Raw genomic sequence first — 57,671 nt, 5'->3', positions numbered from 1 at the left:
CTCCTAGTTTATTGGTCGCTGTTGGTGGGTTGTCTGCTGGCCGCATCCGGTGCGAACGCACGGAACCCCGCACTCTCCTCGCACATTCGCGATCTCTCCTACACCTCGGCACTGGAGCCCGCGGGGACCTACTGGTCGGATGAATTCTCCAACCTGGCGGTGGCCTGGCAGAACGTGCATACGCTCTGGTACAGTCGCAAGGACAACTGGAGCGATCATCGCTTCGTGTATCGGCGCTCGACCAACCGCGGCGTCAGTTGGGCTACCCCGCTTGTCGTCGCCAGCGCGTCCGATTTTCCGGGCAGCTCGCTGATTCACAACGAATCAGACCGCTACCTCTGCGTGGCCGGAACCACCGTCCATGTGGTGATTCCGCGTTCTTTTCCCATCACGCAGCAACGCAGCTGGTATTACAACCTGGAGTACTACCGTTCCACCGACAGTGGTGCCACGTTCGAGCCCGCGCGAGTGCTCGCTTCGAGTGCCGATGCCTGGCATATCGATCAGTCGCGCGTCGCCTGCAACCCGCAACGCGTGGTGATCGCCTACCGGACGCGCGCGAACTGGTACGACAACTACCATATCAACGCGCTGGTCTCGGAGGACAAGGGCGCCACCTTCCGCAACACGGCAGTGGTGGGCTCGAACGATCGTAACGGCAGCCTCGAGGACTTGGTGCTGTCCGGGACCGAGGTCTACGTGCTTTACTACCACCTGCTTGAGGGCTATTACTACGGCAATTTCCAGGCGCGGATCGGGCTTGCGTCCTCGATCGACGACAGCCAGTCCTTCCGCAGTGTGTTCCTGACCACACCGGCGACGGATGGGCGTTATTACGCGCTGGGCACGAAGGACTTGTACAACTCGCCCGACCTCGCCGTGGAGGGGGCAAACGTCCATGTCATTTGGAATCAGCTCGATACGAACTATCAGGGTACGAAGACGCTGATGTACGCGCGGTCCACCGATAATGGGGCTTCCTTCGCCGCGCCCAAGGTCGTTTTCAAGGGCAACACCCTCTATCCGGGCCAGGAAACCATTGCCGCCAAGGGCAGCTATGTCTACATCCTGTTCCCGACGACGGACAACAAGATCCAGCTGCGGCGTTCTCTGACTTCCGGGTGGGGGTTCCAGGAGGCACAGGAGCTCAGCACCACGGGGGGCTGGTGGCCGGAAGTGGTCCTCGACCCGCGCGATGTCACGGGGGCTACGTTCTACGCCTTCTGGGATGCGCCGACGTATCGCCTGACGACCAACGCCGGCAAGACCTTCAGCCAGCCGCTTTGGTCCCATCCGATCTTCAGCTACAACCGTCTCCATCGCTCGCAAGCCATCGTCGACAGCGTGGGCACCTTGCATGCGACGACCAACGGGTTCTTTTACTCGAACGCGTTATGCAACGGCATCTGCGACTGGGATACCTTCTATCGCCGGATCCCGCCGGTGCCCGATCCCTCGGGTACGCAGATCGGCATGCGCCTGCTGACCGAAGGGGCCACTTTCGAAGATCGCGTTGATAATGTGCAACTGGCGTCGAAAACCCTGGGTTTCAAGACAGCCATGACGGCCGAACTGTGGGTCAAGGATCTGGGCGGCGGCATCGGTACCGGCTACAGCGACTACCGCACCCCGATGTTGTTCAAGCAGCGAACGCTGTCGACGGGATACGAACCGGCCTTCGGTTTGGCGACCCGCGACTACTACGGGCAACGGAAACTGGTCGCGGATCTGGAGACGACCTCGGGATTCTTCGCGCTCTCGGCAGACGGTGACAAGGGGCTGCTGACACCGAAGGTCTGGACGCACCTGGCCATGACCTACGACGCGGCGGTCGCGGCTGACAACTTCCGCTTGTACCGAAACGGTGTGCTGGTCGCGAAGGCGACCGTAGCGGGCGACATTGTCGCCGGATTCGGTAATCTCTTCGTCGGACGTTACGGTAACTGGCTGGTGGACGAAGTCCGGCTCTGGGACCGCGCCTTGACCGGCGCTCAGATCCGGGCCGGCAAGGACGGACCATTGACTGGCAAGGAAGTTGGCCTCAACGCCTATTACAACTTCAACAACACCATCAAGGACATCACCGGCAAGGGTAACGACGGCATCCTGATGTACAAGGAGGCTTTCACGGCCGGGAAGTTCTGAACGAGCGAGCCCCTCGCTCATGACAGCCCCCGCGGCACGGATTCGCCGCGGGGGTGCTCGCAAAGCCCCGGCGGTCTTCGCCGGGGCCGGTGCAGCGAGAGCCGTTGGCACCACGCCCGATTGTCCTCACGCAGCTCCGGTTCGCTTTCTTCCCGAACGCATGCGTTGACAAGATCCCTTCGCGGTCGCCTGCGCCTATAGCCGGCGCGCGCTGTTGCCGTGCCTCACGGCGCGGAAGGCCGCCCTCCCCAGATCACCGGCTCCCGTTCTATCTCGCGCAATAGCCATCCCAAGGCCTCGCGGCCGTTCCCGATCACGGGCGGTTCCGGTAACGGTCGGTTGTCGGTCAGTACGTGCCACCGCTGCAGCAATCGATCGAGCTGCAGCCGCTGCTGGGCCGTGAAGTGCAGTGCAGCCAGCCAGTCCGGTTGATCGGGCGTCGCCGCGGGGCGGAGCTGATCGGCAAGCCGGCGCAGGCACTGCTGCGTGTGGGTCACCGTCTCGATGATGCCGTCGACCCAGGCGCTCGCGCGCGCCGGGTCGATGTCGCAGATGGCGTGGTCGCGGTTGTCCGATACGGCCTTCAGGCAATGAATCAGTTCCAGCGTCGAGAAGCGGCTGGCGGCATCCAGGAAGGCAGCGGCCTCCATGTCGTACAGGCAATCGCCGGCGTATTCGGTTTCGGGCTGGGAGACGGTGCGAATCTCGGCGCTCGGACACGCGGCCTTGAAGGCAATTGCCGGGTACCAGCTCTTCCCGCGCTCGGCATCGGTGACCTTGTGTGCCAGCCAGGCGCTGCCGAGCGGATGGTGGGCGTGCCCGGCCAGGCCGACATTCAGCCAGATCGCGTTGGCCTGTTTGCCGAACAGCACGTGGGTGTAGGCTACCGCGGCGGCGGTCGCCAGTTTGCCGATGCCGGAGACGGTCAGGCTGATGCCGTCCTTTTCGAAGATCGCAAAGGCATCCTCGCCGTTGCGCCGCTTCAGTTGGTAGTGCGCAATCAGTGGCTTGGCTTCCGCCGGCAGCGCGACGACGAAATGCACGAAAGTCTCAGCGGTGGGTCGCATGGCGTTCACTGATCTCCTGATAGTACGTGGCCAGTTCATGCTTGCCGCGCTTGCGCGCACCGTTGGCGACCACGGCCGCCTTCGCGGCGCAGGTCGCGGCGGCGGCGGCGCGGTCTTCTTCGCTTAGGACGCCGCTCGCGAGGATCTTCTCCAGCGCGCGTATCCGGAAGCGGTCCATGCCCCAGTGGCGGCGCGAGAGCTGATCGTCGTGGCCGCCGTACTTGACGATCAGCGGTTCGTCGACGAACAGCACCGGGAACCGCGCGGCGATGCGCAGCCACAAATCGTAGTCCTCGCAGGCCGGCAGGGTTTCGTCGAACACGCCGACGGCGTCGAACACCTCGCGATGGATCAGGATCGACGACGGCGACATCGCACACAGCGGCACGCAGTGCCGGAAGATCCAGCCGCCGCGCTTCGCGTGCTTGTTCATCGCGTTGACCCGGACGCCATGGCGTATCCAGATTTCATCCGTATGGCAGATTCGCAGCTCCGGCTCGGCGGCGAGCCGCGCCCATTGCCGCTCGATCTTCCGCGGCAACCACTCGTCGTCAGAGTCGAGCAGCGCGATCCAGGTTCCCCGTGCGGCGGCGATGCCCCGGTTGCGGGCGGCGCTCACCCCCGCCTGTGCCTGTTGCAGATAGCGGACGGCCGGAAATGTGCGTTCGATTAGCTCGCGGGTGCCATCGGTCGAGCCATCGTCGACGACGATCACTTCCAGCACCGGCGCGGTTTGCGCGTATACCGAATGCAGGGCGCGCTCCAGCAGTGCGGCCCGGTTGTGCGTGGGGATGATGACAGAGACGGGGTGAGGCATGGGCGCGCACGGACGGTCGACGCAGGGGCGCCTGTTGGGTCTTGGTCAGTATCGCACGGGACGGCCGGGCCAACGGTCCGCCGGTTTCTCCGCTGTGCCGGTGCCGTCGCATCGGTCGTCAGGCGCGCCAGCCTGTCCGAAGCGCCACCGCAACCGGGGCGATGACGCTTCGGATGGCTGGAACGCCGGGGTTACCGGGCTGCCGCTTCGGTCAGTGCGTTGCGCACGATGCGCTGGATCTTCGGATCGACGATCAGGCTGCCACCGAAGGTGAGCGACCCGACCGAGAATACAAAGCCGCCGCCGGCGTGGTTGTAGAACGTCATGTCGGCGCCCTTCCAGACACCCGCCTCCAGCCAGTTCTGGCCGGTTGCGAGTGTGACGAGGCCGGCCGGCAGGGTCGATGCCGGTACGCTGACCGGTTCCATGCCGCACGCGGTGGGGATGCCCACGGCCCCCGCGCCCCCGCGCGAATCCACTTCCCAGGCGGCCGCTTTGCCGTTGCCGTAGCCAGTATTCAGGCCGTAATCGCCGAAGGTCTGGCCGTTGGCGAGGCCGGTTCCCTGCAGCAGGAAATGGGCGGCGGCCTTGACGCGGTACGGACCGCCCTCGATGCCGCAGGCCGAGGTCGCGACCCCCAGCACCGAGCGCTCGTGTAGCGGGGGCACGAGTGCGCGGAACATGGCCGGGGAACGGGGCCCGTCCTCCACGCCCAGGCGGAAACTCATGCCGGTCCGGTCGGGATAGTACTCCCCGGCCTCGAACAGGCCGTTCCCGCCCAGGTAAAGCAGCGAGCCGCCGCCCGCCAGGAAGCCGTCGAGCTGACCGCGCATCTGCGTCGACCAGTACTCGGGGTGGGTATCGGCGATCAGCGTGTGGTATCCGGCCGGCAGGCCGTCGTGGAAGTCGATGTCGGTGTAGACATCCGGTTGAAAGCCCGCGTCCTCCAGCCAGCCGAGTATCCATAGCTCGCCGGGCGTCAGGTGCAGATCGCCGGCCACCGGGGAGGCGCCGGGATTCGGGCGCAGGAAGCTGACGTTGGCCGCGCCCGAATACTTCGAACGCCCACCCCAGCCGTTATAGGCCAGCCAGGTATTCACGTTGGCCAGCACCGCGATCTGCGACCGGCGGTCGGGCGCCGGCTTCACGACGAAGGTGATGTGGGACTGATCGCCGTCGGGATCGGTCAGCCGTGCCGAGTAGATGCCGGAGCGGGCGGAGGCGGGAATCGTCCAGCTGAAGCTGGTGGGCCAGCCGGCGCCGTTGCGCCAGGGTTCCGCTGCCGTGGTCCGTTCAAGGGGTGTGAACGATGCGGTGCCCATCGCGATGCTCGTCAGACCGCTTGCCGTCGCCTTGTGCCGGAGCAGGCTCGCCTGATTGCTCCCCTTGCCGGAAATGTGGAACTGGATTGTCTCGCCGGGCGCGGCGGACAGCGGCCACGCGTAGCCTTCGATCTCCAGTGTGCCCCGGTTGGCGGCGACCCGGACTTCGCCGTTGCCCGGTTGATAACCGACCAAGTCGAGGTTGCGGGTCAGCGACGAGGATGCCGTGTTGGAAAAGCGCCCGGGCAGTAACTGCCAGCCAGCGCTTGGCGCCACCGAGCCCCACTGCGCGAACGAGAACGCGCTGCCGGTGTTGGCGCCGACCCACACCGTCCCATTGCTCGGATGGTAGCCGGACAGATCGACCCGCGCGTCGCCGGAGAACTCGCCCGGCTGGAAGCTCCACCCGGCAGCGGGCGTTACCGCCGCCCATTGGCCGAAGGAGAAGCCCGTACCGACATTGGTGCCGACCCAGACCGTGCCGCTAACCGGCTCGTAGCCGGCAAGGTCGAGCTTGGCATCGCCCGCGAAGTTGGCCGTCACGAAAGTCCAGTTGGCGGCGGGTGCGACCGTGGCCCATTTCTCGAAGGTGAACGCGGCGCCGGTATTCAGTCCCACCCAGAGCGTGCCGTTGCCGGGAAAGTAACCCACGACATCGGTCTTCCCGTCACCGTTGAAGTCGCCGGGGAGGAACTTCCACCCGCTGGCGGGAGCGAGGCTGGCCCACTGCGTGAAGTTCAGTGCCGTTCCGGTGCGGGTGCCGACCCAGACCGTGCCATTGCTCGGCTGATAGCCGAATACATCGCGTTTGGCGTCGCCGGCAAAGCTGCCGGCCAGCAGTTGCCAGCCGCCTGAGGGCGCCAGTGTCGCCGCATCGACGAAGGCGAACCGGGTACCGGTGTTGCGGCCTATCGACAACACGCCGCTGCTCGACTGGTAGGCCAGCGCGTCGAGCTTGGCGTCGCCCGTGAAGTCGCCGGTAAGGAATGACCAGCCTGTAGTGGGCGCCAGCGTGGCCCAGGTGCTGTAGGCGAAGTGGGTTCCGGTATTGGCGAACATCCACACCGTGCCATTGCTGGGGTGATAGCCGAGGAGATCGGTGCGGTTGTCCCCGGAGAATTCGCCCGTAAGGAAGCTCCAGCCGGACGCGGGTCCCACGGTCGCCCAGGGTTCCGTTGCAAACTGGCGAGCGTCAGCGGTCGCGAAGGAGACGGCCCAGATGATTGCCACTGCAATCCGGCCGTTGGTGCGGTTGGGTGCGCGGTTCCCTGTTCTGTCGGTACACGGACGGGTTGACCGAACGTGCCCTGCGAAGCGTCGTGTCGTCTCTTTCATCGTCTACCCCCTCGTTCGATACGGCTGAGAAAAGCAACGAGCGCCAGTTGCCGGCGGGAGTCAAGCGGTCGAGACAGCGGATGTGATGGTGCCGTTCCCCGCCGTGGCGGGCTCAGTGTGGCAGCGCCGATTTCTCGCTGCCATGACAAATTACCCTCGAATTCAGCAAATGCAGGGCGCTTTGGTGTGAGTCAGGCGCTGCTGTGCGCGACTCTCGGCGGACGCGGCGCCGATTGTCCACGCGGTCCGTATCGCATAAAGTAGCCCGATAGCCTTGAACAGGGACTGAAGTAAATGAGCATGCCCGTCTTTGATGTCCGCCGCCCGCAAACCTCGAAAATGGTCGCTGAACTGTTGCAGGAGCGCGAGCAGGTGTGGGCGATTTTCCATGAGCTCAGCGGAATGGCGCGTGCTGCGGCCGACGTCGGTCTCCCCGCCAAGGTGCTGGAATTCTGCCAGGTCCTGATCGATTACATCTCGCTCGGCCATTTCGGCGTGTACCGCCGCATCATCGATGGTACGGAGCGACGCCGTCTCGCGGTCGAGACCGCGCAACGCGTGTATCCGCGGATCGAAGAAGCGACCGACATCGCGCTCGCCTTCAACGACAAGTACGAAGCGCTCGATCGAGCTTCGCTGGCCGCCGAGCTGGAGCCCGATCTGGTTCGCCTCGGCGACGCCTTGGTGACCCGCTCCGAACTGGAAGACCAGATGGTCGAAGCGTTGATGAATTGAGGCGGGTGCCGACGCCGCGCATCGATCGCCAACGGCTAAGGCGGGTGCCGGTCGCGCCTTCGGCGGAAGCTCTCCGAAAACCAGCTCACGGGGTGCAATGAAATACTGTTCGGCTTGCGGCGCTCCGGTTCGCGTCGGCGTTCCCGCGGGTGACGACCGCCCGCGTTTCATCTGCGACGCCTGCGTCACCGTCCACTATCAGAACCCCAAACTGATCGCGGGCTGCATCCCGGTCTGGGAAGACCGCATCCTGCTGTGCAAGCGCGCGATCGAGCCGCGCAAAGGCTACTGGACGCTGCCGGCGGGCTTCATGGAACTGGGCGAGACGATAGCCCAGGCCGCGGAGCGCGAAGCCCACGAGGAAGCCAACCTCAAGGTTGCGATCGGCGAGATCTACACGCTGTTCAATCTGCCTCACATCTCCCAGGTCTACGTCTTCTTTCGCGCCCAGATGCTGTCGCCCGAGTTCTGGGCCGGCGCCGAAAGCCTGGAGACCCGATTGTTCCGCGAGGACGAGATCCCCTGGGACGACCTGTCCTTCGAAACGGTGCATCGCACCCTGCAGTTCTTTGTCGCGGATCGCCAACGGGGCGAGTATGTCTTTCGGGTGCAGGATATCGCCCGCGATCCGCGGCGCATGCGGGAGCAGTAGGAGGGGTGCCCCGAGCGTAACCATTCACCCCCTTTGCGGGAGAGCGGGCCGGGAGGGCGAGACCGTCTGCGGGAGGGAACCCGCAGTCGAGCCTCCAGGGACGGATTCACGGCGTGTCTCGGCCTCCCGCCCGCTCCCGCGAGGCAGGCGTGCGGAGTCCGATCATTCAGGAAAGAACCCCGATCATGCGTTACCCAATGGCGGATTCGGATGATGGCCGAGTTCCGATCGAGCCGTGCCAGGGGCGCTGCGACGCACAAGGACTCGAGGAACCGGAGAATCCGCATGCGGTGTTGTTGCCGCAACGTGCGATGCGACGGGCGCCGTTATCGGATCCAATGGTCGATGTCATGGGCGCAGGCCTAACGAACCCGTGTAAGTCCCTCACACTAACCGGGCGACCAGGGCCGAATAGCGCAACCCGACGGCTTTTCACACCAAGGAGAAACCCAGTGAAACGTCTATTTGCCCGAGGTCATTTTCGATTCGGACCGGCACTCCGGCTAATGTCTTTCGCCTTTGCGGCGGCCGGCATGTGGAGCCTCCCCCAATCAGCGCGGGCCATCGGGGACACGACTATGGTCAGTGTCAACTCCAAGGGAGAGCAGGGAAAAAAGACATCGAGCGAACAGGACATTTCCGCGGATGGTCGCTTTGTTGCCTTCACCTCGACCTCCAAGAATCTGGTGGCCGGGGACGCCAATGGTGACTTCGCCGACGTGTTCGTCCACGATCGCCACAACGGAGTCACCCGGCGCGTCAGCGTGGATTCCCATGGAGTGCAAAGCCTTGGGGAGTCCCACCATCCTTCCATCTCTAGCAACGGACGCCACGTGGCCTTCGTAAGTTACGGCTTCTCGTCGCCTTTCGCTGGCCTCGAAGTATCAGTGCATGACTGGATGACAGGGATGACCGAGAGGGTCGACCTGGACTCTGCAGGTAACCTGCCGGACCGCTGCACCGTGTATTGCTGGGTTGAACCGGCTCTTTCAGGAAATGGCCGTTTCGTGGCTTTCCCCTCAAACGCCACCAATCTCGTCGCTGGCGACACAAACGGCGCATGGGACATCTTCGTGCGTGATCGCAAGACACGCCAAACAACCCGAATCAGCGTCGACTCCGCCGGCAAGCAAGGAAATCAGCCTCCATCCTACTACCCTCCGGCCAGACCGGCGCTCTCGGCTGACGGGCGTTTCGTGGCTTTCGTTTCAGACGCCACCAATCTCGTCGCTGGCGATACGAACGGAACCTGGGATGTCTTCGTCCATGATCGCAAGACGCATCAGACAATCCGCGTCAGTGTCGACTCGGTGGGCCGTCAAGGAAACGATGACTCGGCAGGTGGATTGGCAATCTCATTGGATGGACGCTACGTGGCCTTTACCTCCTACGGCAGCAATCTGGTCCCCGGTGACACAAACGGCCAGCCCGATGTCTTTGTGCACGACCGGCAGACACACGAGACCACACGCGTGAGCGTCGATTCCATGGGCCGAGAAGCCGACAGAGCGTCGGGCATACTCGGCAGTAGTCTGTCCGCCGACGGCCGTTTCGTAGGGTTCAGTTCGAATGCCAACAATCTCGTAGTCAACACTCCCCCATCGGTATACGGCACTCAGCGCACGTACATTCACGATCGGCTGACCCACGAAACCTCGCTGGTTTCCGTCGACGCGAGCGGCAATCCAGCCAACGAATTCTCGCAAACACCAGAATTGTCGGCCAATGGTCGTTTCGCTGCCTTCAGTTCAGGGGCGACCAACCTGGTAAGCGTGCCTGACGCGAACGGGTTCGGGGATGTCTTCGTCCGCGACCGATTGTTGGATCGTACCGCGACCGCCGATATCGCCGTTTCGCAGACGATGAGTCCATCCCCCCCAATCCCCGATAGTGCGATGACGTATACGATGGCCGTGACCAACCATGGCCCCGATCCGGCGTCCGAGGTCACGCTGGTCGACGGTATGCAGCGCGGCACGGCCGTCCCGAGCCAGGGCACTTGCAGTGCCGGTACGCCGAAGGTCTGTTATCTCGGCTCCCTGGCCCCCGGTGCCAGCGCCACGGTAACGCTGACCGTCCCACCCGGCGCCGTCGGCACAGCGGGTCGCGTGGTCAACTCCGTCCGCGTCGACGCTGGCCCCATCGATCCCGCGCCGTCAAACAACAAAAACACCCACGTTACGATCGTCCCGTGACACGCACGGCCGCCCGGGGGCGAGTCAGATCCGTCCCCCGCGGATGGCGGCGGGTGACCGTGAGCCTGACGTAGCCGGTGGCCCTCCGGCGCCGCCCTGAAACAGCGAAAAGGGTTCGATCAGAAGGTGCGCCCAAAGGCGAACCACGCCATTAACCCGCTCCTATCGCCCTCGCCGTAAGGCGCATCCCTCAGCCAGAAATTGGCCCGGCAACTCGGTGCTCGTGCCGCAGACTATAGAGCGCTTCAGGCCTGGCCAAATGACCATCGGACGCGGATGTCTCGCGCCTGACCCTCGGGCATGAGGCCAACCCGGGTAAAGGGCCTCGGCGAGGCGCCAACCCCCCGCTGAACTCGGAAGAACCCTCCTGCTCTAAGCGGTGGGCGCTGTGCGGAAGAGCGAGCGTCGGGTCAACCGCGGAGTCGGACATCCGTTCGCGGAATGCCCGTCACTCGCGGCACTCGACTGAACGAGTTGGCATGGGGTGCATCCTCGGTGCTTTGCCGAGCCCTGGACCCGTGATCATCGTGCTCGTCTCACGCAGGCGCCCGAAACAAGACCAAACCATCATTAGTTTCTGGAGACAGCGATGAAGCGAAGCAGTCTGTTTGCAGCACCGTATGCGTTGGTAGCAGCCATCAGCGGCTGGGTCGGGCCTTTGTCGGTTCCCGCCGCCCTGGCGGGTGATCACGAAACCCAATGTTTCAATGAGATTCAGGGCAAGATCGCCTGGGACGGCGACAAGCGCATGAACTGGGATCCGGATAACGTCAAGCAGCTGTGCAGGGGAACGAACATGCCCGCGGAACCCGGGAAGTGCTTCCTCGCCGTCAGCTCCGGCCACGCCAAGGGACAGGTCAGCTGGGGGCCGGGAACCCAATGGGAATGGCGGAACATCATCAATCTCTGTGCGGGTACCAACGACGGCATGAAGACCGTCGGGTGCTTCAACAATGGCGTCAAGACAGGCGCGGATTGGCGTGACGTCATCTTGACGTGCCAACGCAATTCCTGAAGCGCGCCTCGTGCGATGAGGCTCTGATAACCGTGCTTGCCTGAAGCGCGCCATGCCGCGATGCGCGGCGTGGCGCCGTGCGGGCATGAAGAGCCGAGCGCGAAGGATCAGGCCGGCATAACGCCGGACACCTCCCCCCGAATCCCTCGACCGCTGCAGTCGATCCACCCGGGACGCGATCGCCCGCCTGCAGTGATGGGCATCCCTTCTCAACTCGCGCGGATTACGACGATGCGCCCGTCGACCCGCCGCGTTACGCGGTGGACGGCAACGCGTCGATCAGCTGCCGCAAGGCGTTGAAGTCGACGGGCTTGGTCAGGTGGTGGGAAAAACCCGCTGCCTGGGACCGTTGCCGGTCGCTGTCCTGGCCCCAGCCGGTCAGGGCCGTGATGACGATGTCGCGGCCCCAGGCGTGCTCCCGGATGCGTCGGCAGGCGTCGTAGCCATTCAGTTTGGGCATGCCGATATCCATCAGGATGAATTCCGGCCGATGAACCTCGGCAGCGGCGACCGCTTCCAGACCGTCCCGTGCGATGTGCACCTCGTGGCCGAGTGCGCGCAACAACGCCGCCAGACTGTTGCCCGCGTCCTGGTTGTCATCGGCGACCAGCACGCGCCGCGGCCGCGATGGCGCCGGCGCGGCTGCCGACACAGCGGATTCTGGTTCGCTCGGCGCCGCCGCCGCGGGCAGCCACACGACGAATTCGCTGCCCTGGCCAGCGCCCGCGCTGTAGGCCTGGATCCAGCCGTGATGCAGTGCCACCAGTTCCCGCGCCAGACTGAGCCCGATCCCAAGCCCCCCCTGGGCCTTCTCCAGTGACTGGTCGCCCTGCGAGAACATCTCGAACACCTGCGACAGCAGCGCGGGCGGGATCCCGATGCCATCGTCCCTGACCCGTATCGTCACGCCCTCGTCGCCGTGTTCCACCGTCAGCGTGATGTGTCCGCCGGGTTCGGTGTACTTGGCGGCGTTGTTCAGCAGATTCGACACCACCTGTGCGAGTCGCACCTGATCGCCCGCCACATACACGGCAGCCGACGGCAGCCGCAAATCGAGCTGATGTCGGTAGGTTTCCAGCAACGGTCGACAGCTTTCCAGCGCGCGCTCCACGATGTCGCCGACCGCGACCAGCTGCCAGTCCAGGCTGATCTTGCCGCGCGTGATGCGTGAGATATCCAGCAGTTCATCGACCAGCTTCGTCAGGTGTTCGACCTGACGTTCGATCAGCTGGCAGCACCAGGCGCGTGTCGGGTCGTCGATGCCCGCCGTCTGCAGGATTTGCACGGCATTGCCGATCGGTGCCATCGGGTTGCGGAGTTCGTGTGCGAGGGTCGCGATGAATTCGTCCTTGCGGCGGTCCGCATCCTGCAGCGCGGCTTCGGCCAGCTTGCGGTCGGTGATGTCCTGCACCGTGCCGAAGGCGCTGATCAACCGACCTTGTGCGTCGAATCCCAGTTCCGCTTTCTCGCTGACCCATTTGACCTGCCCGTCGACGACGATGCGGTGCTCGATCGCGTAGGGTTCGCCGCGCAGCGCCGCTTGCCACATCCGGTCCACGTAGTCCCGGTCGTCGGGATGGACGGCAGACAGAAAGTCGTCGTAGTGCATCTGCGCGTCCTCGGGTGTGCCGAAGATCCGGTGCGCTTCTGCCGACCAGGTCAGCGACGCGCTGCGCGGGTCGAGGCGCCAACTGCCGATCTTGCCCAGGGCCTGCGCGCGGCTCAGGTCTTCCTGGCTGTGCCGGAGTGCCTCGTCTGCTCGCAGGTGCGACCGCATGTCGCGGCAGATCGTCGATATCAGCTCGAGCTGGCCGGTGTCCCGGTCCTTGTGGGCAAGAATCATCTGCGATACCGGAATCTCGGTGCCGTCGCGCGCCAGCAGGGCGGTATCATCCAGCCAGTGATCGACGGAGAAAGTCGCCGGGACACCTTCCTCCACGATGCGGCGATAGGCCCAGGGCGGGTAGTAGTCCTCGATGCGGCTGTCGGCGAGCGATTCGCCGGCAGCGATCCCGAGCAGCGCGCGGCCCGCCCGATTCATGTATTCGATTTGGCCGTCAGGCGTGGCGGTGGCGATCAGGTCGCTGGTGGCCTCGATGATCCCGGCGAGTTTGCGGTTCAAGTCCTCGGCTTGCTTGCGCTGCCCGATATCGATCAGTGTCGCCAGTGCGCCGGCATAGCAGCCGTCGTCGGCACGGATCGGGGCGGTCGACATCAGCGCCAACAACGCCGAGCCGTCCTTGCGCCGAAACCGGAACTCATGCTGCTCGACGATGCCGTCGGCCCTGCGTCGCAGGTTTCCGCGGGCCACACGCTGCCAGGTCTCGTCCATGAAGTCGAACAATGACCGGCCGGCCATCTCGTCGGGCGTATAGCCGAGCATCTCGGCTGCCTTCCGGTTGGCAAACGAGGTTCGCGCCTCGGCATCGATCATCCAGATGCCTTCCTGCACCGATTCCACGATGGTCCGGTAGCGTTGTTCGCTGTCGGCCAGTGCCTTCGCGGTCGCCTCCAGTTCGGCGGTGCGGTGCGCGACGCGCTCCTCCAGTTCGATGTTGAGCAACCGCACCTCGGCCTCGGCCAGCTTGCGGCGGGTGATGTCCTGTGCGAGACCGACATAACGCGTCACGACGCCCGAGTCATCAGCTACCGGAAAGCCCCGGTCCCAGATCCAGCGGAGCGAGCCGTCCTCCCGCAGGATACGGTATACCTGGTCGAGCGGTTCCCCTACGAGATGCGTCGCCAGGGCAGCCGAGAGTGCCGGGAGATCCTCGGGATGCACCGCGTTGAGAAATGACCGCGGATTGGCGTACAGCTCGGCGACCGGCCGGCCCCATATCCGCTCGTAGGCCGGGCTGACGAAAAATATACGTTCGAGGGCCGCATCGGCGATGTAGAAAACCTCGGTGATGGTGTCGGTGACCAGGCGCAGGCGCTCCTCCTGCTCCGCGAGACGGGATTCGAGATGCATCGTCGCGGAAATGTCCTGCACGGTGCCAGTCGAGCGCAGCGGCCGGCCGCTGTCGTCGTGGTCCGTCGCCCGGCCGCTGCAGCCTACCCAAAGCCATTGCCCGTCTTGCCGCCGCAACCTGAGCCGCAAGTCGCGCCAGGCACCGGCGCCGGCCAAGGCTTCAGCGAGCCGGCGCGAGTCGTCCGGATGTACCTCGACGGGCGTTTCGGCGTCGCTGTCGAGTATCTCCCGGACCTTGGTGCTCCAGCTCAAGTGCCCGATCACATGGTCATATGCCCACAGGCCGATGTCGCCGGCAGCGAGAACGGCGCGCAGCAACGCTTCATCGGACCCCGACAGCGCGGGTTCGTCCTTGTTCGGGCGTGAAGAGGTGAGCGTCATCATCCGTGCGGGAGTCGTGGCGGGGGGGGCGTTGCGGGTAGCTTAGCGGACAAGGCCGTATCAACCCAAATAAATGAGGCGGCTCGTGCGCGCAGCGCACGAGATGACCATGACTCCTCCAACGGGGCGATTCGTGCGCCCAGCGCACGCCACAGCTACAACCCCGCTATTCCGTGCGCCGCGCGCAGGAAATCGCGTTTTCCTCTGACTCCTGCATATTTCCTCCACGATTCCTCTTTAGCCTTTGCACCAAGCCTCGGGGACTTCGATCCTCTCGGCGTTTCGCACGGATCGGGCGGATTGAACGTCCGGTTCCATGTTGTGCAGACCATTTGTTGGAGATCATGATGGACTCTCGTAAAGTATTGGTCCTCTTGGTGCTGGGCCTGGCCTCGGCAGCGTCGAATGCGGTTGTGGCCCGAGGCGGCTTCGGTCCGGGGCATCCGCCCCACGACCCGTTCCTGGGTTTGCCGCCCGATCCGGCTCTCGTCGACACCGATGGGGACGGCAAGATCTCGAAGGCGGAGATCGAGGCTGCTCGCGGCACCGAATTCAAGGCGGCGGACACCGATGGAGATGACAGTCTGACGCTGGCCGAGTTGAAGAGCTGGATGGCGCGGCGCGTCGAGGATCGGTTCAAGGCGCTCGACACCGATGGCAATGGGCTGGTCAGTCCCGCCGAACTGACCAGCGGCAAATCCGGCCGCCGCGCGACGATGCTGTCGAACCTGCTGAAGCAGGGGGATCTCGATGGCGGTGGTTCGCTATCACTCGAAGAGTTCAGGCTCCTGGCGTCGTCGGCCAGCAAGGCCGGTTTGTTCTTCGCGGGGATGGACGCGAACGGTGACGGCAAGGTGTCCAAGGCCGAGTATCTGGCGCCGCCGCCGCACCGTGCCGGCCATCCGCGGAAAGCACGGCCGGCGACCGAGACGGACAATGAGGCGGACGACGCCTGACCGCCGGTTTCGGTGGTGATGCTCTCGGTGCATCCGTGATGAGCGACCGCGCTTTCAGGCCGGCCGGCCGGGAGCGCGGCCCCGTTCGCCAGGTCTATCGGAATGACCTCGATGAAACTCCGTATCTTTACCAGGCTGTTCATTGCGATGCTGCTCGGTGTCACCGTGCCGCTCGCGGTGATGATGGCCTCCGTGCATTGGACCTTCCGCCAGGGTTTCGAGGACTATCTCCACCGGGTCGAACTGCAGCGGCTGGAACAGCTGACCGGCTTTCTCGCCGATCAGTACCGCACGGCCGGAAACTGGAAATTTCTGAAACACGATCATCACCGCTGGTTCGACCTGCTGCGGCGTGGATTGCATGATCGCTCGTCGCGTTCCGAGTCGGATCCTGTGCCGGAACCTCAGCGCCCACCTCCCGATGCCGCGTTTGCCGACGCCCCGCCACTTCATCCGGGGCCGCCGGACGATCCCGACGCAAGGCCTCCGCGTCGACCGCGTCATGGGCCGCCACCACCGCCCGACCCGCTGTTGCTCGGGCTGCGACTGAGGCTGCTCGATGCGGATCGGCATCCGGTCACCCGTCCCTCGCGACCACGCCCGAACGGACCGCCGCCAGGTCCTGAGAGCCTGCTGCCGATCAACGTCGACGGCGCCACGGTCGGCTGGCTCGCGGTTCGGCGCAACTCACTGCTGACCGACCGGATGGCGCTGGCTTTCGTCGAAAGCCAGTCGCGTTCCAATGCCTTGATCCTGCTGTTCGCGCTGCTGCTGGCGATGCTGGTCGCGTGGATTCTGGCGCGGCAGTTGATTCGCCCCGTGCGCGGGATCGCGACGGGGGTGCGCCGGCTCGCCTCCGGCGACTACACGGTGGCGGTGCCGGCCGGCAGTGACGAACTGGGAGATCTCGCGCGCGATTTCAATCTGTTGGGACGGACGCTGCAGCGGAACGAGGAAGCGCGGCGCGACTGGATAGCCGACATATCTCACGAGCTGCGGACGCCGCTCACGGTGCTGCGCGGCGAGATCGAAGCGATGCAGGACGGCGTGCGTCCCGTCTCGGTCGAAGGGGTCGCATCCCTGCACGCGGAGGTATTGTCGCTGGGCAAGCTGGTGGACGATTTGTACGAACTTTCGCTGTCGGACCTCGGCGCCCTGGACTACCGGCGCGAACCCGTTTCGCTGGCCGAGATCGTCGTCTCGGCCGTCGAGACGCACCGCCACCGCTTCGAGGACAAGGGGGTGGCGCTGACTTTGGGACCGATGCGGCCGGCCGTCGTTTACGGTGACCGACGCCGCCTTGCGCAGCTGCTCGGCAACCTCCTGGAGAACAGCGTGCGATACACCGATCCGGGCGGGCGCTGCGAGGTTTGCCTGGAGGCCACGGCCGCCACTTCGGTCATCACCATCGATGATTCAGCCCCCGGAGTCCCGGCAGAGTTGCACGAACGGCTGTTCGAGCGGCTCTACCGCGTGGCGGGTGCGCGGACCCGCGAGCACGGCGGAGCGGGCCTCGGCCTCGCGATCTGCCGTAATATTGTCGAAGCCCACGGTGGGCGTATTGCCGCGCTCGGATCGCCGCTGGGTGGCCTGCGCATCAGGGTGGAGTTGCCATGTGAACGCGACTGACAAAACGACGTCCCCGAAGAATCCCGGGGCGCCTTCCCGGACGATCCTCGTCGTCGAGGACGAGCCCAAGCTTGCTCAGGTCCTGGTGGACTATCTGAGCGCCGCCCACTACCGCACGCACTGGTTGTCCGGCGGCATGCCGGTCGCCGCCTGGGTGCGGCGCAACAAACCCGACCTGATCCTGCTGGACATCATGCTGCCGGGGCGGGACGGTGTCAGCTTGTGCCGGGAGATCCGCAGCTTTTCGGACGTTCCCATAATCATGGTGACGGCGCGGGTCGAGGAAGTCGACCGCGTGCTGGGTCTGGATGCGGGAGCCGATGACTACATCTGCAAGCCGTTCAGTCCGCGCGAGGTCATCGCCCGGGTCGGGGCAGTCTTCCGGCGGATCGACCGCCTCAAGCAAGACCGAATGCCGGACCATGGCTTCCAGATCGATGACGACCGCCTCGAAATCCGGTTCGATGGCCAGTTGATCGACCTCACGTGGACCGAATTCCGTCTGTTGGGTTACATGCTCTCGAAGCCGGGCCGCGTTTTCTCGCGAGAACGCCTGCTGGAATGCCTGCATGGCGACAGCCGGTCCTTGACCGACCGGACCGTGGACAGTCATATCAAGAACATTCGTCGCAAGCTCGAACAGATCGCGCCCGGGAGGGAACTGATCGTGTCGGTTTATGGCGCGGGCTACAAGGTAGAAACATGACTCCTCGTTCCGTCAAGACGTGTTCCGCGAATCCGATCGCCCAGCCAGGCAGGGCCTGGTTGAGGCCAGTCGTGGTTAGCCTCGGCGTCCTGGGTGTTGCCGGGTGTGTACTGGGTCCGGATCCGGCCGGCTTTGACGAAGAGGTCGAGAGCTTCACGGCCCAAGGTGGCTATCGTCCGGAGCGAACCCTCGCCACCACCACGCTGCGCGAGGTTTGGCAGCATGATCGGACGGAACTCGACATCGTTTATACCGCTCCGGACGAAGCCGGGCGGTTCCCGTTGGTGCTGTACTTCCCCGGGCTCGGAGAGGATGCCGCGGCCGGCGCATCCTGGCGGCTTGCCTGGGCGGCTGCCGGCTATGCGGTGCTGTCCGCACAACCCGCGTCGCTGGTGCATGCGATCGGCAGCGCGGAGCCGCTCAATGCCGGTGACCTGCGCGCGCTCGCCCGCCGGCAATTCGCCTCCTCGGCGCTGCGGCGACGCGTGGAACATGCCGTCTGGGCTATGGATGAGTTGCAGCGCCGTTCCCGAACGGAGCTGCCTTACGCGCGCGCCGATACAGCCCATCTGGCCGTGGCCGGGTTCGATCTGGGCGCGCAGACCGCCGCCGCGCTGTCCGGCGAGGGGGTCGATGAGGCCGTCGCCGCGGCAATGACGCCGCAGGCCGCAATCCTGCTAAGCCCCTACGTGAGCCTGGCCAGCGGGCAGCCGGGGGCCGGTTTCGCGAGTGTCAGGCTGCCTTTGCTCGCCGTGACCGCGACCGAGGACGACGATCCCTATGGCCTTGCCTTCGCCTCGCTGCGTCAGGCCGCCTGGAATGCCTTGCCGGGTGGTGAGCAGTTCGGACTCGTGTTGCAAGGCGGAAGCCATCTGTTGCTGTCGGGTGCGGACGCCGACCAGTACCTGGAGCGACGCTCCCGCGCCCGGGAGACCGCCATGGGGGCCGGCGAGCCCCCCGGTATGTCGGGTGGTCAGGGCGCCATGCCCGTGCCGTCTTCGGGATACGGCGGCGGGGGGCCGGGTATGGGCACGGACTTCGGCCTGCCCCGCCGCAATCCCAAGGCGGACGCGCGGCAGGTCGCCGCCGTCCGCAGTGTGACCACGGCCTTCCTCGACGCCACGCTGCGAAACTCCGCGGAAGCGCGCCGCTGGCTGGAGAGCAGTGCCCGCTCCTGGCTCGGGCAACTGGCCACGCTGAAGCGCAAATAAGCGCGCTGAGCTGGCGCATGCACGAGCCGCCTGTCCGAATGCCGGGCACATCCTCACGCGTTCCTGTGACCGAGAGCCGTGCCGCATCCAATCGTTCACACCCCTCATGTTGCGGGAGGGGCTGGGGCGACGAGACACCCCGTGAAGACGTCCGTGTCGGCTCGGCTGCGGGGTCCGTCCCGCAGACGATCCCGTCTCCCCGGTCCCATTCCCGTTACCGATCGAGGGGCTGTTACCGGTTATGTGCCGAGCCGGGCGAATTTACGGGTTGGTGTGTGGCGTTGCTGCATCCCTTCTTGCCGGCAGTCCTGGTCAGTGTCGGCACCTTCCTGCTGCTGACCGTGCATGCCACGTGGGAGGCATCTGCTTGGGACGCGTTTCGTGGACGACATGATTGTCGCCCGGTCGCCTCGGCTGCCGCACCGGGCAGCTGGGCCCGCCCAGGTACGATGGTCGCCTTCCGGCCGGAAGAACCCGGCTGGACCGTCACCGTCGCGCCCCGGAAGACCGGCTACGAGTGCGATGACGGCCAGATGTATTGGCGCTGAGTCCGCTCAACGACCCGACTGGAGCAGTGCCGCCGTCTCGGCAACGGGCTGCTTTGTCCTATCTCACGCTGATTCTGACGCTCGCCGACCGCGAGCCACCGCTCCCGGTGCAGGACAGGTTGTAGGTGGTGGATGAGCGCGGCGCGACCAAGCTTGAGCCGCTGAGCGGTTTGCTGCCCGACCAGCCGCTGCTCGCCGTGCAGGATGTCGCATTGGTGCTGGTCCAGCTGAGGGTCGCACTCTGCCCCCGCCTGATGCTGGTCGGGTTTGCCGTCAGCGTGACGGTCGGAGCGGGGATCCGCTCGAAGGTTCCGGCAATGGAGTGATTGGCGGTGACGTTCGTAAACGAGTAGGCCGTTAACGCTCCCACGTTGACACCGTCCACGATCACCGACGCGACGCGATATCCCGATCTTGGCACCAGTGTGAAGCTCTGGCTGGCCCCTTTCAGCACGGTAATGGTGCCGCTGGGAGAAATCGATCCATTGCTCCCGGCGGACGCGGTGATCGTATAGGTCTTCGGGGCTACGACGATGGTGACGGCAGCCGTGCCGGTGCCGCCGTCACCGGTGCAGTTCAGTGTGAACGCCGACGTGGTGCTGGGGGAGACGGAGATTGATCCTGTGAGCTGGCTTGGTTCGACGCTCCATGGCCCTCCTGCCTCACAGCGTGTGGCCTCGGTGGACGACCAGGTCAACGTCACCGAGTCTCCGTCGGTGATGTTCGTGGCCGATGCGGTTAGCGTCACGGTGGGCTCGGGTATCCGATCGAAGCTTGCGGCAATCGAATGATCGGCCGTGACGGTGGCAAAGGAATAGGTACTGACCGGGCCGACATCGGCACCGTCCACGATCACCGAGGCGATGCGGTATCCGGCGTTCGGGGTCAGGATGAAGTCCTGGCCTTTGTCTTTCTCGACGGCGATTTCGCCGCTGGGCGTGATCGACCCGTTAGCGCCGGCCGATGCAGTGATCGTGTAGGTCTTCGGCCCCACGACGATAGTGACCGCGGCCGTGCCGGTGCCGCCCTCCCCGGTGCAACTCAGCGTGTACGTTGACGTGGTGCCGGGTGACACCGACAAAGCCCCGGTGAGCTGGCTTGGCGCTATGCTCCACGGGCCTCCCGCCTCGCAGCGCGTGGCGTCGGTAGACGACCAGGTCAACGTCGCTGCCTCTCCATCGGTGATGTTCGTGGCCGATGCGGTCAGATTGACGGTGGGCTCGGGTATCCGCTCGAAGCTCGCGACGATGGAATGGTCGGCCGTGACGGACGCGAAGGAATAGCTGCTGACCGGGCCGACATTGGTACCGTCCACGACCACCGAGGCGATTCGGTATCCGGCGTTCGGTGTGAGGGTGAACGCCTGGCTCTTGCCCTTTTCCACGGCCACCTCGCCGCTCGGCGTGATCGATCCATTGGTCCCCGCCGATGCGGTGATCGTGTAGGTTTTCGGCTTGACGACGATCGAGACGGCGGCCGTGCCGCTGCCGCCCTCGCCGGTACACGTTATCGAATAATCGGCGCTGGTACTGGGCGAAACCGACTGCGTACCGGATAACTGCCCTGGGTCGATAGTCCATGGGCCTCCCGCCTCGCAGCGCGTGGCATCGGTGGACGACCAGGTGAGGGTTGCGGGATCGCCATTGGTGATGTTCGTGGTCGATGCGCTTAGGGTGGCCGTCGCCGGTGGAATCGGCTCAAAGCTTGCGGTCAGCGTGTGGTTATCCTGGACACCCCTGAAGGTGTAGCTGTCGGTGGGGGTAGCGCTCGTTTGATCCACCTCGACGGCTGCTACCCGGTAACCCGGGTCAGGGGCGATCGTGAAAGTCTGGTCCGACCATTGATCGACCGTGACAGCATCCGGGACGATCGTGCCATTGCTCCCGGATGCGGCGGAAATCTGGTACTTGGGGCCATGGCGTGCGGACCAGGCCGACCAGTTGAGGCTTCCTCGGGAATAGATTCCCAACTCCGCGTCGTGGTAGACGATATCGGATGGTGGCATCCCGATTTCTTCGACCAAGGGTGCAGTGCTGCCACCCCAGGCGGCGATCAGGGTCATCGCAAAATTGTTGCTGCCGTCCACCCGTATGTATGGAAGCGCAACCGTGCCGAAGTTGTATGCGTGCGACGACCCGATGAAGACATTCGTCGATCGGGTCAGCGAGAGGATGGGTCCGTTGGTCTCGGCCTTCATGCCGAAGGTGCGAACATTGGCACTGTCCGTGATCTCTATAAAGGGGCTGGCCGGATGGGTTGACTGACTGCCGCCGTGTTCGGGATTTGCGCCGTAAATCGTGAAGGGCTGGGTGGTGCCGACGATGGAGAGCTTGCGGAAGTCGGGGTTCATCCACAGGGCGATGTCGCAGTCGCCGTCGGTTTCCACGCCATTGCCCGCCGCCTGCAGGGCTTCGTACCAGGTGTACCAGCGTCCGCCTCCGTTGCCTTCGACGCGATAGATCTGCCGCGGCTGGTCTTCGCATTGGTAAGGCAGCGTCAGGGGTCTCATGCCGCGCATGACCGAGCGCTCGCCGACTCGCCAGCGCAATACGCCGATTCTCAGGCCCTTGGTGTTCCAGCGGCTTGCCCAGTTAGTCAGCAGGTACTCGATGCTGGTTTCCGCGGCCGCGTCGTTGACGGTGTCGATCACCCACGCATTGTCAGTCAGGCTTCCCGTCCACGAGTCGGCCGCGTACACCGACGACTGTCCGAAGGGAACGCCGAACAGGTGCGTGTGGCTCTTGAGCAGTAGGGGTGCGGTGACCTGATAGGTTCCGGGAGGAACGAAGAGCCATTTTCCGGCATTGCTTTGCCCCGGCTCGGTCGAGTCGATCGCGGCCTGCAGGGCGGATGTCGTGTCCGTCTGGCCCGTGCCATCGGCACGGAACGGCGCATCGGTGACGTAGACGACTCGGGGATCCAGCAGGTCCGGGGAGCCCGCCCAGAGGTGCCGGGCTATCAGATCGGACGGCGGGGGCGGCGCATCGTTGGTGAGGCTGAGGTTGTCGTTACGGCTCTTCAGACCATCGATCAGGTTCCAGCTCGTCAAGCCGCTGGCGACCGTTACCGGGCTGTAGGTATAGGTGTTGACGAGCGACCAGCTCGAAGGGCTCGCCGCGACGGATCCGTCGGGTCCGTTGCTGATGATGGATAGCGCCGACCGCAAGTAAACATTCCGCAGATCGACGATGCGCCTGGCGTTGTTGTCGATGGCGATCCCGGGAAAGGGGAGTTCGATCCGGCCGTCGTACAGCCCGACATGACCGGCATCGCGGATCGTACCGGCGGTCTGGATCGCGCTGCCACTGGCCGGCCTGATGTCGAAGCCAACGATCGCAAAGCTGCGTGAAGCCGTCTCCCAGATGGACGCCGTCGTCTGATTCAAAAGGCGTATGCCATACAGCGACAGTCCGACGCCGGCCACCCGAAAGCCGTATTGCCCGCCGGTGATCTGGATGTTTCCGACCGCGACACTGCGACCCGGAACGCCGGTGATGCCGGCGTAGCCCCCGGTTGCATCGATGTTCACGTCCTCGAGAACGCTCTCCTGGGCCACGGCCATGTCGATGCCGATGGCGCCCGGGTTGTTGCCCAAAACCAGGTCGATGTTCTTGATGACATGCCCGAATGCACACGCTTCGCCGGCGGCATCGATCACGCCGTCACCCGTCGTGTCCTTGCCGATGTGAAGTAAACGCTTGGGTGTCGCGGCTGTCCCGAAACCCGCCGCCGAGTCCTTCAGTACGATGCGCGGACGCGCGCCGTTTCGCCCACCGCCCCAGAGCCGGTAGGAGCGGCGCTGCGGGTCGGCGCAGGGCGAGGGAGGTTGAACGCCGGCTAGGGTATCGGACACGTAGAGCACGGTGTTGGCGGGGAAATACAGGGTCTGATTGGCCTGGAACGCACTATTCATTGCATTCCTTATCCCGACGGTCGAATCTGCGGCAGGATCGTTGGGGTAGACACCGGCGACGGTCGTCACGTCGAGAAACCCGGGTGGGAGGGCTCTTGCTGATTCGCTGGCGATGCCGTACTGGCACCAGGAGACGAGCAGTAAGCAGACGGCAAAAGCACTCTTCATGCGTATACCAATACGGGTTACATGTAGGGAATAGAGTATTTCCCTGCCAGGTACTGAGCCTATTGGCGAGGGAGGAGACGCGGTGTCGGCGCCTATCCATGGGTCAGTGGGCTTAGGTTTCCGGTGGCCTTGCCATCCTTTTGTCTAAGCCCGTGCTGTTGCTAGGCCCTTGTTTCAGAATCTGAATAGGCTGGGGCAACTGACCGATATAGGTCAAACTATATCCAATTCGAACGGCCGGTACATCCGTAAAGTCACCTACACCGTGACCATTTTTGGTTCGACCGGCGTACGCAATGTGAAACACCGTCGGGACTCATGACTTACGCCCGAAACCTGCAAGCCACGCATGCGACCGACTGACGAACATCGAACTCCCACGGCATTGCAGCAGCAACGCCGTCGTTATTCGGCCGCCTACCAGCAGCGGCGGCGACTGCTGCCCCATGCCGTGTGGGTCGGTCTATGCGCCGGAGTCGTCGCCGTCGCCTTCCACCTCGCGCTCGATTTCGCGGAAAACGCTCGCGAGGCCTTGGGCAATGTGGCCAAGGCCTATGGTCCCGCCGGCTTGCCGGCCATGGGCGTGCTGACGCTGATAGCCGTTGTTGCCGCGGCTTGGCTGGTCCGCCGGTTCTCGCCCGAAGCCGGCGGAAGCGGGATTCCCCATCTGAAAGCCGTGCTGCAAGGAGACCGTGAACTCAGAGCGTTCCCATTGCTCGTCGTCAAGTTTGTCAGTGGCGTGTTGGGGATCGGCGCGGGATTGGCGCTCGGGCGGGAAGGTCCCACGGTGCAGATGGGCGCGGCGGTGGGCAAGGGGCTCACCCCAGCGTCTGCTACCAGTGACAGCGAGCGGTGCCTGTTCATCGCGGCTGGTGCCGCTGCCGGTTTGTCGGCAGCGTTCAATGCGCCGCTGTCCGGTCTCGTGTTCGTGCTGGAGGAACTGCAAGGCCGCACCGCGTCGTCCGGATTCTTCGTCGCGGCGATCGCCTGCCTGACGGCGGATATGGTGTGCCGGGTCACGCTGGGCCAGTTTCCGGTGTTTCGACTGCCCCTGATGGAAGCGCCGGCCTTGTCCCTGTTACCGCTGTTTCTGTTGCTGGGAGTGCTCTGCGGTGTGCTGGGAGTCCTTTTCAACCAATGTCTGCTGTATTCGTCCCGCGTGCTGGGGGGGCGGCGGTCCCGGCCGGCGGTGACCTTCCTGTGGTGGATGGTGTGGGCAGCGGTGACGGCTTACGTCGGCTGGCAGGCGCCCCAGGTGCTGGGCAGCGGGCAGCGCTTCGTCGGCGTCGTGCTGGACGGGAACACACTCGCGCTCGGTGCCATTCCGGCGTACTTCCTGCTGAGGTTCGCGCTGACGATCGGCAGTTACGGGACCGGGGTTGCGGGCGGGATTTTTTCACCCATCCTGGTGCTCGGTGCGCTTGCCGGTCTCGGGCTTGGGGACGCGGCGAATATCTGGTTCCCCGGAGCGGATGCGGATCCGCGGGTATTCGTCGTGGTCGGCATGGCGGCGTATTTCACCGGGGTGGTCAGAGCGCCTCTGACGGGAATCGTGCTGATCATCGAGATGACCGGCAACTATGGGCTGGTGCTGCCCCTGTTCGCCGCCTGCTTTGCCGCGCTGATGACGGCAGATGCGCTGCAAGATCTGCCGATTTACGAGGCCTTGCTGGAGCGGGATCTGGCGCAGACCGTCACGCGTCGCCGGGTTCGCCGGGCAAGTAAATGAAGACGGCTGCGCGCCGCCGCTAGCCCGGCAATGGGGTGTTGCGACGTGGGGGCCGTGACGCGAGCGGCGGTCGGATTGTTCCGCCGCCCAAAGTCACCGCTCCGCCCGAGGGGCAACTCTTCACCCCCCTCGAAGGAGCGGTCGGGGAGGCCGAGACACGCCGTGAATCCGTCCCTGGAGGTTCGGCTTCGGGTTCCCTCCCGCAGACGGTCTCGCCCTCCCCGCTCGCTCCCACTGCCCAACAAGGCAGCGGGGTGAATGGTTACGCCCGAGGCGCGACTGGCTAAGCCAACGCGATCTGGCTCATCAGAACGGGCGCATTGGCTTCAATCACGCCGACCAACGTGAGTTCGGCCGCGCTGATCGGGTTGTTGAGGCTGGTGCCGGCGGTGGCCTCCGTATAGAGCCAAAGCGCGGCCTGGTGGCTGCCGGCGGTGTTGTCATTGATCAGCAGCATGGTCTGCTCGCCGCCCGTTACGGTCAGGTTGAACTCGGCATTGAACTCGGTTGCTACCGCCGCCGCGCTGGTCAGATTGGCGGTTGATACGCCGTCGTTAGCGGATCCTCGCAGGTACAGTGCCTCGATAGTCGCGAGGTTGGCGGCGGTGTTGCTGTTGTTTTCTGTGGCACTGTTGCTAACGCTCAATGTGCCATTGCCGTTGGTGTCGAGCAGCGCGCGCAGCGCCCCAGTGAAGTCGATCGAATCGATTTGCGCGGCGGTGCCGGTGCTGTCGAAGCGCCGGATCACCTCGCCGCTGCCGCCCTCGTTCGCTTCCGCGTAAACCGCTCGGTCCTTGATGTCGTCATTCCCCAGGCCGAAGTCGATCGTGTCGGCGCCGCCCCCCCCGTACAACACATTGGCATTGGCATCACCGGTCAGCACGTCCGCCCCGGTCCCGCCGGTGACGTTCTCGATGCCGCTGATCGAACTGAAGCCGGTGGCCGAACCGGTCGACAGGTTAACCGAGACGGCTGTCGTCGCGCCGGCATAACTCAAGGTATCGACGCCGGCGCCCAGGTCCAGATGAATCTCTTCTATCGTGGCGACCGTGCTGCCGGCCACTTGAGACACCAGGCCGCTGGCGTCTAACTGAATCGCCAGGCTGTCGTCGGCGCTGCTGCCGGTTACAAGCAGGCGGTCGGTGCCGGCATTGCCCTGCAAGGTGTCGTTGCCGTCACCAATGGCGTAGTGCAGGGTGTCGTTGCCGAGGCCGCCCGCGACGCTATCGTCGCCTAACCCGCCGAACAGGCTGTCGTCGCCGCTGCTGCCGTTGATGATGTCGTTGCCGCCGGCGCCATAGATCACGTCATCGCTGCCCCCTCCATTCTGGGTATTGTTGCCGCCAGTGCCGGTTCGAATCACAAAGGTTTCGGTGTAACTCAGGCCGCTATCGTCCGTGGTCTGCACGATCAACTGGTAGGTCGTGCTGGCCGTCAGTGCCGCAGCGCGCGAGACGACGCCGTTGTTGATCGAGAAACCGGCGCTGCTGCCGGCCAGCAAGGCATAGGTGAACGCGCTGGAGTCGGGATCGGTCGTGGTGAGGGTGCCCAGCACCTCCCCGCCCTGGGGCAGTGCCCCATTCGCGGGGGGGGACCCGGTCCAGCGAATGTCGGTCGGCGGGAGCCCGGTGATGTCGGTGTTCCCGTCGATGGTGATGGCGATCGACTGGGTCGTGCCGTCCGCGGCAATCACGGTAAAGCTGTCGGTGAGCTGCTGCCCGGTGGCGAGGGCCTCGACGGCCGGATGAGCGTTATTCAGCACATAGGTCCAGACTCCCGCCGCCGTGACGGTAAAGGTGCCATAGCCCTGATCGCTGGTGGTGGGTGTGGTAACCGCCTGGAAAGTGGCCGGGCTATCCACGTCGCTGATCGTCAGCGTGCCCTCGACGCTGCTGACGACGGCGTCCTCCGTCACGGTGCCGTTCAGGGTGCCACCGATGACGGCGGGATCATTGACGTTGGCAATCGCGAGATCGAAGGTGTCGCTGACTTGCAGGCCGGCGCTGTCGGTGGCGATGACCGTGATGCTGAGGGTGCCGACATCGTCGTTGCTGGGCATGCCGCTGAAGGTGCGCGTGGCGGCATCGAAGCTGAGCCAGGCCGGGAGCGCAGCGCCGCCGACGAGGGTGGCGGTGTAGCTCAGGGTGTCGCCGACATCGACGTCGGCGAAGGTATCGGCCGCGAAGGTGAAGCTGAACGCGGTGTCTTCGGTGGCATTCTGATCGGCGATCGGATTGACGAGTGTCGGCGCGTCGTTGTTGTTGGCGATGACGAGGTCGAAGGTATCCGAGACAAGCGCGCCGGTGCTGTCGGTGGCGGTGACCTTCAGGCTCAGGGTGCCGACATCGCCGTTGGCCGGCGTACCGGTGAACGTTCGGGTACCCGGGTCGAAGCTGAGCCAGGCGGGAAGAGCTGAGTCATCCGCGAGCGTCGCGGTGTAAGTCAGTGTATCGCCGGCATCGACGTCGGCGAAGGTGTCGGCCGGCACCTGGAACGAGAAGACCGCGTCTTCGGTGGCGTTCTGGTCGGCGATGGCATTCGCCAGGGTCGGGGCGTCATTGGTGTTGGCAATCACCAGATGGAAGGTGTCGGAGATCGCTGCGCCTGAACCATCGGTGGCCGTGACCTTCAGGTTGAGCGTACCGACATCGCCGTTGGCCGGCGTACCGGTGAACGTTCGGGTACCCGGGTCGAAGCTGAGCCAGGCGGGAAGAGCTGAGTCATCCGCGAGCGTCGCGGTGTAAGTCAGTGTATCGCTGGCATCGACGTCGGCGAAGGTGTCGGCCGGCACCTGGAACGAGAAGACCGCGTCTTCGGTGGCGTTCTGGTCGGCGATGGCATTCGCCAGGGTCGGGGCGTCATTGGTGTTGGCAATCACCAGAGCGAAGGTATCCGAGACAAGCGCGCCGGTGCTGTCGGTGGCGGTGACCTTCAGGCTCAGGGTGCCGACATCGCCGTTGGCCGGCGTACCGGTGAACGTTCGGGTACCCGGGTCGAAGCTGAGCCAGGCCGGGAGTGGAGAACCGTCGGCGAGCGTGGCGCTATAGGTCAGTGTGTCGCCCGCATCCACATCCGCGAAAGCGTTGGCTGGAACCTGAAACGAGAAGATCGCGTCTTCGCTGGCGTTCTGGTCCACGAGGGCATTCGCCAAGGTCGGTGCATCGTTGACCGGGTCGAGAACCAATTGCAGCGAGGCCGACACGGAACCCCCGTTGCCGTCACTGACGATGTAGGTGATCGTGACCGGCCCGGAATAGTCTGCCGGCGGCGTGAAGGTCCATGTGCCGTCGCCGTTGTCGGTCAGGCTGCCCTGGCTGGCCAGCAGTCCGCCGACCTGCAAGGTATCGCCGTCCGGGTCGGAATACCCCTGCAGTAGCGCGACCGCATTCAGTGTGTAGGTCTGGTCTTCCGTGCCGTTGGGCAGTGTCGCCGGCGTGCCGTCAAGCACGGGCGGCTCATTAGGGCTCGGTAACCTGAAAAAAACGCTGGGGAAGGAATCCTCGGTGCCGGGATAGATGTCCTTCAGCCGCTGGGTACCGGCGACAGTACCGTCGGTGATCCACAGTTCGACGCCGGTGGGGCCGTCTTGAGCCTGGAAGATCGCCTGGCCGTTGCCAAGTGCGGTGAAATAAGTGGGGACGGACGAGTTCGGCCCCGTATTGATGTCCTTCAGCATTTGGGTACCGGCGGCCGTACCGTCGGTGACCCACAGCTCGTAGCCGTTGGTGTCGTCGGTGGCCACGAAAAGCACCAGGCCGTTGCCGAGTGCGGCGAAGTCAGAGGGAGATGACGAGCCCGTTCCGGCAACGATATCCTTCAGCATTTGGGTGCCGGCGGCGGTGCCGTCGGTGATCCACAGCTCGCTGCCGGCAGTGCCGTCGTTGGCACGGAACAGCAGTTGCCCGTTGCCGAGGGCGGTGAAGCCAGCGGGCGAGGAGGAACTCGCCCCGGGACGGATGTCCCGCAGCAGCTGCGTGCCGGCAGCGGTACCGTCGGTGATCCACAGTTCGTAGCCACTGACGCCGTTGTTGGTACGGAAAACCCATTGCCCGTTGCCGAGTGCAGTGAACTCAAGCGGCGCGGACGAACTCGAGCCGGAATTGATGTCCTTCAGCAATTGGGTGCCGGCGGCGGTGCCATCGGTGATCCACAGTTCGGTGCCATGGGTGGCATCGGAGGCCGTGAAGAGTACCTGGCCGTTGCCGAGCACGGTGAACTGTGAGGGCAAGGAGGAGCCCGTTCCGGACCGGATGTCCTTCAGCAGCAGCGTGCCGGCGGCGGTGCCGTCGGTGATCCATAGTTCGGTGCCGTGGGTGGCGTCGCCGGCCGTGAAAAGCGCTTGACCGTTGCCGAGCGCGGTGAACTGTGTGGGCGAGGACGAACCCGTTCCGGACCGGATGTCCTTCAGCAGCTGGGTGCCGGCAGCGGTGCCGTCGGTGACCCACAATTCGAAGCCGGAGGCGCCGTCGTTGGCCTGGAAGAGCACTAGGCCGTTGCCGAGTGCGGTGAATTGTGAGGGCGATGACGAGCCTGTTCCGAGACGGATATCCTTCAGCAGCTGGGTGCCGGCGGTGGTGCCGTCGGTGACCCAGAGTTCGGTGCCCGTGGTGCCGTCGTCGGCCTGAAAGAGCACCAGGCCGTTGCCTAAGGCGGCGAAGCCATCGGGCGAGGACCAGCCCGATCCGGGATTGATGTCCTTCAGCAGGTAGGTACCGGCGGCGGTGCCGTCGGTGATCCACAGTTCGGTACCGGTGGTGCCGTCGTCAGCCCGGAAGAGCCAATGGCCTGTCTGGTTGGGCATGTCGCGTCTCCTGCAGTGTCGTTCGGTTTGATGGTTCCCGAATCGGCAAAAAGGTCAGCGCACTCCGGGCATTCAAGCACGCAGTGCTCTTTCTCTGCCGTCGGTTAAGGGATCGCCTGGGGGGAGGTCTACTATAGCCCAAATTGCATAGGTATTCGTGCCTATTGACTATTGACACTTTGTTTGATCACGCGGGGGCTGCGTGGCGGGGACGACAGCTTCGCTTCATCCGCTGACGAAGCTACTTCTTCCGGGTTAACCAGCTTGAGTGGGAAGGAGGACCGCAAGCCGATCTAAGAAGGATCGGGCCGAGGCTTCCCAGGACCATCTCAGCGCGTAGCGCCGGCAAGCGTCGGGATCGAGATTCAGTGCGTCCAGTGCGGCGCGGCGCAAATCCCAGTCGAGCCGGCCGACGCGGGGATCGCGAATGGCGTCGAGTGGACCTGGAACCGGGTAGGCGGCGACCGGCACGCCGCAGGCCAGGGCTTCCAGCATCGCCAGGCCGAAGGTGTCGGTGCGGCTCGGAAACACCAGCACGTCGCCAGCGGAGAGACACCGAGCCAGTTCCTGGCCGTGACGGTAGCCGAGAAAGCGGGCCTCGGGATAACGCGTCTCGAGTTCGGGGCGCTGCGGTCCGTCCCCGATCACGACCTTGCTGCCGGGGAGATGCAGTCGCAGGAAATCCTCGACGGACTTTTCGACAGCGATACGGCCGAGGTACATGAAGACCGGGCGCGGGGCTACGATCATTTCCTTGCCCAGCGGCCGGAACTGCTCCGTGTCGACCCCCAGCGGCCAGGTGACTAGCCGGCGAAAGCCCTTCCGGGTGAGTTGCTCGGACAGTGAGTCCGTGCCGACGAGCACCCGTTGACTCCGGCGATGGAACCAGCGCAGATAGCCGTAGCTCACGGACAGCGGAATGCCGGCCCGGAGCTTCAGGTATTCCGGGAAGTGGCTGTGAAAGGACGAGGTATAGGGCCAGCGGCGGTGACGGCAATAGCGCCGGGCCGCGAAGCCGACCGGTCCCTCGGTCATCAGGTGGATCGCGTCCGGCTGCGAGGCATCGATCAGCGGGCGCAACCGGGGGCCGCACAGGAAGGACAGCCGGACATCGGGGTAGCCCGGGCACGGCCAGGTGCGAAAGGGTTCCGGCGTGATGACGGTCACGGTGTGGCCGAGACGGCTCAGGGCCCGGGTCAGCTCGACGAGGGCCGTGACGATGCCGTTGATCTGAGGGTGCCAGGCGTCGCTGATCAGCGTGATGCGCAAGAATGCCTTCCTGTCGGACTTGTCGGACTTGTCGGACTTGTCGGACTTGTCGGACTTGTCGGCGTCGCGGCCGGGCTGTACAAGTGCCGCTTCCGGGCCCGCCCGCCGGCCCGCAACTGTTCTGTGCCGGATTCGACGATGAACCACACCCCGCTGCCCCGTAGCACGCTGATCTACTACGCGCTGCCCGAGTTGACCCAGGCGGTGGTGACGCTGCCGATGGCCTTGTTCGTGCCGGCATTCTACACGGACGATCTCGGCCTGCCGCTGGCGGGCGTGGGTGCGGCCATCGCCGCATCACGCCTGCTCGATGTCGTCGTCGATCCCGTCGTCGGCATGCTCAGCGACCGGACCCGGACGCGCTGGGGCCGCCGTAAGCCATGGATCGCCGCCGGCACGCCGGCCTTGATGCTGTCGGCCTGGATGGTCTTTGCACCCCCGGCGGGCGTCTCTCTGGCCTACCTGCTCGTCTGGGCCAGCGTGCTGTTCCTCGCGTTCACGCTGGTTGATCTGCCCCACAAGGTCTGGGGGGCCGAGCTATCGACCGATTATCTGGAACGCAATCATGTTGCGGCCTGGCGCGAGGGTTTCGGCGGCGCCGGGCTGGTTCTGTTTCTCGCGACGCTGCTGATCATGGGATTCTTCGGCCACACGGCCGCGCGCGAGCAGCTGTGGGCCATCGGACTGATCATAGTGCTGAGCCTGCCGCCACTGGTCGGCCTCGCACTGGGAAAGGTGCCGGAGCCGCCGCCGGAGGAATTGATCGGCGCGCGACAGCGGGGCTGGCCCGCCCTGCGTCTGGTGCTTCGGAGCCGCGCCTTTCGGCGCACGATGGCGACCATCCTGTTGTTCGGCGCGGCGGTCATGATCCAGGCCACGTTGCACAAGCTGGTGCTGACGCACGTCATCGGGCGTCCTGAGCTGTTTGCACCCCTGATCCTGGCCGAGACGCTGGCCTCACTGGGGGCGATTCCGTTGTGGCTCCGGCTCGCGGCGCGGTTCGGCAAGCACCGTGTGGTAACCGCCGCCGCACTGTGGGTCGGCCTCTGGAGCCTGGCCTTTCCGTTGCTGGGTGCCGGGGATATCGTGCCCTATGCCGTGCTGATCGTCCTGCGTGGCAGCAGCCTGACGTCGATCTTTCTGCTGTCGAACTCGATTGCCGCCGACGTCGTGGACCAGGACATCGTCGAATCGGGCCGTCAGCGCACCGGTCTGTTCTTCGCAGTCTGGGGCATGGCGGTCAAGGGTGCGGTCGCACTGGGGGTGTTGCTGGCAACCGCGCTGCCGGCGGCCTTCGGGTTCGAGCCCTCGGCCGGTGCTCAGTCGGCTGACGCGGTCCGCTGGTTGCTGATCGTCTACGGTTGGCTGCCGTGCGCGATCATGCTGCTGGGTGTGCCCCTGTTATGGCATTTCCCGATCGATCGGCAGCGACACGGGGAACTGCGCAAGGCGATCGCGGAGCGTCGGGCGGGTTGACCCACGCCTTTGTTGGTGCGTGTCGGCCATAGGCTGGCCCGGGTGAGCCTGACGTGGGATTCCGAACGGACGAGGTCGTCCGAGGGAGTCGAGCTTTCGCAACTCTGCGGCGGTATCTTCGGGGCAGCGTACCACGGTAGTGTTATCGCGATTGGGGTAGTTGCCCCGGGCTTGAAGTATCCTGTGTGCTGGGTCGATGGTCTGTCCGGGCGCTTGCCGGCCAGTTGCCTCGCCCCATGATTCGCGATCGCTCCCCCGTTCTGGAGGGCAGCGATGGGCACATCGGGGTGGGCAGGTCTGGCCTTCTGATCAGTCGGACGTTGTCGGAGCGGGATGTGGCGGAAAGGCGAGCGAGTTCGATACTGACCCAGTTGTTGCCGGGCTTCGCCGGGAATGCCGCTGTCATTCTCCGCACCGCGGGTCGGGATGCGACCGATGCCACCTGCGCCCTGCAGAACGAATTCGAGATCGTTTCCACGTTCCGGCTGGAATGCATGCTGCCGCTGCAGGCGCGGGAGGGCGACGGCTCGCAGGTCGCGCTGCGCTACAGCGATCCCGGGAGCAGGCCGCTGGATGTCGGTGCGACCGACACGCTCACCGACGTGCTGCGTCTGGCGCAGGCACTGGCCGAAGCCCTCGCCGAGGTGCATGCGTCCGGCCTGATCCTCTGCAATCTGGCTCCGGGCAACCTGCGCCTGTGCGACGGCAAGATACGGATAATCGACTTTTCCCGGGCGCTGCGGGTGACGCAGGAACATCGGGACATCGGCAGTCCCTGGCTGATTCCTGGCGACTTGCGTTATGTCGCGCCGGAACAGACCGGCCGAATGAACCGCCCGCTGGATTACCGCTGCGATTATTACGCCTTCGGTGTCTGTCTCTATGAGTGGCTGACAGGAAGTCCGCCCTTCATGGCAGACGATCCGTTGGAGTTGATCTACGCTCATCTGGCGCTGGTCCCGACGCCACCCGAACAAATCGATCCGCGTATTCCGCGCTTCGTGTCGTCGCTTGTCACGAAACTGCTGGCGAAGGATCCGGAGCATCGCTACCAAAGCATCGAAGGACTGCGGGCCGATTTGCGGATCGCCACTGATCTCGCGACGGCGGGTGCGACCACCGATCTCGCCGTTGGCGCCTACGATGTCTCGTTCCGGTTCCGGACGTCCCACAAATTGTTCGGACGCGAAGCCGAACGCCAGTTGCTGCTGAATTGCTACGAGAAAGCCTGCCGCGGTTCCCGCGAGATCGTGCTGATCGCGGGGTACTCGGGGGTCGGAAAAACGGCGCTGATTCGCGAAACCTATGTGCCGGTGACCCGGCAAAAGGCGCTGTTCGTTGCCGGCAAATTCGATCAGCGCGAACGTGTTCTTCCCTACGCCGCCTGGCTCGAAGCCTTGGGCAAGCTGCTGGGCTTCATCCTGGCCGAACCCGAGGACAGCCTGGACGAGTGGCGCCAGCGACTCGGTGAGGCGCTGGGCGCCAATGCGCGCCTGATGACCGACCTGCTGCCCAGTCTGGCCGTGCTGATCGGCACGCCGCCACCGGTCAGCGAACTGCCGCCGATGGAGGCGCTGAACCGTTTCAATCAGACCTTCCGCGATTTCATCCGGGCCTGTTGCCGGCCGAAGCGGCCGCTCGTGGTCTTCCTGGACGATCTGCAGTGGATGGACTCGGCCTCGCTGAACCTGTTCACGCTGTTGAGCACCGATGCGGATTGTCGGAACCTGCTGCTGATCGGAGCCTACCGCGAGAACGAGGTGTCACCGACCCATCCGTTGTCGCAGGCGGTCAGGCGGATCAAGCAAGCTGCGGATCTGCAGTTCACCGAACTGTTCCTGGAGCCGCTCCGACGTGACGCGATCGCGCTGTTGTTGAGCGATGCACTGGCACAGTCGCTGGCGCCGGATGAGCCGCTGGTGGGTCTTCTGCAGCGAAAAACCGGGGGCAACCCTTTTTTCCTGTGGCAGTTCCTGCGGATCCTGCACGGCGAAGGACTGATCACGTTCGACCTGGCCCTGATGCGCTGGATCTGGGCGATGGATGCCATTGAGGGGGTGGCTTATGCGGACAACGTCGTCGATCTGATGATCCGCCGCCTCGATGCACTGCCGGAGAGAACCCGCTCTCTGTTGGCCTGGGGCGCTTGCCTCGGCGCAAGCTTCGATGTCGAGAGGGTGGCCCGGCTCGGGCAGTGCACTGTGGTCGAAGCCTACGACGGGCTGTCGCCCGCGGTAGGCGAGGAGCTCATAGTCCCGGCCGTGGCCGCACGAATCGTGTCGTCGCGGCTGATCGTGCGCGAGTTTCGGTTCTTGCATGACCGTGTCCAGGAGGCGGCCCTCCAGCTGCTGTCGCCGGAGGCCAGGCCAGGCACCCATTGCCAGATTGCCCGCCAGATGCTCGACGAGTTGTCAGCCGCCGAGATCGACGCGCGGATCTTCGACATCGTCGATCACCTGAACCGTGCGATTCCTCTGCTCGATACCTCGGTACAGCGCCTGGAACTGGCCCGCCTCAATTTGCTGGCGGCGCGCAAGGCCAAGGCTTGCGCGGCCTACAGCGCGGCACGGCGTTATCTGGAAGTCGGGATGTCTCCGGCGGGGGAGGCGGTCTGGGATTGGTCTCCGGGTCTCGCTTTCGATCTCTACCGCGAACGCGGCGAACTCGAATCCTTGAATGGCCATTTCGACGAGGCCAGGGCGTTTCTGGAATGCGCGATCGCGCGCGAACCCGATCCGCTGCGCAAGGCGTCCCTCTTCCACCTTCTGGTCACTCAGTACACTGTGCGGGCTCTGTACCCGCAGGCAATCGAGACGGCGCGCACCGGGCTGGCGCTGCTCAACGTGACGCTGCCGGCCGCGGACTACGCGGTGACTCGCGACGCCGAACTGACCCGCATTCGTGCTTTGCTCGGAGATCGGAGGCTCGCTGCCCTGGGCAGCTTGCCGGTCATGGAAGACCCGCGCCAGCGCGCCGTCATGCTGCTGCTGACCAGCATGGGACCCCCATGCTATCGGTCTCATCCCGGCCTGTGGGGTGTGATCGTCGCCATGGAGATTCGTCTGTGCCTGGAATACGGTACGACCGCGAGCGCCAGTTACAGCTATCCCGCGTTCGGCGGGCTGTTGACGCACGTCGGGCAGGGCGGCGCTGCGGAGTGCGCGGAACTCCTGACGGCAACGGAGCAGTTATTGAAGCGCTTCGACTCCCCCGGCGACGTCAGCGTGGGTTATTTGATGATGGGGAGTTCGCTGCGCCACTGGTGCGCTCCCCTGGCCCAGGCCAGCAACGATTACCTCGAAGCCTACAACACGGGCCTGTCTTCCGGGAACCTTCAGTACGCGGCTTATGGTTTCGGCCACAACGCCTACTCGCGTTTCTATCAGGGGGTGTCCTTGCCGGAGCTCCGGGCGGAAATCGAGACTTATCTCGCCTTCTGCACAGACCGCAAGAACCGCTGGGGAGTCGATCTCATCGAAGGCCTGCTCCGCATCTGTCATGGTCTGTGCGTTCCGTTCGACAGTGAGGCAGTGCCCGTCGCTTTCGATTGGCGCGGCACGGCGGAAGCCGATTACCTGGCACGCTGCGAGCAGAATGGCAATCTGCAGGTGCTCTGCATCTACCACATCCTGAAGGCCGAGGCCTTTTGCCACCTGCGGCTGCCGGAACCGGCGGCCGCGAGTCTGATCGAGGCGGAGCGACGCATCGACAGCGTTTCCACGCAGGGGCTGCTGCCGGCTGCGCAGTTTCGGCTGCTCCGCGCCCTGCTGCTGGTGTGGGTGCCGGAAAGCCTGGGCGTCTCGCCGGGGCAGGCGCGCCGCGAAATCGCCGAGCTGTGCCTGCAGTGCCGGGCCTGGGCCGAGGGGGCGCCGGACACGTATGCCTACGCCGCAGAGTGGCTCGAGGGTGAGGCGGCGCGTCTCGACGGCCAATGGCCGGCGGCGCTCGATGCCTACGACAGGGCCATCGATGCGGCTCGAACTCAGCGCTGGCAACCGCGTGTCGGCCTGATTGCGATGCGAGCCTCCGAGTTGTGGGCCTCGCGGAACAGGTCCCCTGTCGCCGACTTTTATCGGGATCAGGCACGGATTGCCTACCGTGGCTGGCAGGCCGATGCGGTGCTGTCTCAGTCGTTCCTCGCGGGCTCTTCGCCGTCCCCGGGCGATGTCGGCACAGGATTGCGGTTCCTCGCAGAGTGCGACCTGAGAAATGCCGCCCGCGTGGCGCAGATGATCTCGAACCACACCATGGTCGACGAGGTCGTCGCGGCGGCTGTTGCCAACCTTGGCCGGATGACGGGCGCGCAGCGCGTCGTGATGTTCCTCGCGACCGACAGCGGTTTGCGACTCGCGCTCGACACGACCGCCACGAGCCCGACGCCGGCGGATCTGCCGCTGGAGCAACTGGAAGACATTCCGCAGTCGCTGATCAACTACGTCCAGAACACCTTGCAGACCGTGCGTATCTCGGCGCAGGACGACAGCCCGTTCGCCGACGACCGTTACCTGCAGGGGGCCGGCGTGCTGTCCGCAATGGTTGTACCACTGTCCAATCTAGGCCAGCTGATGGCGCTGGTCTATCTGGAGCACCGGGAGGTCGCCGGCGCGTTTCCGCTGGAAACGGTGCCCTTGCTGGAACTGATCGCCGCCCAGGCGGCAGTCTCGCTGACCAATGCGCGCCTCTACGAGAGTCTGCGGCGGGAGATCTGGGAGCGGGAGCGCTTGCAGGAGCACGAGCGCCGCCTGGAGAAGCTGGCACACCATGACGCGCTCACCGGGTTGCCCAATCGCATACTGTTCGCTGACCGATTGCGGCAGGCCATGGCTCAGGCCCGGCGCAACCAGCGCCGGGTGGCGGTCGCCTACATCGACCTCGACGGATTCAAGGCGGTCAATGACCGTCATGGACATGCGGTGGGCGACCAGTTGCTGGCGGCACTTTCCCAGAACATGTCCGGTACGCTGCGGGAAAGCGACACGTTTGCGCGCATTGGCGGCGATGAGTTTGCCGTGGTGCTGGCCGGTTCGGAACCGGCCGGGTCGATCGAGCCGGTGCTGTCACGCCTGTTGGTCACGGCGTCACAGGCGGTGCCGATTGGGGGGGTACTGCTGTCGGTTTCCGCCAGCATCGGGGTCACGTTCTATCCGCAGGACGAAGAGATCGATGCGGACCAGCTGCTGCGTCAGGCGGATCAGGCGATGTACCAGGCCAAGTTGACCGGCAAGAATCGCTGTCACTTCTTCGATGCCGCGCATGACCGCGATGTCAAGGGACAGCATGCGTTGATCCGTCGCCTTCGGCGCGCACTCGATGATCGGGCCTTCGTGCTGCATTATCAGCCGAAGGTCCACATGCGGCGAGGAGAGACCGTGGCCGCGGAGGCATTGCTGCGTTGGCAGTGTCCTGAGGAAGGCTTGTTGTACCCGGGAAAGTTCCTGCCGGCCATCGAGGATCACCCGCTCATCGTGGAGTTGGGCGAGTGGGTCATCGACGCGGCACTGTCTCAACTCGAACGGTGGCGTGCCGAGGGGGTGGACCTGACGGTCAGCGTCAATATCAGCGCTCAGCAGTTGCAGCAGAGCGATTTCGTCGAGCGCCTGAACGCCCTGTTGCAGGCGCATCCGGCGGTCGCTCCGGAGAAACTCGTACTGGAGGTGGTGGAAACCGCGGCCCTGCAGGATGTGATGCATGTCGCCCGGATCATGAGGACCTGCAGAGACATCGGGGTGCGCTTCGCGTTGGATGATTTCGGCACGGGGTATTCGTCGCTGATGTATCTGAAGAACCTGCCAGCCGCTCTCCTGAAGATCGACCAGAGTTTCGTTCGGGACATGCTCTCGGACGTCGACGATCTCGCGATCATCGACGGCATTCTTGGCTTGGTCAGCGCCTTCCGCAGGGAGGCGATTGCCGAGGGGGTCGAGACCCTTGAACAGGGCGAGCTATTGTTGCAGATGGGGTGCGAGAAGGCGCAGGGCTATGCGATCGCCCGGCCCATGCCGGCCAATGAACTCCCGCTATGGCTCCGGACGTGGCAGCCCGTTCCGGCGTGGCGGGACGCGAACCCGGTCGGCCGCGAACTGAAGCCGCTGCTGTTCGCTGCAGTGGAGCATCGGGCCTGGGTCCAGGGGGTTGCCGACTGCATCCGCGACGGCGAGGCTCAATGCGCGCCCCTACCCGAACGCGGCTGCCACCTGTGGCAGTGGTTGAGCAGCCCGGAGGCGGGGCCTTTTCGGAGTCATGCCGGCTTCGGTGAACTGGCCCGAATACACAGTGCACTGCATGCCGTGGGCAACAATCTGCTCAGCCGGCGCTCGCCCGCCCGGGCCGAGGTTCGGTTGGCCGAACTGAACGCGCTGCATGATGGGTTTGCCGGCCGCATCAGCGCCTTGCTGCGCGAAACGGTCTAGCCGCGGCGCCGATTCCCCGGCGCGTCGGCGACGGGCGCGTTCAGCTGTTTCCCCGATAGCGTTCCGCGAATTCCTCGGCCGGCAGCGGCGGACTGAACAGATAACCTTGCCAGGCGTCGCAGCCGTGGCTCGCGAGGAAGTCGAGCTGTGCCTGCGTCTCGACCCCTTCGGCCACGGTGCGAAAGCCGAACTCCCGCGCCAGTGCGATGATGGATTTCGTGATTTGCACGGCTGCGGGGTCGATGGGCAGGCCGGCGATGAACCGCCGGTCGATTTTCAGCGTACTGATGGGATAGCGCTGTAGCCGGCTGAGGGAGGAACAACCGGTCCCGAAATCGTCCAGAGCCAGCCTGATGCCGAGGTTCCGGACCCGGACGAACAGTTCGCATTCGCCCGATGGATCCTCGTTCAGCGTTCCTTCGGCGATTTCGAGCTCCAGCAACTGCGGGGCCAGGCCGGTTTCGGTCAGGATTTCCAGGATCCGGCTCGCCGTGTCCGAACGCGCCGCCTGCAGTCCTGACAGGTTGACGGCCAGCGGCATCGGGGGCAGGCCCTCCCGTGCCCAGGCCTGCACCTGCCGGCAGGCGGTGCGAAGCACCCAGTCGCCCAGCGGTACGATCAGCCGCGTCTTTTCGCTGAGGGCGAGGAACTGTCCCGGCAGGATCAGGCCGTCGACCGGATCGAGCCAACGGACCAGCGCTTCTACGCCGATAATCCGGTTGCTGCCGACTTCGAGCTGGGGCTGATAGTGCAGTGCGAAGCGGTCACTCTGCAGTGCTTCGCGCAGGCGCTGTTCCATCTGGCCCTGTTCCCGCGCCTGGAGCGTCAGCTCTTCGCTGAAGAATCGGAAAACGTTGCGCCCTTCGCGCTTGGCCTGGTACAGCGCGACGTCGGCGTGGTGCATGACGTCGGCCACGGATCGGCCATGTTCCGGAAACAGCGCGACGCCGATGCTCGCGCCGATGTCGACGACGTCGCCCGAACGGAGCGCAATCTCCCCGCTCAGGGCGTCGAGTAGTTCCTGAGCGATGAACGCCGCGATCGGCGCGCTCATCGGGGGTTCGAGCATCACGGCGAACTCATCGCCGCCCAGACGCGCGAAGGTGTCCGATTTTCGCAGCCGGTGGGTAAAGCGGCGGGCCACCTGTTGCAGCAGGTCGTCTCCCGCTGCATGCCCGAGACGGTCGTTGACGTCCTTGAAGTGGTCGAGGTCGATCAGCAGCAGCGCGCCGGTTTCGCCGATGCGTTCCACGCCCTGCAGGGCATGTTCGATACGGTCCAGCAGCAGGCGGCGATTGATTAGCCCCGTGAGCGGATCATGGTGGGCGAGGCGCTCGAGTCGTGCCTGATCCGCCTTCAAGGACGAAATGTCCGAAAAGATGCCGACGTAGCCGGTCCGAACCCCGTTGGCGTCACGAATGGCGTTGATCGTCAGCAATTCGGGAAAGAGTTCCCCGGACTTGCGCCGGTTCCAGATCTCCCCCTGCCAGTGTCCGCTCTTGTCGAGGGCTTTCCACATCGCGGCATAGAACTTGGCTCCGTGGCGGCCCGACTTCAGCAGGCGGTGGGTTTTCCCGAGCGCGTCCTGCTTCGTGTACCCGGTCAGTTCGGTGAAGGCACGATTGACGTTGACGATGCGCTCCTCGGCATCGGTGATTGCGACCCCGTCGCGGGTGTTCTCGAATACCGCAGCGGCCTGCAGCAGGGCCTGCTCGGTCTGAAGGCGGGCCGTCACGTCGCGGGCGGTTGCAATGATCAGTTCGCTCTCGCGCGCGGTTCCGGTCCATTCGAAACACCGATAGCTGCCGTCCTTGTGGCGGCATCGGTTCCTGAACTGGTAGACGGATCCCGTGGCATCCAGGGTTGCCGCTGCCTCCAGGGTTGCGGCGACGTCATCGGGATGGACCAGATCAAGGAAGTGGTGTGCGACGAGTTCGTCGAGACGATAGCCGAGCGTCTTTTCCCACTGGGGATTGAGTCGTCGGATGCAGCCGTCGGTGTCGGTGATCAGCAGCAGGTCTTCGGCATGGGTGAAATAGTGTTCGAGTTCGCGCGTCCTTTCATGCAGCGCGGCCTCGACCCGCTTCCGCTCGCTGATGTCCTTGATCGTGCTGGGGTAGGCGCTGATTTCCCCCGCCTCATCCAGCAGCGCGGACGGGGTCACGATCACCGGAAAGCGCTCGCCGCTCTTCCGCATGAAGGTCAGTTCGAATTCGCGCGGCTGCCGTTCCAGGGTCTGACGGAGGGCGCGGCCGATCTCCTCGTAACATTCCGGCGGCCAATAGGGGTGCGGCGGGCCGGTGCCGATCAATTCCTCGCGCGCGAAACCGGTCATCCGGCACAGGGCCTCGTTGACGTCGAGATGGATGCCGTGGGGGTCGATCAGCGAAAACCCATCCTGCAGCGAGGCGATGACTGCCCGGAAGAAGCGGAGGGCATCGTTCAGTTCACGTTCCGCGCGTTTGCGGTCCGAGATGTCGCGGACGATGGCCCACATGCCAGTGGGCTGTCCGGCTTCGTCGCGGCTCAGCAGCGCGCGCAGTTCCACCGGAAAGACCGTGCCATCCTTGCGGCGATATTCTTTCTGGTAGACGTTGGAATAGCCGCGGGTCAGGACTTGAGACTGAATGATCTCGGCTTCCAGCGCATGCCAGTGGTCGGGGGTGATCTCGCGGCAACTCAGGTTGGCCAGTTCGTCGTCCGAATAGCCGAGCATTTGCCGATAGTTCGCGTTGTAGCGCTGTATGTGCCCCGACAGGTCGGTGGCGACGAATGCGTCGCCGAGGTTTTCCAGCAGTTGCCGGTAGTCGGGAGATTCTGTTCCGGTCATGGCTTCCCTGCGGTGATGTCGCGCTTCAGTTCCGGGCCGTCGGCCCGACACGCCAAAGCCCAGGCGCATCGCGCAACGGGTCCCTCAGGCGTTGGTAGTGCTCGCGGTGGCAGATCCATGACGCACAGGCGCTGTCGGCGGCGAAGTCGGGAAAAGCCCGGTCCACCAGCCCGGCGGCCGACAGTCGGGCGAGGTCGGATTCGCCCGGCGGAACCGCCGCCGATTTCACCAGTACCAGTTCGGTCGCGCCGATGCGCCGCGCCAGCCATGCCGCGAGCGTGTCCGAGGTGACGTCCCAGGAAGCGGGCAGTGCCTGGAGATCTTCGGCCGCCGGGTCGGGCAGCCAGATGACGCTGCGCCCCTGGGCGATGGCGGGCAGAAGGTCGGGAGGGACGCTGGCGGTCGCCAGTCGCGGCTCCAGTCCGGCCAGCATCCGTCCGAACTGCGCCATGGCCAGCAGCGCCATGTCATGTGCTGTCCGGTTGTCGAATCGCCACCGGTGCTGGGCCTCGCGGACCTGGTCGGCAAACGGACCGCCCCCCGGTACGATGACGCAGCCGTGGTCCGCGAGGCCCTTCAGGCAGGTGGGCAATTCCGGCCAGTCGGCGAGACTTCCGCCGAGCTTAACGACACGCACGGCCGCCGCCGGCCTGGCGGATCTGGAAGTGTTCGAGCAGCTGCAGCAGCGCCGCCGCCTTGTGGAAGCATTCCTGATACTCGAGGCCGGGGTCCGAGTCTGCGACGATGCCGCCGCCGGCCCAGAACCGGATCGTGTGCTCGGAATGTACCAGTGTGCGGATTGCGATGTTCGTGTCCATGTTGCCATCGAAGCCGACGTAGCCGATCGCGCCGCAGTAGATGCCGCGGCGGCAGGGTTCGAGTTCCTCGATGATCTCCATGGCCCGAATCTTCGGCGCGCCGGTGATGGAGCCACCAGGGAAGGAGCCCCGCAACAGATCCAGCGCATGTTGATCCGGCCGCATCTGTCCGGTGATCGTACTGACGAGATGATGCACCGTCGCGTAGCTTTCGATCTCGAACAGCCGCGGCACGCGCACGGTACCGGGCAGGCAGGCCTTGCCGAGGTCGTTGCGCAGAAGATCGACGATCATCAGGTTTTCGGCGCGGTCCTTGAGGCTCCACTGCAGTTGCTCCCGTTCGGCCTGATCCGCTTCGGGGGTGCGCCCGCGGGGCCGCGTACCCTTGATCGGCTTCGTCTCGATCGTGCCGCCGGAAACCTTCAGAAACCGCTCGGGCGAGGAGCTGAGCACCTGCACTTGCGGCAGGTTCAGAAAGGCACTGAACGGGGCCGGATTGATCTGCCGCAGGGCCTGATATGCCGCCCAGGGATTGCCGCGACATTGCGCCGCGAACCGCTGGGTCAGGTTGACCTGATAGCAGTCGCCTTCGCGGATGTAGCGCTGGATGCGGTCAAACGCGGACCGGTAGCGCTGCTGCGTCATTTCGGCCTCGACGGGGCCCGTGACGGCGAAGCCTGCCTGCTGCCAGCCCAGCGTCTGGATCTGACTGAAACTGCGGAGCAAGTGGGGCCACCGCGTCGTCGTGGCGGGGTCGCGTCCCTGCGCCACCAGCCAGCTCTGTCGCTGCAGATGGTCGACCACGACGGCCCAGTCGTAGAGCCCGATTACCATCTCGGGTATGTTCTCCCGGTCCGCGGCGCGGTCCGGCAGGCGTTCGATGCGCCGGCCCAGGTCATAGCCGAAATAGCCCAGCGCGCCGCCACTGAACGGGAGGCCGGCGGTTTCGGTGGAGGCCGGTCCGGTCAGGCGTTCCCGCACCAGCGTGAACGGATCGTCGCGCGACAACAGGATCTCGGCACCCTGGCGGATTTCGGTCAGCGCTCCGCGTGTCACCAGCGTGCAATAAGGCTCCGCCGTGATGATGTCGTAGCGGCCGAGGTGACTATGCGGGAAGCCGCTGTCGAGAAAGGCGGCCCAGCGGCGGTCGGCCCAGGGCAGGAACAGTGCGGCGCTGTCCTCGAAATACGGCAGGGCTTCGATAAGGGGGCGGAGCACGGTCATACCGGGCCCCGGGCCAGATGCGCGACGGCCGCGGCGGGCAGGCAATCGGCCAGTGCAAACTGCGATGTGCCGCTGTTGATGGGTAGCTCGGTGTCGAGGTCCCGGTAGGGCCGATTCAGGCGTTCGGCCACGGCGCGGACGAGAAAGCGGCCGGTGCCGGCGCCGATCAACGGCCAGGTCTCGTCGTCGGCGCCCATGGCCAGGGGTTGATGTTCCACGGCGGCCTTCACCCGGTCGATCAATCGCTCGCGGAAATAGCCCGCCAACTTAACCCATGCGGCCAGCGGAGCGGCATCCAGATCGCAGCCGACCATCCGGGCGAGGCGGCGGGCGCTGCCGACGGCATCCTTCGGACCTTGATCGGCGGCCGGCCATTGGTCGGCGTGCGCAGGGAGTTCCCCGCAGAGCCGAAACACGTCGGCTGCCGTCGCGAAATGCTCATTCATCAGGGCGACCCACCCTCCTCCGAACGGTACCTTGGGCGCAAAAGCCATCAACGGTGTGCGCACGATGCCGAAATAGACCAATTCATCGTAGCGCAAGCGTTCGTGGTCGGTATACCCCCGGTTGCGAACGGCTCCGTTTGCCAGCGGGACCACATCGGTCGTCGTGCTGCCGATGTCGATCAGGAATCCGTCCCGGTAGCGCTGCGCCAGCCAGATCGCGCTGGCCATCCAGTTGGCGGAGGCGATCAGCGGCAGTTGCCGTGCCGAGACCGTGCGGCTGTCGAGCAGTTCGGGCGTGCCGGCGAAGACGCGCAACGGTTGCTCGAAAAGGCCTGCCATCCGTTCGAGCACCGCGCGCACGCCCGTCGCCCGGTCGGGGAAGTTGTCGGCCAGTTCGCCGGTCATCGTCACGGCATGGGCCCGTGCCGTCGTCAGCGGCCACTCCGCGCCGATCGATAGCACGGCCGCTTCGAGCTGGTCGAGTCCCAGCCAGAGCGGGCACGCGCGCTGCACGATACCGGCGATGCGGCCGTCGCCGTCCAGTGCCACGGCCTTCAGATGGGCGCCGCCGATGTCCCAGCCGACGCTGTCAATTCGCATGGTGTACGGGGATCTCGATGCGCACGCTACGCCCATCCGGCCGCGTTGGCGCGGGCAGCCGGCCCGTGCGCGAGAGTTGGATCACATGGCTTGCGACGTTGATTCCGAGCGCTGGGCGCAGACCGACGTACGAGGTGGTCAGGCGCGGGTTAACTTCCAGGACCATGGGCCCTCTTCGGGTCTGAATGAAATCGATGCCGGCGTAACCCCAGAGTTTCGGGATCGCCGCCGCCACCGCTGCGGCCAACCGCTGCGCGGCGTCCCAATCGATTTCCTTCAGATTGACGGTGCAGGCTTCGAGTTCAAGGCCGCCGTCAGTCATTCGCAGGTGCTGGCCATTGCAGCTGAGCAATTGTGCTCGTCCAGCAGAGAAAAGGGCCGAAAGGCTGCGGTGTTCACCCGCAACCAGCGGCTGTACGACCCAGCCGGCTGTTCCTGTCGATGTGGACCAGTCCCACCATTCGGCCTCGGTGCGGAGTATCCGGATTCCTGCGCAGCCGGCGCCGTCGTCCGGTTTGACGACGATCGGAAACGGCAGATTCGGGGGTAAGCTCGGGTCGGCAGCCTCGGTCGGGACGGCCGGTATGCCCGCTTCGCGCAAGGCTGTGACGGTCCGCAGTTTGCTGGCGGTCAGGGTGACCGCATCCGCCGGCGCCGTCAGCAGTACGCGGCCGGCCGCTTCGGCATCGCGGCACAGGCGGGCGAGGAGCCCGTCGGTTTCGGGGGCGATCGGCCAGACGGCATCGCACAGCGCCAGCTCGGCTTGCCAGCAGTCCTCGAACACCTGTTCCGCTGCCACCCTGACCCGTTGGATGGGGTATTCACCCGAGAGGGGGGGATCTTCAAAGCTGGCGTGCTGCATGAATCTGACGGCAGTGCCGGGGATCTCGGCGAGGTCGGTCAGTAGCGCGTCGCGCATCAACCGCCCTTCGGCGATCAGCGATGCGATGGAGGGTGTGGGGGTCAGCCCACCGCCGGTCACGTATTCCAGGAGCAGGATGCGCACGGTATGTTCGTTCCGCTCGTCGCGGTACATCGCTGCCGCGGATGGAGGCGGCTCGCGGCATGGTATTGCGATGGGGTGCTCAGATGAGGGTTCGGGTCGTCGTTGCGGTAGCTGTGAGGCAGGCTGCGTGCCCGGTCGGCACGGGGCGCCTGGAATGGTGGTGCCTCTAACGCAAAAAGCGTTGCCGCGAGGCAAGCCTCGCGGCAACGCTTTCCGGAAGAGGCCTGGGCCGCTTACTTGTGCGCGGCGAACGGATGCTCGGTGGAGCCCTTCTTCGCAACGACCTCGGCAGCCTTCGGCTCGCCGGCTACGGCGCGCTTGATGGACTCCTTGGTGGCTTCATAGTTGTAGTCCTGGATCTTGGCGTCGTCTTCGGCCAGCCAGTGAATGAAGACACCGACGCAGATGAAGATGTCGTCCGCTTCGTCGGCAGGAATGGTGCCGTCTTCGACGCAGTCCATGACGGCCATCGCGACGCCGCGCTGTGCGGGCCCGAACATCTGCGTGGCTTGCTTGCCGTTCTTGATGGTCACCTTGTTGAACATGACCGTGCTCGGCTTCGCAGCCAGGTTCGGTGCGACCACGGCGAGGAGGCTCGAGAAGCCGTCCTTGTTGTTGGTGATGCAGTTGCAGAATGCGGATTCGGCGGCGCTGCCACGCGGTCCCATGATCAGGTCGATGTGCGCGATTTCGTTACCGCCACCGAACAGAGACTCGCCCACCAACACTTTATTAATCTTCGCCATCTCAATTTCCTCTTATGGTTTTCACACTAAACGACACCCTGGTCCTCCTCCCAGTCCGGGTCCGGGGACCCCCGTCTCACGGCTTCTTCGTGCCCTCGCACTGCGGGTGGACCGAATCGTCCGTCCCATTCGCGAAGGCCTGCGCGCACCCGAGCTTCACGGCAAGCACGCAGGCGACCGTGAGATCGGCTGTGGTGCCCGGATTGATACCGTTCGCCTTGAATTCGCTATCGACGGCCTGGAATGAAGCCACTGCCTCTGCGGGAGAAGCCGCTGCCGACAACGCATTTTCGAGTTCCGCCATCCTGGCGGCTACCATCCTGGTATGGCGGGTTCCAAATTTCCGCTCGATGTGGCTGTCCGGTAGGCGTTGCAGAAGCCGCAGAAAGACAGCCGCCGCTGCCCAGGCTTCATCGCCCCAGCGGCTTAGCCACGTATGATAACTGGGAATTGCGAAATCAAAAACCTCTGCATACCCGTTGGCATATTGCCGGGCGATCAGATCGCGTCCGGCGGCGAGTTCCATCGCCGCCCGCAAGGTGACGGTCGGAGGCTCCCGAACATCCTGTATTTCGGCCTGTCCCAGCCCTCCGGGCTGCGCCAGCGCGATGGCGCGAAAAGCCCAGTCGGCATCGTTACGCGTCGTTCCGGCCAGGATACGGATCACGGCTGCACGCAGTGTTTCCCGCGGGCGAACGGTCTGCGCGGCCAGCATCAATGGCGCTGCGAGCAGTACGATCCCCAGGTTGGTGTTGCAGCCGACGGCTGCCCGGGTCGCCTCGATGGCGTAGAAGATCCTTTCTCCCAGACTCAGGGCCGGATCGGCCAGCGGCGGCGCACTGGCCTCGGCGCTGCGCCGGAAGTCGGCGACGGTCATGTCGTGTCCGGCCGCGTAGATGCTGACATTCCCCGGCTTGAAAGCCTGCAGGTCGAGTTCGCAGGCATCCCGATAGGCGGCTGCGCAGGCTGCGGGCGTCAGGACGGTGCCGTCCGCTCTCAAACCGCCGTCGCCTCCCGCTCTGTCATCGGTGCACACAGGCCCAGCAGGTCATCGACCAGCAGGCCGGCGATGTCGACGTCCGATACCGTCTGCAGGCCCTTCCACGCGGGAATGCTGTTGACCTCCAGCACGGAGTAACGGCCGTGGCGGTCGCGGATGATGTCCACCCCCGCGTAGTTCATGTCCAGCAACCTCACGGCGTCTTCGGCAAGCCGGCACAGCAACAGGTCGTCGAGGCGCGCGGGCTCGCAGCGAGCGCCCTGGGCGATGTTGTTGAGCCAGGTCACGCCGCAGCGGCGCATCGCGGCGACGGCCTTGTTGCGGACCACGAACACGCGCCAGTCGTGCGGCGCGTCCGGCGTCGAGTCCACGAAACGCTGCAAATAAAAGATGCCGTTGCTGTCGCTGAGTTCGCCGAGTTCGTCGGCTGCCGCATAGCGGCGCAGGCCCTCGCCCTGGGATCCGAACAGCGGCTTCGACACAACCTCGTGGCCTGCGGCGAGTTCGGCCCGGGCGATCGCCTCCGCCTGTGCGCGGTCGCGGACGGTCCAGGTCGGCGGCGTCGGGATGCCGCCGCGGTGCAGGCGAAAGCTCGTCATGGCCTTGTCCACGGTCCGTTCGATGGCGCCGGCATCGTTGTACACCGGGATGCCGAGCAGTTTCAGCGCGTGCAGCACATCCAGGAAAAAGGTCACTTCCTCCAAGGAGCCGCCCGGCACGCCCCGAACGAAGACGGCCTCCGGCAGGCGGTCTTCGAAGCCCGACACGACGATCGGCAGTGGGTCTTCGCCGAGTGCGAGCCGGCAGCCGGTCAGCGAGGCATAGAGCCCTTCGCAGCCGCGCTGCGCGAGGGCCTTCCGGATCCGCGCTCCATGCCAACCGGGATCTTCGGTGAAGATCGCGACGCGACGCGGCACCCGTCAGTCTCCGAACGAGCGTTCGAGCAGTTCCTCGTCGATGCGTCCCGCGTGGAAGCTGCGCCCGGTTTCGATCGCCGTGACGATCACGCTGGCTGGGCTGAACAGCATCGGGTCGACCTTGAAGAAGTCGTAGTTGTATTCCTTGAATACCTCGGCAAACGGTTTGCCGTAATCGCGCGACACGGAGCTTGGCAGCTCGTTGGCCAGTGCCTCGGCCGCCGTGTCGTCGCCGCGGACGAACAAATGCGCCTGCCCGCCGAACAGGATGGCGTCATTGGTGCGTCCCATCGCCTTGATGAAATTCGGATGGGGCGGAGGGACCGGCGCCGAGGCAGCGCCGTCGACGATGTTTTCCAGTGGAAAATGCAGCGCATGAGCCTTGTGCAGTGCCACTTCCAGTACGCGCCCGACGACCTGCATGCCACCGGCGAGGCTGCTGGTCGGCGTCAGGATGACGGTCAGGTTCTGCGGCTCGACCTTGCAGGCGGCGGCGATCTTGTCGATGACTTCGACCGGCGGCAGTTTGTCGACTTCCATGACGATCGTCGTCTCTTCGGCGCGATCGCGATAGCCGAGCTCCTTGTAGAGCTCCTCGACCGACTCTTCACGACCTTCTTTGGTCTTCGTCGCCATCGCCCGCGCCGGTCCGGAGCCGAGCGCGAAGAATGCGCCCTTGCCCTTGCCCTGGCCGTGCGACAAGCTCCAGCCGGCGTACTGGCTGCCGAGGCAGGCGATGACGGGATTCGTGCTGTGTACATGCACGGTCAACGGCCAGTTCGGTGTGGCACTGGCGTGGCTCAGTGTGACCCGCCCCAGGCCGCCCATGCAGATTTCGGTGATCAGTCGGCCGGCTTCGAGGCCGCCGCGCGCACCGATGCCCGCATCGATCAAGGTGCTGCCGTTGGCGAAGCGTTCGATGCCCAGCCGAAGCATGTCGGCACGGGTGATCAGGTATTTGACGATCGGCAATGCATAGGCATTGACGCTGGGTGTGTTTGGCATGATGGTCCTCGATTGGGCTGAGTCTTGCGCCTGGGCAGCGGCGCCGGGCGGTCGAATGGGCGCGATATTAAAGCATCAGCGCCGCGCGGATAAGCCGTTCGCGGGTGAAAAGCCGTCTTTCCAGGACGGGTAGCGAGGCCGCCGAGGCCGACACGCTGCAGAGCGGGTCGCCGACAGACAGTACGTTGCCGGGGGAGGGTCGGTCGGCAGCCCAGTCCGGCCAGTTGATTCCGGGCGGGATGCGGCCTTGCCGCTCGGCATACACGATCCGGAAGCCGCGCGGAGAGGCGTGCGTAACGGAAGCGGCGGGCAGTGACCCGCGGCAGGCGTCGAGGTGCGCTGCAAGCAGACCCTGGCGAAAACTCGGGTCATGAAGGCATAGCGTGGCGCTAGGGCGGGGGTTGAGCTCGAGCACGTGGCATTGCCCCCCATGGTGGATGAAGTCAAGGCTGTTCAGACCGACCAGCCCCAGGGCCCGCGTCAGGTCCCGCGCGTATCGGCAGACCGCTCGCCGTTGCGTGGGCGGCAGCGTGGTCGGGGTCAGGGCGCCGCCGAACAGCATGGGGCGGTCCCGGCGGTGCCCGGCGGTCAGCAGCCGATTGAAGCCCACGGGCGCGATGTCGGTGCCGTTGGCCAGGAACAATAGCGAGTGGGCCGGCGCCTCGAGGTGTTGCTGAAGATAGCAGTCGGGAGGGATGGCCCGCGCGGGAGTGAAGAACTGCACGCCGATCCCGCCCTCGCTGGCTCGATGCTTGATGAGCCAGCGGCCCGGGCCTGGGTCGGGTGCGGTGGTAGTGGTCGCCGCGTCGAGCTGGGTCGCAGGATAGGGAATGCCCAGCTCGTCTAGCAGTCCGAAGAAATGCCCTGGTGTCTTGATGCGGCGCAGCGTATCGGGCGCATTGCCGTACAGGCGGCGTCCGACGATCAGGGCTTCCAGCAGTTCGGGACGGCTGTCGAAGCCGCCCGCGGTCACCAGCGGGGTGCCGGAACCGCAGGGTGCGAGGCGCTCACTCTCGGCAAGGAGCCGCTCCGGGTCGAAGTCGGGCCGGTCGGCAGCACCGATGGCGGCGCAGGCCCGGCTGCAGGCGATGGTGTCGGTGTCGGCGAACCAGTCCAGTGCCAGGGCATCGATGCCGGCCCGCGAGCAGGACTGCGCCAGCATCCGCACCGAGACGCCCACCAGCAAGACCGCTGCGGGATAGGTGTTCAGAGACGTCGCTCGTCGCGTCAGGGAATCGGACGGCAGGGATCATCAGCGGTCGCAGACGGCGTTCGTTGCGCCGCTCACTTCGCCGGGTTCCGCTGCTTGCGACGCCGAAACACGGTCGCGGCGGTTAGGCTCGCCGTCCGGCAATGGCTCGACCCGAATTTCCGCGCCCTGATTTCTTGCGCTGGCGACCAGGAACTCCAGGTGCGGTCGCTCCCGGAAGTGCTGTCGCGCCTCGTCCGCCAGATGCCGTGCCCGCTCCGGACTCGCCGCGAGGCAGAAGCCGGTCGGGCCCCAGGATGTCTGGCCGATGCCCACGGCCTGTCGGGATTGCAGCCAATCCAGCGCTTCGGCCACGTCCGGGCTGGTGAACCGGCCGCCTTGGGCCGGACTGAAATAGTCGCCGATCGAGCGCTGAACATCGCTGATGACGCCGCCAAATGCGGCGAGATCGCGTTCACACAGCGCCGGCAAGGCGCGCAGCAGGACGTGATGGCAGATCCGGGCGGCCTCGGTTGCCGGGAATGGCGGCAGGGTTCTGAACGCTGCCAGTTCCGCTTCACCGTGGAGGCCGCCTCCGCGGCGATCGAATACGAGGATGAAGCGCCAGTCCTCGGGGAAATCGAAGCGAGCGAGGAGGGGCGGCGTGACGGTGTGCGCGCCGTGCCCGCCGTCGACAATGAAGCCGCCGTTTTCGAAGGCGGCGATGCCAACCCCGGAACGGCGTCCGCGGCCAATCAGGTGAGCGACCTCGCGCACCGTAGGCTCGGCTCCGTAGAGGCGATGCAGTCCCAGTGCGAGCGCGAGCGCGAACTGTGTGCCCGACCCGAGACCGACGTGTTCCGGTATTGCGGCATCGATGGCGATCTCCGCAGCGACCGCCAGGCCCAGTGCGTCCGAAACCCGTCGCGCGATGGCCAGGCACCGCTCGCGATAGGCCGGTGGGGTTGCCAGGTGATCGGACGGGCGGAGCGTGATGCAGGTCGCGACCTCGTTCAGGCTGACGCCGATGCTGCCGAACACGCGTCCGGCGGCTCCACTGGGGTCGAGAAATCCCATGTGCAGGCGCGCGGGGGCCCGGATCGAGACTTCGCTCGGTGGCCAATTGCGGTGGGGTGCCGTGGTCACGGATCAGGCATCGAGGTCGGGGCGCATGGCAGTGGGGTTGCTGGCGCGAAAAAAGTAAGGCCCGCGATGCTAGTCGATTGTGGCTGGATTTGTCGACCTGCAGCGGCCCGCGTCTTCGGTCGGGTGCCGGTGCGCAAGTTGAAAGTTCACCGCCGTTTCCCCTATGCTTGCGCCGTTTATATCGCGCCGTCCAACACTTCCGCCGCTGCGGCGGGGCGCGCGCAGTCCGACGGGGCCAGTGGGTCTTCCGGCGCCGCCCGGACGACGATCAGCCGCCGGTAGATCCATTCTGAGGTAGGTGATGAGCGATCAGGTCAGCGTGGAAATTCGGTCGAACGTGCCGAGCCCCTTCTGTGGTATCGCGTCTGACGATCTACAGATCCAGGTGTCCGGGCTGGACGTGCGGGTCGTCGCGAACGGTGACGCGGTCACCACGCCGGCGTTCGAACTCCCCGTCGAGGCGTTGAAGCCCCGTGTGGCGGGAGTCGAGTGTTCCCTGGACGAGGCGTGTGCCCGTGCCGCCGAACTGATCAGCCGGAGTCATTACCCCGTCTTCAGCGGCTTCGGAACCGATGTCAACGACACGCGTGCTGCCTTGTCGCTGATCGATCGTTGCCGCGGTGTGTTCGATCAGAAGCGCTCCGAACCGAGCTTGCGCAACCTGCTCGTGGTGGCCGATTCGGGCTGGATGGCGACTACGCTGGGCGAAGTCAAGAATCGTGCCGATGTGCTGGTCGTGTTCGGTACCGACATCGAGGACGGTTTTCCCCGCTTTTTCGAGCGCTTCGTCTGGAATAGCGAAACCCTGTTCGGGCAGGATCCCGCGACGCGCGAAGTCATCTATATAGGCCGGGAACCCAGCGGCCGCGCGGCTTATGCCCCGGATGGCCGGGCCCCCTGGGTGCTGCCCTGCCCGTCCGAAAGCTGGCCGGACGTGGCAGCGGCCCTATCCGCCCTCGCGCGCGGTGCGCGCTTGCAGGCGAGCGAGATCGGAGGCCTGGCTATCGGCGACCTGCAAAAGGTCGTGGAGCGGCTGAAGAATGCCAGTTACAGCGTGGTCACCTGGGCGGCGGGTCAACTCGATTTTCCCAATGCCGATCTGACGGTGCAGCAACTGTGTCAGTTGGTCGTGGTGTTGAATGAAACGACCCGCAGCGGTGTGCTTCCGCTGGGTGGCCAAAACGGCGACAAGACGGCCGCCCAGGTTTGCGCCTGGCAAACCGGTTATCCGACGCGCGTCAGCTTTGCGCGAGGTTACCCCGAGTTCGATCCCTTCCTGTTCGGCACGGATCGGTTGCTGGCCTCCGGTGAAGCGGATCTGCTGGTCTGGGTGGCCAGCCTGTCGACTCTGCCGCTTCCGGTGACCGACGTCCCCACGATCGTGATCGCCCGTTCGGGCATGCGCTGCGAACGCGAACCGGAGGTCTTCATTCCGGTCGGCACGCCCGGCATCGACCATGTCGGGCACGCTTATCGCTGCGACAGCGTCGTAGCCATGCCTTTATATAAGCTGCGGGAGTCCGGGTTGCCGTCTGCGCAGGCGGTACTGCAGGGCATCGAAAACGCGCTCGATGCGTTGTGACCGGAGAGGGCCGATAACATGTTGACAAAGCTGGCCGGCGGCAAGGTTTACGATCCGGCACACGGGCAGGACGGGGTGGTGCGCGACATCTTCATCCGCGATGGCCGCATCGTCGACGGACCGGGCGGTGACACCCCCGACAAGGTCTATGACCTCAGCGGCCGGATCGTCATGGCCGGCGCGATCGACATGCACACCCATATCGGTGGCGGTAAGGTCACGATCGCGCGCACGCTGCTGCCGGAGGATCATCGCGGAGATCCGGCGATGCGCGAAGGACTCATGCGCGGTGGCTGCGGACATGCCGCTCCGTCCACGCTGACCACCGGTTACCGCTACGCGGAGATGGGCTATACCGCCGGGTTCGAGCCCGCGGTGCTGCCGATCAATGCCCGTCAGGCGCATATGGAGATGGCCGACGTGCCGCTGATGGACGTCGGCGGCTACGTGATGCTGGGCAGTGACGATTTCTTCCTGCGTCTGCTGTCGTCCGGGGCCGATCAGCGCCTGATCAACGACTACGTCGCCTGGACGATCCGATCCAGTCAGTGCATCGGTGTCAAAGTCGTAAACCCCGGCGGCATCAGCGCCTTCAAGTTCAATCAGCGCAAGCTGGACCTGGACGAGGATCACACCTATTACGGCGTGACGCCGCGACAGATCTTGCAGTCGCTGGCGCGTGCCGTACACGAACTCGGCGTGCCTCATCCGCTGCATGTCCACGGCTGCAATCTCGGCGTGCCGGGGAACGTCGACACGACCCTCAACACGATCGCCGGCATCGAAGGGTTGCCGATGCATCTGACGCATGTGCAGTTTCACAGTTACGGCACCGAAGGCGATCGCAAATTCTCGTCTGGGGCCGCGCGGATTGCCGAGGCCGTCAACGCCAACAAGAACATCACCGTCGACGTCGGGCAGATTCTGTTCGGTGCCACCGTCACCGCTTCCGGCGATTCGATGCGCCAGCACGCGAACGCGGGCCACGCGAATCCCGCCAAATGGGTGTGCATGGACATCGAGTGCGATGCCGGTTGCGGCGTCGTGCCCTTCAAATACCGCGACCAGAACTTCGTCAATGCGCTGCAATGGTGCATCGGGCTCGAAGTGTTCCTGATGGTCGAGGATCCGTGGCGAGTATTCCTGACCACCGATCACCCGAATGGTGCACCGTTCACGAGTTACCCGCATCTGATCAAGCTGCTGATGGATCGCAGTTTCCGCAACGACACGCTGGCGACGATCAATCCCGACGCGGCGGCTTTGAGCAACCTCGGCTCGCTCCAGCGTGAATACAGCCTGTACGAAATCGCCATCATGACGCGGGCCGGTGCCGCGCGACTCCTGGGGCTGTCGGACCGTGGTCACCTCGGTGCCGGGGCTGGTGCGGACATCACCGTGTACAGGCCGCAGGATGATGTCGAAAAGATGTTCGAAGCGCCGGACTATGTGTTCAAGGATGGTGAATTGGTGGTCGATCACGGCATGATCGTCAACGTCGTCTGGGGCAACGTCCATACCATCCGGCCGGAATACGATCGAAGCATCGAAGGGCGGCTGAAGGACTACTTCGACCGGTACCTCACGATGCATGTCGACAATTTCCCGATTAGCGACTGGGAGCTCGAGGGCGACGGTCGCAGCAAGATCCTTATCCACCCCTGTCGGACGGGGGGGCGCTCATGATCATCAATGGCGTCGCCATCGACGACACCTTCGCGGAAGCCTTTCCGATGAAGGCCACGCGCGTCATCATCACCGCGCTCAATCAACGCTGGGCCTACCACGCAGCCAACGCGATGACCGGCTTTGCCACCTCCGTCATTGCCTGCGGCTGCGAGGCCGGAATCGAGCGCGAACTGGACCCCGCGGACACGCCGGACGGCCGGCCGGGGGTGTCGGCCCTGATCTTCGCGATGGGCGGCAAGGGTCTCGCGAAACAGGTCGAAACGCGAGCCGGGCAGTGTGTCCTGACCTCTCCGACATCGGCCTTGTTTGCAGGCATCCACGACGGCGACAAGATCCCTCTGGGCAAGAACCTCCGCTTCTTCGGCGATGGCTTCCAGATATCGAAGCGGATCGGAGGGCGCCGCTACTGGCGTATCCCCGTCATGGACGGCGAGTTTCTGTGCGACGAAACCACCGGTGTTGTGCCTGCCGTCGGAGGAGGTAATTTCCTCATCCTGGCCGAATCGCAGGCCCAGGCCCTGGCGGCCTGCGAGGCGGCCATCGCCGCGATGAAGACCGTCCCCAACGTGATCATGCCCTTTCCGGGCGGTGTCGTCCGGTCCGGCTCCAAGGTCGGTTCACGCTACAAGGCGCTCAACGCGTCGACCAACGATGCGTTCTGTCCGACCTTGAAGGGCCAGACCGTAACGGCCCTGTCGCCGGAGATCGAGTCGGTGATGGAGATCGTCATCGACGGCTTGTCCGACCAGGATATCCGGCGCGCGATGCGCCTGGGTATCGAGGCGGTCTGCGCGCTGGGTGCCGCGAACGGCGTGCGGCGCATCAGTGCGGGCAACTACGGCGGCAAGCTCGGTCCGTTCCTGTTTCCCCTTCGGGAAATCATGGCCTAGCCCGACGTCCGCCGGTCGCAAACCTTGTCTTTCAGGATGCAGCAGATGAGTGCCGTCACTTTTGTCTTGAAGGCCGCTCTCCGGCAGCGCCTCGACGTGTCGCCGCTGATTCCCGAGGCGCTCGCTCCGCTGGGGCCGGACCAGATCGGTGCGATCCCGCTGCACTACGGGAACCGAACGCTTGCCGTGGAGGAGTTGTTCGATTTCGAGGTGGGTCAGGGCGATCCCGGCGTGATCTTCCGCGGCGGTTCCGAGAAGCTGGATTATGTCGGAAGAGGTATGACCCAGGGCGAGATCCGTGTCGAAGGTCCCGCCGGTGCCTATGTCGGTCTGCAGATGAAGGGCGGTAGGCTCAGTGTGACGGGCAGTGTGGGCCTCTTCTGCGCGGCCGAGATGCGACGCGGCGCGATCCTGGTCGAGGGCAATGCCGGGGATTGGCTCGGCGGCGCATTGCCGGGCAATCGCAAGGGTATGGCGGGCGGTTCAGTCATCGTCAGGGGGTGTGCCGGCGCGCGGGTCGGCGATCACATGCGCCGTGGCGTGATCCTGATCGAGGGCGACGCCGGCGAATATCTGGGCTCGCGCATGGTGGCGGGCACAATCGCCGTCAAGGGGCGCGTCGGCGCTCACCCCGGCTACGCGATGAAACGAGGCACCCTGCTGCTCTTCAGTGCTCCGGGCAGCGTGCCACCCACGTTCAATGACTGCGGTCTTCACACGCTCGGATTCCTGCCGCTGCTGCTGCGCAGCTTTGTCGGGCTCGGCTCCAGCGCGTTCGGAATCTGCCAGCGTGTCCAGCGGTATGCCGGAGACCTCGCTGCCAACGGCAAAGGCGAGATCCTCATCGTCCAATAGCCTCACGACAGCGTTCGCCATCGCGGTCCGTCCTCCGCTCCGAACCCACTTTCGCCGACTTCGCGCCGTCGCTTCCCGCGGGCTCAAGGGGCCGTGACGCCGCGCGTCCGTGTGTCCTCAATCGCGATTCTTTGGTGTTCCTGCAACGGGCTTTCGTCCCTTTACGCACCCAGCTCACACCTGCGGCATTCTGTCGCACTTTTTTCTTGACACCCACGGGGGTGCTGACTAGACTGCGCTCCACCCGAAGGATCGGGGGGCCTTGGGCTTGGCGCGA

General features: G+C 65.0%; 35 protein-coding genes (1 of these 35 running past the window's edge). 17 read left to right on the top strand and 18 right to left on the bottom strand.

The window, feature by feature from the left end:
- Positions 1-2,145, top strand: the 3' portion of a protein-coding gene (locus ACW73L_RS07985; protein ID WP_498921201.1) for a sialidase family protein. Its footprint begins 15 nt before the window's first position; only the last 2,145 of its 2,160 coding nucleotides appear in the window; the start codon falls outside the window, past its left edge; its stop codon occupies positions 2,143-2,145.
- Between the two features lie 224 nt (positions 2,146-2,369).
- Here ACW73L_RS07985 and ACW73L_RS07980 read toward each other — a convergent pair whose 3' ends face one another.
- The 3 genes from ACW73L_RS07980 to ACW73L_RS07970 form a co-directional block, all read right to left on the bottom strand.
- On the bottom strand, positions 2,370-3,212 hold the full coding sequence (locus ACW73L_RS07980) for a hypothetical protein (protein ID WP_498921200.1): 843 nt from the start codon (positions 3,210-3,212) through the stop codon (positions 2,370-2,372).
- Complete coding sequence (locus tag ACW73L_RS07975) at positions 3,196-4,029, bottom strand: glycosyltransferase family 2 protein (RefSeq protein WP_498921199.1); 834 nt, start codon at positions 4,027-4,029, stop codon at positions 3,196-3,198. Before ACW73L_RS07975 ends, ACW73L_RS07980 begins: the two co-directional genes overlap by 17 nt.
- A 191-nt stretch (positions 4,030-4,220) precedes the next feature.
- Positions 4,221-6,581, bottom strand: a complete 2,361-nt coding sequence (locus tag ACW73L_RS07970) for a N,N-dimethylformamidase beta subunit family domain-containing protein (RefSeq protein WP_498921198.1) — start codon at positions 6,579-6,581, stop codon at positions 4,221-4,223.
- Positions 6,582-6,980: 399 nt separating this feature from the next.
- Between ACW73L_RS07970 and ACW73L_RS07965 the strand changes: the two genes are divergently transcribed.
- From ACW73L_RS07965 to ACW73L_RS07950, 4 genes are all read left to right on the top strand, one after another.
- Entirely contained in the window at positions 6,981-7,421 is a 441-nt protein-coding gene (locus ACW73L_RS07965) for an Rsd/AlgQ family anti-sigma factor (RefSeq protein ID WP_498921197.1), read from the top strand.
- A gap of 97 nt (positions 7,422-7,518) precedes the next feature.
- Entirely contained in the window at positions 7,519-8,073 is a 555-nt protein-coding gene (locus ACW73L_RS07960) for an NUDIX hydrolase (protein ID WP_498921196.1), read from the top strand.
- Positions 8,074-8,651: 578 nt separating this feature from the next.
- Positions 8,652-10,268 carry a CARDB domain-containing protein gene (locus ACW73L_RS07955; RefSeq protein WP_498921195.1) on the top strand — a complete coding sequence of 539 codons (1,617 nt, stop codon included), beginning with the start codon at positions 8,652-8,654 and terminating at the stop codon, positions 10,266-10,268.
- A 589-nt stretch (positions 10,269-10,857) separates the two neighbouring features.
- Complete coding sequence (locus ACW73L_RS07950; RefSeq protein ID WP_139559634.1) at positions 10,858-11,283, top strand: hypothetical protein; 426 nt, start codon at positions 10,858-10,860, stop codon at positions 11,281-11,283.
- Between the two features lie 253 nt (positions 11,284-11,536).
- Here the strand turns inward: ACW73L_RS07950 and ACW73L_RS07945 are convergent, their stop codons facing one another.
- Entirely contained in the window at positions 11,537-14,635 is a 3,099-nt protein-coding gene (locus ACW73L_RS07945) for a PAS domain S-box protein (protein ID WP_498921194.1), read from the bottom strand.
- Positions 14,636-14,982: 347 nt separating this feature from the next.
- On the opposite strand from ACW73L_RS07945, the gene ACW73L_RS07940 reads away from it, so the two are divergent.
- The 5 genes from ACW73L_RS07940 to ACW73L_RS07920 all read left to right on the top strand — a co-directional run bounded on the left by ACW73L_RS07940 (position 14,983) and on the right by ACW73L_RS07920 (position 19,685).
- On the top strand, positions 14,983-15,591 hold the full coding sequence (locus ACW73L_RS07940; protein WP_498921193.1) for a hypothetical protein: 609 nt from the start codon (positions 14,983-14,985) through the stop codon (positions 15,589-15,591).
- Positions 15,592-15,702: 111 nt separating this feature from the next.
- A complete protein-coding gene (locus tag ACW73L_RS07935; protein ID WP_498921192.1) occupies positions 15,703-17,220 on the top strand; it encodes an ATP-binding protein in 1,518 nt (505 codons plus the stop codon).
- Positions 17,207-17,926 carry a response regulator gene (locus tag ACW73L_RS07930; protein ID WP_498921191.1) on the top strand — a complete coding sequence of 240 codons (720 nt, stop codon included), beginning with the start codon at positions 17,207-17,209 and terminating at the stop codon, positions 17,924-17,926. The genes ACW73L_RS07935 and ACW73L_RS07930 overlap by 14 nt, the downstream gene beginning before the upstream one ends.
- Positions 17,923-19,137, top strand: a complete 1,215-nt coding sequence (locus ACW73L_RS07925; protein ID WP_498921190.1) for an alpha/beta hydrolase family protein — start codon at positions 17,923-17,925, stop codon at positions 19,135-19,137. The genes ACW73L_RS07930 and ACW73L_RS07925 overlap by 4 nt, the downstream gene beginning before the upstream one ends.
- A 281-nt stretch (positions 19,138-19,418) precedes the next feature.
- Positions 19,419-19,685, top strand: a complete 267-nt coding sequence (locus ACW73L_RS07920) for a hypothetical protein (RefSeq protein ID WP_498921189.1) — start codon at positions 19,419-19,421, stop codon at positions 19,683-19,685.
- Between the two features lie 58 nt (positions 19,686-19,743).
- Here ACW73L_RS07920 and ACW73L_RS07915 read toward each other — a convergent pair whose 3' ends face one another.
- Positions 19,744-23,766, bottom strand: a complete 4,023-nt coding sequence (locus tag ACW73L_RS07915) for an InlB B-repeat-containing protein (protein ID WP_498921188.1) — start codon at positions 23,764-23,766, stop codon at positions 19,744-19,746.
- A 349-nt stretch (positions 23,767-24,115) separates the two neighbouring features.
- Here ACW73L_RS07915 and clcA point away from each other — a divergent pair, with 349 nt between their 5' ends.
- Positions 24,116-25,495 (top strand): H(+)/Cl(-) exchange transporter ClcA, encoded by a 1,380-nt coding sequence (gene clcA / locus ACW73L_RS07910; protein ID WP_498921187.1) that lies wholly within the window; start codon positions 24,116-24,118, stop codon positions 25,493-25,495.
- Between the two features lie 283 nt (positions 25,496-25,778).
- On the opposite strand, the gene ACW73L_RS07905 is transcribed toward clcA, so the two are convergent.
- The gene (locus ACW73L_RS07905; protein WP_498921186.1) at positions 25,779-30,296 is read right to left on the bottom strand and encodes an ELWxxDGT repeat protein; all 4,518 of its coding nucleotides are present in this window, start codon (positions 30,294-30,296) and stop codon (positions 25,779-25,781) included.
- A gap of 255 nt (positions 30,297-30,551) precedes the next feature.
- Positions 30,552-31,565 carry a glycosyltransferase family 4 protein gene (locus ACW73L_RS07900; protein ID WP_498921185.1) on the bottom strand — a complete coding sequence of 338 codons (1,014 nt, stop codon included), beginning with the start codon at positions 31,563-31,565 and terminating at the stop codon, positions 30,552-30,554.
- A 138-nt stretch (positions 31,566-31,703) separates the two neighbouring features.
- Between ACW73L_RS07900 and ACW73L_RS07895 the strand changes: the two genes are divergently transcribed.
- On the top strand, positions 31,704-33,041 hold the full coding sequence (locus ACW73L_RS07895) for an MFS transporter (protein ID WP_498921184.1): 1,338 nt from the start codon (positions 31,704-31,706) through the stop codon (positions 33,039-33,041).
- A 236-nt stretch (positions 33,042-33,277) separates the two neighbouring features.
- Positions 33,278-39,451, top strand: a complete 6,174-nt coding sequence (locus ACW73L_RS07890) for an EAL domain-containing protein (protein WP_498921183.1) — start codon at positions 33,278-33,280, stop codon at positions 39,449-39,451.
- A gap of 40 nt (positions 39,452-39,491) precedes the next feature.
- On the opposite strand, the gene ACW73L_RS07885 is transcribed toward ACW73L_RS07890, so the two are convergent.
- The 11 genes from ACW73L_RS07885 to ACW73L_RS07835 all read right to left on the bottom strand — a co-directional run bounded on the left by ACW73L_RS07885 (position 39,492) and on the right by ACW73L_RS07835 (position 52,378).
- Positions 39,492-42,281 carry a sensor domain-containing protein gene (locus ACW73L_RS07885; RefSeq protein ID WP_498921182.1) on the bottom strand — a complete coding sequence of 930 codons (2,790 nt, stop codon included), beginning with the start codon at positions 42,279-42,281 and terminating at the stop codon, positions 39,492-39,494.
- A gap of 25 nt (positions 42,282-42,306) precedes the next feature.
- Entirely contained in the window at positions 42,307-42,918 is a 612-nt protein-coding gene (locus ACW73L_RS07880; protein WP_139559051.1) for an amino acid kinase family protein, read from the bottom strand.
- On the bottom strand, positions 42,905-44,323 hold the full coding sequence (gene pabB / locus ACW73L_RS07875) for an aminodeoxychorismate synthase component I (RefSeq protein WP_498921181.1): 1,419 nt from the start codon (positions 44,321-44,323) through the stop codon (positions 42,905-42,907). The genes ACW73L_RS07880 and pabB overlap by 14 nt, the downstream gene beginning before the upstream one ends.
- Positions 44,320-45,369 (bottom strand): hydantoinase/oxoprolinase family protein, encoded by a 1,050-nt coding sequence (locus ACW73L_RS07870; RefSeq protein WP_498921180.1) that lies wholly within the window; start codon positions 45,367-45,369, stop codon positions 44,320-44,322. The genes pabB and ACW73L_RS07870 overlap by 4 nt, the downstream gene beginning before the upstream one ends.
- Positions 45,359-46,405 carry an ATP-grasp domain-containing protein gene (locus tag ACW73L_RS07865; protein WP_498921179.1) on the bottom strand — a complete coding sequence of 349 codons (1,047 nt, stop codon included), beginning with the start codon at positions 46,403-46,405 and terminating at the stop codon, positions 45,359-45,361. Before ACW73L_RS07865 ends, ACW73L_RS07870 begins: the two co-directional genes overlap by 11 nt.
- 203 nt (positions 46,406-46,608) lie before the next feature.
- Positions 46,609-47,121, bottom strand: a complete 513-nt coding sequence (fae, locus tag ACW73L_RS07860; protein ID WP_129883485.1) for a formaldehyde-activating enzyme — start codon at positions 47,119-47,121, stop codon at positions 46,609-46,611.
- A 76-nt stretch (positions 47,122-47,197) separates the two neighbouring features.
- On the bottom strand, positions 47,198-48,121 hold the full coding sequence (locus tag ACW73L_RS07855; protein ID WP_498921178.1) for a triphosphoribosyl-dephospho-CoA synthase: 924 nt from the start codon (positions 48,119-48,121) through the stop codon (positions 47,198-47,200).
- A complete protein-coding gene (locus ACW73L_RS07850; RefSeq protein ID WP_498921177.1) occupies positions 48,118-49,038 on the bottom strand; it encodes an ATP-grasp domain-containing protein in 921 nt (306 codons plus the stop codon). The genes ACW73L_RS07855 and ACW73L_RS07850 overlap by 4 nt, the downstream gene beginning before the upstream one ends.
- Before the next feature lie 3 nt (positions 49,039-49,041).
- Entirely contained in the window at positions 49,042-50,043 is a 1,002-nt protein-coding gene (gene mch, locus ACW73L_RS07845) for a methenyltetrahydromethanopterin cyclohydrolase (protein ID WP_498921176.1), read from the bottom strand.
- Between the two features lie 67 nt (positions 50,044-50,110).
- On the bottom strand, positions 50,111-51,223 hold the full coding sequence (locus ACW73L_RS07840) for an ATP-grasp domain-containing protein (RefSeq protein ID WP_498921556.1): 1,113 nt from the start codon (positions 51,221-51,223) through the stop codon (positions 50,111-50,113).
- A 72-nt stretch (positions 51,224-51,295) separates the two neighbouring features.
- Entirely contained in the window at positions 51,296-52,378 is a 1,083-nt protein-coding gene (locus ACW73L_RS07835; protein ID WP_498921175.1) for a beta-ribofuranosylaminobenzene 5'-phosphate synthase family protein, read from the bottom strand.
- Between the two features lie 301 nt (positions 52,379-52,679).
- Between ACW73L_RS07835 and ACW73L_RS07830 the strand changes: the two genes are divergently transcribed.
- The 4 genes from ACW73L_RS07830 to ACW73L_RS07815 are packed head-to-tail and all read left to right on the top strand — an operon-like array spanning position 52,680 to position 57,394.
- A complete protein-coding gene (locus tag ACW73L_RS07830) occupies positions 52,680-53,960 on the top strand; it encodes a formylmethanofuran dehydrogenase subunit B (RefSeq protein ID WP_498921174.1) in 1,281 nt (426 codons plus the stop codon).
- 18 nt (positions 53,961-53,978) lie between these two features.
- Positions 53,979-55,646: a formylmethanofuran dehydrogenase subunit A gene (locus ACW73L_RS07825; RefSeq protein ID WP_498921173.1), complete on the top strand. Its 1,668-nt coding sequence runs from the start codon at positions 53,979-53,981 to the stop codon at positions 55,644-55,646.
- Complete coding sequence (gene fhcD, locus ACW73L_RS07820; RefSeq protein WP_498921172.1) at positions 55,643-56,539, top strand: formylmethanofuran--tetrahydromethanopterin N-formyltransferase; 897 nt, start codon at positions 55,643-55,645, stop codon at positions 56,537-56,539. The genes ACW73L_RS07825 and fhcD overlap by 4 nt, the downstream gene beginning before the upstream one ends.
- Positions 56,540-56,584: 45 nt before the next feature.
- A complete protein-coding gene (locus tag ACW73L_RS07815) occupies positions 56,585-57,394 on the top strand; it encodes a formylmethanofuran dehydrogenase subunit C (RefSeq protein ID WP_498921171.1) in 810 nt (269 codons plus the stop codon).
- Positions 57,395-57,671 lie beyond the last annotated feature (277 nt).

Source organism: Methylolobus aquaticus (genome assembly GCF_054172105.1).
This window is presented reverse-complemented; position numbering and strand designations above follow the sequence as displayed.

Excerpts from the sequence above, each read along its gene's own strand:
- ACW73L_RS07980 (WP_498921200.1), bottom strand. The coding sequence starts at position 3,212 with ATGCGACCCACCGCTGAGACTTTCGTGCATTTCGTCGTCGCGCTGCCG.
- ACW73L_RS07975 (WP_498921199.1), bottom strand. The coding sequence starts at position 4,029 with ATGCCTCACCCCGTCTCTGTCATCATCCCCACGCACAACCGGGCCGCA.
- ACW73L_RS07965 (WP_498921197.1), top strand. The coding sequence starts at position 6,981 with ATGAGCATGCCCGTCTTTGATGTCCGCCGCCCGCAAACCTCGAAAATG.
- ACW73L_RS07960 (WP_498921196.1), top strand. The coding sequence starts at position 7,519 with ATGAAATACTGTTCGGCTTGCGGCGCTCCGGTTCGCGTCGGCGTTCCC.
- ACW73L_RS07955 (WP_498921195.1), top strand. The coding sequence starts at position 8,652 with ATGGTCAGTGTCAACTCCAAGGGAGAGCAGGGAAAAAAGACATCGAGC.
- ACW73L_RS07950 (WP_139559634.1), top strand. The coding sequence starts at position 10,858 with ATGAAGCGAAGCAGTCTGTTTGCAGCACCGTATGCGTTGGTAGCAGCC.
- ACW73L_RS07945 (WP_498921194.1), bottom strand. The coding sequence starts at position 14,635 with ATGACGCTCACCTCTTCACGCCCGAACAAGGACGAACCCGCGCTGTCG.
- ACW73L_RS07940 (WP_498921193.1), top strand. The coding sequence starts at position 14,983 with ATGGACTCTCGTAAAGTATTGGTCCTCTTGGTGCTGGGCCTGGCCTCG.
- ACW73L_RS07935 (WP_498921192.1), top strand. The coding sequence starts at position 15,703 with ATGAAACTCCGTATCTTTACCAGGCTGTTCATTGCGATGCTGCTCGGT.
- ACW73L_RS07925 (WP_498921190.1), top strand. The coding sequence starts at position 17,923 with ATGACTCCTCGTTCCGTCAAGACGTGTTCCGCGAATCCGATCGCCCAG.
- ACW73L_RS07915 (WP_498921188.1), bottom strand. The coding sequence starts at position 23,766 with ATGAAGAGTGCTTTTGCCGTCTGCTTACTGCTCGTCTCCTGGTGCCAG.
- clcA (WP_498921187.1), top strand. The coding sequence starts at position 24,116 with ATGCGACCGACTGACGAACATCGAACTCCCACGGCATTGCAGCAGCAA.
- ACW73L_RS07905 (WP_498921186.1), bottom strand. The coding sequence starts at position 30,296 with ATGCCCAACCAGACAGGCCATTGGCTCTTCCGGGCTGACGACGGCACC.
- ACW73L_RS07895 (WP_498921184.1), top strand. The coding sequence starts at position 31,704 with ATGAACCACACCCCGCTGCCCCGTAGCACGCTGATCTACTACGCGCTG.
- ACW73L_RS07890 (WP_498921183.1), top strand. The coding sequence starts at position 33,278 with ATGATTCGCGATCGCTCCCCCGTTCTGGAGGGCAGCGATGGGCACATC.
- ACW73L_RS07885 (WP_498921182.1), bottom strand. The coding sequence starts at position 42,281 with ATGACCGGAACAGAATCTCCCGACTACCGGCAACTGCTGGAAAACCTC.
- pabB (WP_498921181.1), bottom strand. The coding sequence starts at position 44,323 with ATGACCGTGCTCCGCCCCCTTATCGAAGCCCTGCCGTATTTCGAGGAC.
- ACW73L_RS07870 (WP_498921180.1), bottom strand. The coding sequence starts at position 45,369 with ATGCGAATTGACAGCGTCGGCTGGGACATCGGCGGCGCCCATCTGAAG.
- ACW73L_RS07865 (WP_498921179.1), bottom strand. The coding sequence starts at position 46,405 with ATGTACCGCGACGAGCGGAACGAACATACCGTGCGCATCCTGCTCCTG.
- fae (WP_129883485.1), bottom strand. The coding sequence starts at position 47,121 with ATGGCGAAGATTAATAAAGTGTTGGTGGGCGAGTCTCTGTTCGGTGGC.
- mch (WP_498921176.1), bottom strand. The coding sequence starts at position 50,043 with ATGCCAAACACACCCAGCGTCAATGCCTATGCATTGCCGATCGTCAAA.
- ACW73L_RS07830 (WP_498921174.1), top strand. The coding sequence starts at position 52,680 with ATGAGCGATCAGGTCAGCGTGGAAATTCGGTCGAACGTGCCGAGCCCC.
- ACW73L_RS07825 (WP_498921173.1), top strand. The coding sequence starts at position 53,979 with ATGTTGACAAAGCTGGCCGGCGGCAAGGTTTACGATCCGGCACACGGG.
- fhcD (WP_498921172.1), top strand. The coding sequence starts at position 55,643 with ATGATCATCAATGGCGTCGCCATCGACGACACCTTCGCGGAAGCCTTT.
- ACW73L_RS07815 (WP_498921171.1), top strand. The coding sequence starts at position 56,585 with ATGAGTGCCGTCACTTTTGTCTTGAAGGCCGCTCTCCGGCAGCGCCTC.